A 57671-nucleotide genomic window follows, 5' to 3' on the forward strand; every position below is an offset into this window, starting at 1 on the left:
TCAAAAGATCCACAAGCAGCGACCGATCTTACAAGAGACGCTCGCTACCGCTACACAACCGAGGTGTGAGTCTTAACTGAAGACGAATGAATCCCGAGTTTGATTGTGTGGTGTCCTTCCTCATAGAGCCGTGGACCATACCTGATAAGGCCTCGCTTGGGAGAGGTTTCAGTACCCCCTTCAAACTGAATCTCTGGCTCCTCGAGGTGACGAAGCGTGAACGGGGACTCTTCAGGCGTCATTGTTCAATTCCACCTGTGTTTTCGAGATCAGACGCTGACTCGATGAGCTTGTCACGTTCGTCTCCGTCTTTGGGTGGGCGGACATTGAGGGACAGCGAGTCAACCCTGGTTACTTCGAGTTCCTTTACGACGGGTATCTTTTCACCCATAAACCGGTCAAGCTGGGTCTGATCCGACATCAGCAACTCTTCCCAGACACGCAGCTGGCGGTCGTACTTACTATTCTGGGCGTGGAAACGATTTGGCGAGAAGTCGTTTTGGAGCCGTGATTTACGCTCGCCTGTCACAGGTCGACGACCATCTGAAGTGAAAACCTGTGTGGGTAGCAGAACGTAGTAGTATTCTCCCGCATAGCGCCGTACTCGTACTTTGACACCGCGGTGGATGACATCGGGGTAGGAGTCTAGCTCCTTTGCAACCCAAGATCGACCTAGTTTTCGCTCGGAACCGTGCTGTTTGCGGTCGAGTTCTGGGTATACCGTTGTTCCTTTCTCACGGTCGATGAGACAATCGTTATCTCTCGCAACGAGAGTGAATATCCCTCTGAGAAGCGACCTTACGATGTTTTCACGCTCTTCCTCTTGCGCACCCGTTCGAAGGAACTCCTCGAATTCTCGTGTTTCGAAACGGTCCTCGTGTATGTAATGACGAGTAGACCCCGGAAGATGGTCCGGATGAACGAGCGAATATAATTTCCGCTCGTGAAGCTTGATGGGGAACGCTTCGTTGTTGTAATTATAGACGCGAGCAGATTCGGCTTCCTCTGTCGTCTCTATAATGTACAGTGTCTCTGGGTAGCGGGTTACCTGAAACAGATTCGTCGCATATTCTGTTTCCTCTGAAACTGGTTCGTACGAGTGAAGATATGGTTCGTACTGGAACCGTTCTGTTTTCTCAAGTTGATGAGCTTGTTGACGGAGATCATCGTATGTACCTACGAAAACATGGGTATCGATAGCAAAATCTCGGAACTCATCTACATCCGTATCATCTAGCCGATCTACGACCTCATCGTTGACGCTGTCTTTGAGTTTTTTGTAGAAGTCGACCAGTTTCTGGTTATCGGTGACATCTCGATCGAATAGGGCTTTCCAGAGCTGGTCATTAGAGAGTGTCTCCGTAAAAATATAGAAATCAAAACGGTGGGGTTGGGGCTGTTTGATGTATTCGAGGAAATACCGTGCGAGTTCGTCTCTAAAATCGTTCGGGCTGAGGCCTGTAGAATACGCTTTCGCCTCGGCTACCACTTTATCGCCCGTAGCTTTGTTTACAAACTGAATATCGTCAAGCGTGGAGTGGAAAGCTGAATCCCGCTCAACCATGTAATTCAGCCCTTCCATATACTCAATGACGACTTCCTTATAGTCCTCCCCGCGTCGCGCCGTCCCTTCCCGCTCTTTATATAGATTGTAGATGGGCACGTTGTATCTCGTTACAAGGAAGTCTCGTGTGAATTACTTTTCCCTCAATCGTTGGATAGTCTACTGGGATTCGACGGTACTTCTATAATCCGAGCGGTATACATTGGGGATAATGAACCGCGAGGACTTGGGAACGACTCTGCGCCTCCTCAATTATGAACGCGGGGCCGCAGATGCGCTGCCGAAAAAGTCGCTTCACAAGCTCCTCTATCGTATTGATGTCAAATCTGCAGAGCAAGATTTAGACATCGAGATTCCGTATTATTGGTATCTCTTTGGTACTGTCTCTCCAGCCACGCCTTCGACTGTCCCCTCAGCCAGTATTAACGAGCCCGGACTTGAAAATCGCCTACGTTCTGTTGTCTCAGAGGCTCTCTCTGAATATTATGACCATGGGTTAGAATGGCTCACAGACAGAATGTATGATGATGCGCCGTATCAGGTTCAGAGGGATTTTCGGGAGTTAGATAAGAAAATAAGAACGTTACATACGGAGTATCACGATTTCTTTGAGGTTGACCCAAGCAGAGAATCGGTACTCAACTCCGTCCACGACACTTTTGAATCATTTCCAAACGACCGATTTCCGGAGTACGATCGACCACTAATCAAGTGGTATAACGCGGTCACTCGAGAACTCCATTCACATTCTCCTGACCCCTCCAGATTGATGACGGTGAATGTAACGTTCTGGCGTATTTTTGCTCTTGAGCTTGCTCAACGGCATGCCCAGGGAATGTCTCCAGAAGAGGTCCGTGGGAACCTCGGTATAACCTCGTTTGAGGAGGCGCGGAGTTCTGCGACCCAGAAACTTGACGAATTCGAAGAAGAAGACCTTGATGCGAAATTTTCTGGCTTAGCAACCGAACTCGAATCTGAACGGAGCGCAGCTGACGAACTTGTTACTCCGATTCTTGAACGCCGGGGAATTGCGCACGAAGATCTTCATCCGGGCCAATGACTAGATACTTCGTAGATACTAACGTCCTCATTGGACTCACGTTTTCTCACGACCGGTGGGCCGTAGAAGCAGAACGTATCCTAGACGGTCAGAATACGCTCTTCACCAGTGAGTTTGTGATCTACGAGTATTGCAGCCGCCCGCAAGGAGCGCCTCGAGTTGTGTCCGACCCTGATCAACTACAGGTTGATCCAGACGATACAGGTGGCGTGTTTGGAACCGTTCTTGAAGACTTTCAAGAGAATGTGGAGGACAACATCCCGATGTACAATCGTGAAATCGATTTACAGCGCTACGATGGACTTTCGTTTGAGAGGATATTAGAGATTTTCTTCGAAAATATTGAGGTTCGAAGTCAGGCCAAGCCACACTTTGTTCGGCACTTCCAGAACTACTTTTCCTCGCGTGAAGTCACTCCACGGAATGCAAAACGGTGTGTCGAAGATCTTCGAGATCGTGTTCTCCACGACGCAAAGGAGCGGAAAGCCGCACTAATGGATGCTGTCCACGTTGTGTCCTCAACCTATGATGAACAGGACCGTGCCCGTGGTCTCGTTGATGAGCATATTGGAATTCGAGAGTCCAGAATCCCTCCAGTAGACTCTCAGTGGCTTCTTGACGCAATAGGGCTTGCAGAACGCGGGGTGCTTCATCGGGTTGTGACTGGAGATAAGAAAGATGTCGTCCGATATCAGCAACAGTTGACCTCGTTATTTGACGTGTCTATCCTCTATATATTGGACGAATTCCATACTCACTCCCAAGTCGGCCAGGATACACACGAGATATTTTGATCGCGTACCGACTGTTTAGAAGGATCACAGTCGGTTGATCTCTGCAGATTCTCCTATCAGTAGGGCACTCCTAAGCTGTCAGTCTCGCCAAGAGTGAAGTGAGACCGATATCTTGGTAGGGAGTGTTCGATGGATTCAACGCTTCTCACCGGCCCGAAACACGCCCGATTGGAACGACGGGCATTTCAGCGGGCTGACGACATCGCCACCGGCTCGCTGGGGAGTATTCTCTACATAACGCGGAACGACGCTCGCCGGAGTACGGTTGAGGACAGCTGGGCCGCTTCGCACGAGCCTCTCCGTCTTCGTGCTGAGACGCTCGATGCGGTCGTTCGAGAGTGGTACGAAAATCTCCAGGGCCCGGTCCAACCCCCCTCCGGACAATTGAATCGCCGGCTCGCAGAGTACGCGCTCGACAGAACAACAGCCGAAACAGATGGCGCTCTCGCCGGCGAACCCGCCTCGGCTGCTCTCGCGGATTCGTTTAGTAGTCGCTTCTCACTCTTCGACGACGCCGGCGTCGGGACCGCCGCCGCGCTCGCAGCGGAGTTCGAGGGCTCCGATCTCGATGACCGTATTGCGACAGCCACTGTCGACGCCTACCGCCACTACCGGGACCTCCACGGCGACTACGTCGACGAGTGGGTCTGTACCCGGGGAGAGATGTTCGACGCCGTCGCGACGACGGAGAAGTCACTCTCGGCCCTCTCTCCGGAACTGGACGTCGTGGTCCTATCGGGGTATCATGAGTTCCGTCCTGTCGAACGCCGCCTCATCGAACGCATCGTCGACGAACTCCCGATGATCGCGCTGCTGCCGCTCCACCAGGATGGGCGAAGCGGAGTCGGTACCGTTGCGGAGGACGCCTTGGAGGTCTACGAAGCACTCGACTTTGAGAGAGTGGAACTCGAGCCCGTCAACGAGTCCGGGCGGGCCTTCGGCAGGATCACCGAGTCACTCTACCGTCCGGATCCTGACACCGTCCCTGTTCCAGACGGCCTCCGGTGGCGGGAACTCCCGACACCCGAGCGCGAGATTCGCTTCGTCGCTCGCGAGCTCCGGACTGAGTTGGCTAATGGTCGCGATCCCGACGACCTGGCTGTCGTCGTCCCAGGGACGGAGGCCTATTCGGGGTACGTCGAGGACACATTCGATACGTTCGACATTCCCCACGTCACGACAGCCGCCTCACAGCTGAACCGGACGTTCACTGGGAGCGTTGTACATGACCTGCTGAACCTTGCCGAACCTGACCCGCGTGCTGAGGATCTAACATCCTTGTTGGCGAATCCACTGGTCGACATCGTCGACACCAACCAGGCCAACGCCGTCACGGCAGCTGCTCGTCGGCGCGACACCGTTTCCGTGTCGCCCTTGCTCGACGACGTCGACGGCGAGGTCGCGTCACTGGTCGAGGATCTGCTGGCCACGCTGGAGACGCTCCGAACGGGCGACGTCGAGGACGCAACCGAGACGCTCCGACGGCTGATGGACGACCGCTTCGACCTGGAGGCGGCGACGGAGGACTACGCCCACGGCGCCGAGCAAGCCGTCGAACAGCGGGCCTACGACCTCGTGGACGAGGTTCTCTCCTCGTTCGAGTCGCTGGCGGCGGTCAATAGTGACCTCTCTCCGCTGGCACTCTTCACCCGTGCATTCGACGGTGTGCCGATCCGGGTTCCGCAACGCGCTGCTGGCGGCCACGTCGAAGTGATGGGGTTGCTCGACGCCCGGATGCGGTCGTTCGAGAAGGTGTTCCTCGTGGGCCTGACCAGTGAGCACTTCCCGGTGACGCCGGAACGCCCGGCTTTCTTCGAGGAGATGACCGACGCCCACCCACGGTTCGACACCGGCGACGAGCGCCTCCGTGGCCGCTATCTCTTCGCGACGCTCATCGCGAACGTCGACGAGCTCACGATAACTACACCGGAGACAGGCGACGACGAATCGGCCGTCGTCCGGTCGCCGATCCTCGACGAACTCCAGCGCGTCACCGGCATCGAACCCGAAGACGGCGTCGACGACCGCGTGGGCTCCCGCGAAGATCTCCAGCGGCGCGTCGCTTCAACGGACGACCGGCGTGGGGCAGTCAGCCGCGCCGGCGACCGAGGTGACCTCACCCCCGAACAGACCAAGCGCACTGATCGAGGACTCCACTGTGCGGACAACAGGGGAACGGCTGGCCTCTCCGAACACGATGGCGTGTTAGAACCCGAGACAGTCGATGAGGTATACCCTCCGTCGGAGCGGGAACCCTACAGCGCGAGTCGAATCGAGCGATACGTCGAGTGTGGGTTCAAGTTCTACGCCGAGGAGGTACTCGGAATCGAGGACCCCGACGATGTCGAAGTTGTCCCCACACCCCTCGAAACCGGGTCGTACGTCCACGATGTCCTCGAACGGTTCTTCGCGGATCTCCAGGATGAGACTGAGGATGGTGTCAATCTCGCTGAGTTCGACCGGGACGACCTGGCGACGCACCTTCGCGAGATCGCTGTCGAGGAACTCCAAAATGCTGACTTCGAGTACGACGGCCTGTTCTACGAACGCTGGAAGGCGGAGTTGTTCGCGGGCCTCGGCGACGATGAGACTGCTCCGTATGAGGCCGGGAGCAAACCTCACGACGCACCGGAACAGGGGTTGTTCGCTACCTTCCTCGACAACGAACTCTCGCGGGACGGCGCTGACCGCCCACACTTGTTCGAGGCCCCGTTCGGCGAGGGACTTCCTGACTCGGATGCTGGGCCGTTCACAGTTGAGCGACCGGACGGCTCGACTGTCTCGATTCGGGGATACATCGACCGCGTTGACGTGAGCCGGGACGGTGAGCAACCGACGCTCACGCTCTACGACTACAAGACTGGTCGAGCACCGTATATGACGAAGACAACCGGCGGCACGAAGTTCCAGCTCCCCATCTATCTACTCGCTGCCGCCGAGGTAGTCGACGGTGACCTATTCGAGCAGGGCTCGCTCTCAGCGACGTACTACCAGGTGCGACCACCCAACGACCTCAAGGTTCCACGCGGTGTCGAATCGAAGTTCGATTCAGAGGTCGACCTTCGTCGCTTCCTGAACAACGTCGTTCCGGAGTGGCTGGGACAGATAGACGAGGCGATCGCCAACGGACGGTTCCATACGACGCTTCTGTCGGCCCGTGGTGCGAACTGCCGATACTGTGACTACCGACGGGCGTGCGATGTCCGGCATCACCGCAAGCGGGAGTTCGTCGACGAGGTTCACGAGGACGACGCTGCGTACGTTCCGCTCCGTGTTCGCGACGACGAGGACATCGAGGCGGTGATGAGCGATGACTGAGGACTCCGAGGAGATTCAGCTCACGGAGGAACAGGAGGACGCGCTCGTCCAAGGCCGGAACGTCGCGATCACTGCCGGTGCTGGGACGGGGAAGACGACAACGCTCACCGAGCGGTACGTGACGATACTGGCCGAGAATCCGTCGCTTACCCCGGAGAACATCGTCACGATTACCTTCACGCGAAAGGCCGCTGCCGAACTGACCGAGCGCGTTCGGGAGGAGGTGTACGACCGGCTCGAGGCTGTCGACTCACCAGAGGCCTACAACCGCTGGCGAAACGTCCTCGACGACCTGGAGGACGGCTACGTCCACACCATTCACGCGTTCTGTACCCGGCTCTTGCGAGAACGAGCCGTTGAGGCTCCGGTGCCACTCGGCTTCGACGTGCTCGACGAAGACGGCGCCGCGACACTCCAGCGCGAAGTCGTGACGGAGTTCCTCGAACGCAATCAGGACGATGACGATGTTGCGCTCCTTGCCCAGCTCTGGGGTCGCGACCAGTTGGTCGATGTACTCGCTGGATTACTCGATGAGCGCCCTCAGAGCGAGTCCGTCCTCGAGGCGTGGCGTGACGCTGACGTCGACGACTACGTCGATATCTGCTGGGAGGTAGTCTGCGATCTCGACGTTGCCGACGCTCGACAGACGCTGTATGCGGAGGGACTCCTAGAACAGCTACACACGGTCGAGGGCCGCGTCGACCGTGATGGCGCTATCGCTGACGAGGACGGTCTACGGGCCTACCGGACCTTCACCGAGGTCGCGACGACTCTCCCTGACGACCCCCAAGAAAGCGACCCCCGCGACTGTCAGCGAGCAATCCTCGAGCTATACGAGGCCTGTGAGAAGAAGAACGGTGGCCTGTACAGCAGTTCGGGGTACGTTGTCGGTGACCGGGACGATTGGGGTGAGTACGGTGACGTCTACGACGATCTAAAGGACGCCATCGATGCGGCCATCGCAGCCGTCGAACCACACGCGGATGCAGTCGAGACGACGCCGGGGGAACTGGAAGCGAATAGCGCTCACTACGCGCTCGCCCTGATGCGAGTCTTCGAAGATGTCCTCGCAGCCTACACTGCCGAGAAGGACCGCCGCGACACGCTCGACTTTCCTGACGTGATCGAGACGACGCTCCAGTTCTTGCGAGCTAACGATGCCGTCACAGAGCGGCTACGAGAGCAGTTTGCGGCCGTGATGGTCGACGAGTTCCAGGACACGGACCCGCGCCAGTGGGAGTTGGTCAAGCTTCTTACGGGAGTCGACGAGCAGACGGCGTCGAACGTCTTCCTGGTCGGCGACGAGAAACAGAGTATCTACGGATTCCGTGGCGCCGACGTGACGACGTTTGGGGATGCGCGCAGAGAACTCCAAGCCGTCAACGAAGCCCGTGGTGTCGACGACGTCCCCGACAGCGAGGCCGCGAGTCCGACCGCGCTCGAACTCTCTGGGAACTTCCGGACGCTGGACGAGCCGCTATCGTTCCTGAACGAGCTCTTTGAGTACCTGTTCCACCCGGAGGGTGATACCCACGAACCGTACGAAGCACCACCGCAGGAGTTGACCACGCAGCGCGATCGTGTCGAAGACATCGAGGGCCTGACCGGGAGCGTCGAGTATCTGGCTGTCCCCGACGACGCTGACACAGCGGCAGAGCTTTTCGGCGACGACCACCCGGTCGCCGCAGGCGCGCTCGACCACACCATAGAGGCTGAGGCGCAAGCGCTCGCTGCTCGACTGACCCACCTGTTCGACGACCCGCCGGAAGTCCAGGACCCTGATACGGGTGTTCATCGGGCCGCTACGCCGGACGATACGGCAATCCTCCTCCGCCGGCGGACCCATCTGGACCGGTATCAGCGCGCTCTCGAGGAGTACGACATTCCCTATACTGTCGTCGGTGGCGTCGGGTTCTACGATACGCCTGAGGTCCAAGCCCTCACGAACCTGCTTCGAGTACTCGGTGATCCACAGGACGATGTCTCCCTCTATGGAGTGCTTCGATCGCCGCTGTTCGGATTCGCGGATGACCGCCTTGCGCCGGCGGTCGCAGAGGCCGATTCAGTGTGGGACGCACTCGCCGAGACGGACGATCCACAGCTGTCGGACGCGTTCGACCTTCTCACAACGTGGCGCACCCTCAGCGGCTGTGCGACCCCGTCCGAAAACGGCGTCCTCCCGTGGAACCGCCTGCTGTCCCGAGTGATCGACGACACCGGGTATCTGGCGAGCGTGAGTGCTGACGAACGCGGTCGACAAGCCGTTGCGAACGTCGAGAAGTTCCGTGATCAGGTCCGCACCTGGAGCGAGAACGGGGTTCATACCGCTGCGGGGTTGCTCCACCGGATCGACCGCCAAGCCGAGATCGACCCCCGTGAGGGGGAGGCAGATATTCCGGGTGACGCCGAGGGCGTCCGGCTTATGACGATCCATTCAGCGAAGGGACTCGAGTTCCCGATCGTCACTGTCCCCGATCTCGGGAGTGACCTCAACTTCGGTCGCTCCGTGGACGACCACGGGTATGTTCGACTCGTGGATGGTACTGATGACGCGCCGCCGGTGCCGGCAGTCGGTGGACCGGATCCGGGCGATGCGTTCTCGATCGAGAAAACCGCCGTCCACGAGTACGCTGACCGACAGTCCCGTCCACAGGAGCGGGCGGAGTCGAAGCGGCTCCTCTACGTTGCGTGTACACGGACACGGGATCACCTCCTTCTCTGCGGCACACACGACATCGACGTCGACGAGTCCGGTGCAATCGAACTCGGCGAGCCTGCTGCCTTCGACGATGCAGACCGGTGGCGCGACTGGGTACAGCCAGCCCTCCTCGATGGAGCACTCCTCGCCGAGGCGATTCGGGACGGACAGGCCCATGCCGAGATGGATGAGGCCAGCTATACCGTTCGCAGACCCCCGCGCCCAGTAGAATGGCACACCGACGACGACGTTGTTGATCCAGCGCCGGAGATATCGATTCCCTCACCGCCGTCGCTAGCGCCGGCGAAACGGATCGCGGCCACGACGCTCGTGAATGCGGTGGCAAACGCGTCTACGGACGGTCATAGTTACTCTCAACGTGAGGAGTCGGCGGGTCTGAGCCCTACGACGTTCGGGACGGTCGTCCACCGGATCAACGAACTCCGACCGCCGAGAGCTGAGTGGCCCACCCTGATCCACCGTTTGAGTCGGATGACCGGTGAGGAGCCGACAGAAGCAGACCTCCGTGAAGCTGTCAACCATGCTGCTGATGCAGTCGAATTTGTGGACCACATCGAGTCCGATGCCCAGCTTCAGGAGGTTCACGACGAGTACTCTGTTGTCGCTCGAATCGATGAGTCGCGGATTGTCGGTGATATCGACCGGCTGCTCGTCACCCCGGATACATTCCACATTATCGACTACAAGACCAACGACCTCTCGGCTACGACACCGGATGAGCTCGCGGAACACTATCGACCGCAGATGCTCGCGTACGCTCTCGCACTCCTCCAACATGACCGGACTCGTGACGTACGAGCTTCACTCCGGTTTACTGACGAGGGGATAGAGGAAGGATTCCATTGGGTGTCGGATCAGATGACTGAGATTGAATCTGAACTACGGTCAATGGTGGATTTGGTAGATTAAGCCCCCGTTTTCTCCCAATATGCTCACCTCTCGATAGATATATATGGACTCTGGGTGACCGCCACCAGAAACGAATAGAACGAACGGAACGAACGCAACGAGGATGTTTCGCGTAATGAACGAAGATACCGGAACGAGCCGAACCTATGCTGGAACAGAGGGAGCTCAATGACCGTAACGAATGAAACGAATGAAACGAACAGAATGAATGTAACTAACGCATTCCTCTCAACGAGTGGAACGAACAGTTGGTTTTAACATCGTAGTAATCCTCTCACCGCGTGAAACACCCTCACCGAACGCACCGAACTAAACAACCATAACGAACAAAACGAACACAACGAAAGGAACGGAGATAATGACTGACACCAATACCGCACGAATCACGGTGGCGAATCAGAAGGGAGGCGCGGGGAAGACAACCGACGTCATTCATACTGGCGGCGCACTCGCCGCCCGAGGCCACGACGTCCTCCTGGTCGATATCGACTATCACGGAGGGCTCACCTGCTCACTTGGCTACAACGATCTGTACTACGATACCGACCGTACAACGCTGTTCGACGTCCTCGACTTCGACCAGATGGAGTCGGTGAACGACATCATCGTCGAGCACCAGGAATTCGACATCCTTCCCGCCAGCGAGAAGTTGGCGAACAACAAGAACATCCAGACGTTGCTTGAGGCGCCGAAGAGTCGCGAGCGGTTGGAGATGACTCTCGACGAGCTCGACAAGGACTACGACTACATCATTGTCGACACGCCGCCATCCCTGAACGTCCTCACCGACAACGCCCTGGTCGCGACCGGCAACGTCGTCATCCCCGTCATTCCCGAGAAGCTCAACGCCAACAGCCTCCAGATTTTCGCGAAACAGCTGAGCTCCCTTGAACAGGCGTACGGAGACATCAATCGGCTTGCCATCGTCTGTAACCGTGTCGAGCAGAACGCCGAACACCGTGACACTATCGAGGAGATCAAGTCGGCGTACTCCCTCCCAGTCTTCGAGATCCCGAAGCGGACCGACCTTTCCCAGTCGATTGGCGAGGGAGTGTCCCTGTCTCTTATACACATCTCTGAGCCTGNGCCATCAGAGATGTGTATAAGAGACAGGGAGAACCAGCGCGTCGAGGACGCACGCGACCTATTCAACGAGATCGCCGACCTGTTCGACGAGACGTTTGAGAAGACCGCACCTGAGGAGGTGGAAGCATGAGCGACGGTTGGGGTGATGCTTCCGGCATCGAGGGCAACTACGAAGAGGAGGACGATGAGGTCGATTCCAGCGAAACGAGTGAGGTGAGTGAACCAGTGGAAACCAGTTCATCGACCGAAACGACCGAATCGACTTCAACGAGTGAAACGAACGAAACGAGCAAAACGAAGACAAACATCAAAGACGAGTGGAACGGGCGAACGATCTACATTCCTGACGATGTCCTCGACGAGATGGAGGATACCTACCTCGAGTCCCAGCTGAAGCTCCGCAAGGCGGGGCAGGACGAGTTCAAGAAGAACCGCCACTTCTACCCGCTACTCGTCCAGTTCGGTATTGAGGCCCTCTCTGAGGCGGATGCTGAGGAAATCCAAGCTCGCCTGTCAGAACTCGGCGACGAGTGACCTCGTGCAGAGCGAGGGTCGACAGTAGTTGAGACTGCCAGTCTCAATGCACACAATATGAAATCTAGTGGATCTTGGGTGAATTAACTGTTCAATCTGGATGCAAATTTCACGTGGACAAGGAGTGAGTTAGGGGTCATTGGGGCAGTCAGAACAGATACTTCGGGCAGGTTGTGTCAAAAAGAAGTTTATTACCTATCTGTACTCTATTCGCACAGATGAGAAATTTAGGAGAGGATGAAGAAATTGAGCGTGCTATCCAATATCTAGTGCATTCGTTCGAATCTTCGGGCGATAATCCGAAACCAGTGATACTCCACAGTACAAGAGTGGGAATGAATCTTTATAACAGAGATTACGACAAGTCCATCGTTATCTCTGGTTTTCTCCATGACCTGCTAGAGGATACAGACGTGGGTTCTGATGAGATTCGTTCGGAGTTCGGAGAGGATGTTGCAAATATCGTGGAAGCCACTAGTTTCGACGAGAATATCGACGAATATCTCCAACAACACCTCGATATCTATGAAAGATGTTTTGAACTGGGACGAAGTGCGGTGATTGTCAAAGCTGAAGATATCCTCGATAACAGTGATTACTACGATTTGGGTGGCTCGGAGGTACTACAAAAGAACCTAATCAAGAAAATGGACTATTTCATCCAAAACTCTGAACCATATATCGGAGACGAGGACATACATCAGGAACTCAATGATAAGCTACCTATAGTTAAGGAAAGAATTAATATAAAAACCGACAGCTGAAATTTACGACATATTTGAACTGTTCGGGCTGGCTACCGAGCCTAGAGTGCTCCGTTGCCGGTCTGTACTGACCACTCTCCATTCACACTGCTTAGCGATATTGAGATCTGAATGTGTTTTCTCTATTACCAGTTAGACGAATTTTTGCGCGTGTCGTGACCAGCATTTTGCAGTGGTTGCGAGTTGTAATTCTCAACGCATTGTCTTTCGGCGAATCGCGCAAAAATCATTCGCTGAATGGCCAGCATATGATTCGACACCACTGTACGACCGGAGTTCGCTCGCCGCTCTGAAAGAAGATATTCGGACCGTTGCCTCCACATGGTTCGACCATCAGGCTCACCACTCCGTTGATGAGTTCGTGTCTCACTACCCAGTAGCGTATGTCCAGTTCCGGCCACATGACCGGTATTCGGGAGCAACCCGGTACGAGATGGCCCAACTGTTTCGACTGTTCCTACTCAAAGAACTTCACGGCTGGACTCATGAGACAGCACTCGTTACGTACCTCACTCACAGTCCAGAACTTTGTGAGCGACTAAGCATAGAGACAGTCCCAGACCAGTCGACGCTGTGGCGCAGCTGGCATGAACGATTCACTCAAGAGCTTCGCGAGACAATTGAGGCAGCCGCCCGGATAATTCTGATCAAAGCCCAAGACGCAGGCGTTGCTGTCCCACGCGAGCCAGAACGTCAGCTTCCATTTTCCGGTGATGAACAAGAAGAGTCAGACCCAGACGATCAAGCTCTCCTCGACGAAGCGGCATCAATTACGGACCACATCAGTCACGTCGTTTTCCCGGCATTCTCACTGAATCGCGACAATGGCTGTGAGATCCACGAGAACGCTTACTGGGACTTGCAAACGCATCTCGGACTTCGTGAGCGGCTAGCTGCCAATGAAGGGGCTCGCAGTTTCGTGTATGAATCGACTCGAGATCGTACTCCGTTGGGCCATGCCCATCGCGATCACATTCGTGACCTCTCTATCGAGCAAATTCGGGAGATGTATCGGCAGGCTGTGACTCGACTGTTGGGGGAAGCAGCGGAGACGGAGGAGTTCTTTCGAGCTGGTGTCGTCGCTATCGATATTACTGAAGGGGACCCGTTCACAGGCGACAGAACCGGGCATGAAAATGAAATTATCGGGACAAAGGAGAAGACCGATGAGTACGCCTACCAGTGGGCAACAGTCCAACTGGTCGGGAACGCTGTCCCAATCGTACTGGATGCGAGACCAGTTCGGAAGGGTGAGACTCGCAAGGAGATTGTCGAGGATTTACTCGACTCTGCCGAGGATCTCGTTCACGTCGATAATGTGCTGATGGATCGGGAGTTCGACAGTCAGCATATTCTAGAGATGCTTAGCCAGCGTGGACTGTCGTATGTCGTCCCGAAACGGATGCAGACGAGCGAGAAAGCGCAGGCCAAACGGTTGCTCCAGCGGGGTCAAGACCGATACGAGACTGATCGGAAACTCCATCTTGGGAAGAACGAGTGGCACGAGACGACGCTGATCTATCGGCGGAAAGAGGACTCAGACCACGACGACCACCGCCAGTACTCGGTGTTCATGTCCAATCGCGGTAGTGGCTTCCTCACTGAGTACGGGTATCGGTGGGAGATCGAGAGTGGGTACAGGTCGATTAAGCGATTCATGGCCGCCACGACCTCGAAGGATTTCGGACTCCGGTTTTTCTACTTCGCGTTCGCGTGCCTCCTGTACTCGATCTGGCGAGCCGTCGACTTGCTCGTGCAGGTCGAACTAACTGGTGGATACGAGCATTCGCCGATTGTGACGAGTGACAATACGCTGACGCTGCTGAAGAAGGAGACTGGAATCGGGTAGTGAGGTTCTCCACCCGTGATAGCGCGGTGTCTGAGTGGCTACACTCTTGGAAGTCTTCGAAATTCGGCGAGATAGTCAGTAGTACAACAGGAACGAGTGATTGAGAGCTATTCTGGAGCGGTTTCCGCTCGATGATTCGTCCAAATACACGCATCACAGGCCCGCTAAACCCGCCGTAGTCTCAACTCCACGGGTCGACATTTTGTATAGCGATATACGATATATGATTTCCTGTAGTGCGGAATTCCGACGCTAAGAGACTCCAAACCCTCGAATTCTCCCGATGGGCCGAATAGAGCAAGTGGTCCTGATTATGCCAATAATCACGACCACTTTGAAGTACCCCGACGCCGTCGGTGAAGCACGAATGCTGCAACCGCCTCATGACGGCGCTTCCCCAGGGGTAGAGGACCCGAGACCGGTCCCGCAGGACGGTGGAGGGCCGGTGGATGCCTGATCGAGCGCTTTCGACGCCGCTCGACGACAGCTTCGAGCGCTACCTCCAGGACAAGGGGAAAGGACGCGGAGGCGACGGCGGGAACTATCGACGAAACGCTGCACGCGAGCTGGAGCGATTCGCCGAGTGGACCGCCGGCGACCGCGGCGACGACGACTGGACCGGGATTGTCCCCGACGACGTCGACCGGGAGCCGACCTTCGACGATCTCGACGAACGCGTGTTCCGGGAGTACGCCCGGCATCTCGGTGGAGATCGGGGACTCAAGCAGAACACGGTACAAACCTATTACCGCTATATCTCTGCGTGGTGTGGCTGGTGCGTCAACGAGGGATATCTCGAAGCGCATTACGCGCAGCGGGCGAGTGCGATGGCGCCGCTCCCGGAGGACGACGGCCGCAAGCCCGGCGACCAGCAGGCCTGGACGTCCGAACAGCGCCACGCCTTCACCCGCTACGTCGACGAACGGGCCCGTGACGCCGTCGAGGCGTACACGATGCTCCCGGAGGATGTAGATCTCCTCGACAAACAGCGAGCGCGCTACGCGGCGCTGAAGGCGACTCGTGACCGGGCGCTGGTGTTCGTCCTCGCGTACACTGCCGTCCGCGTCGGAGAATTGCTCCGGGATCCGAATGACCCGCGCCGGCGCGGCGTCCGCTGGGAGGACCTCTCACTTGACGACGGGAGTATGGACGTCTACCGGAAGAAACAGCAGTGGGACGCCGCCAGTCTACCCGACCCGGTGATCTCGCCGCTCCGGAGCTACCGCCAGCTGCTGGATCCACCCACGGAGCGCTGGCCGGTGTTTCCGACATTCGACCAACGGACGCTTGCAGGGCTCGTCGAGGAAGAGCTATCCGAACGAGGGGAACGCCCAGAAGCGATTACTGAGTGCCGAAACGAATACGCCCGCGACCTCCTGCTGGCGCTCGATAAGGACGTTCGGCCGCCGTCGATCACGACGGACGGCGGACGGTCGATTCTTCAACGTCTCTCGGAGACCGCAGAGATTGACATCGACCATCCGAAACACGATTATCTTGCACCACACGGTGGTCGACGTGGTATGGGCGAGGTGCTTGTCCGCGCGTTTGGGTACACGGTGGCGGCCCGGTATCTCGACAATTCAGAGGAGATGGTACGAGAACGATATTCGCATATCGAAGCTGGCGAGTTGGGTGATGTCGCTACAGAAGCTCTGGAAGAGATCGATTCGGTAGACGGCTAAGCGAATCGGTCACGTTTCAATGAGGTGTCTGAACGCAGAAAGTGTATTTTCCCCTTCCTCGGTCAGATCTACGTCGGTTCTTCGCCCCACCTCTTTGGTTTGTATGAACCCTTTCTCTGTCAGTGGTTCTAATACATGCGTTTCGAGTAATCGGTAGCGGGCTCGATCCGAATCAGCCTCATAATCCGTAATGAAGGGCAATCCCTCCGGTGGTGTTTCTGCTTGAATTGGTTTACCGTTCCCTTGGCCGAATTCGATGAGCTCCTTCTTCGTGACTGGACCATTTCGGTAAATGTACTCCATTATGTAGATAAGCTGTGTCTCGGGGGCATCTATTGGGTACGCCGGCAGTTCCTTGATGTTCTTCACCCCGTGTGAAACAGGTTTGACCCGGTGAGCGTCTTTTTCACCATATCGTTCTGGCTCGACGTAATACGGCACCGCGTCGGTCACCATACACGCGATCATCCCGCCGATTGCGGATATTTTACTCCCGGTTGCAATGTTCACGAACACGTCATCGTCTGGGTTCTGTTGGATTTCTCGTGCCGTCACCCGGACAACTTCATACAGATCGAAAATGTTGCAGGATCGGATCTCTCGGTCAATCCCGGCTGTCTCGATATCCTCATACAGCTCCTCGATAAATGGCGGCCGTTCCCCCTCACCCCATTCAAGGAGGATCAATCGATCAGCTTTCAATTGCTTCGCGGCTTCGACGACACGATCGCGCTCGAACCCGAGCGGCGCGATATGGACTCGTTCACTGGGGTGCATGTCTCGCTGTTGGGGATTCTGTGGTTTATGCGTTTGGTGCGGATTGTGCGCTTAATGCCGTTACTGATGTTGGAGACCGCGTGGTGCTTAAGGGGATAACGCTGTTAGGCGAAAGCGCATGCAACCAAATGATCTCGAGGAAGCAACCCAGCATGCCCAAGACCGCTACCGAGGACTGGGCGATCAGCTCGAGTCTCTCGACGAAGAGACGGCTGACGACCTCCGTGCAGCACTCGAAGCCGCAGAGGACGCCATCGACGAGGCTCAAGATACCGACGAGGATCAATCCCGTTACGACGCGCTCCATCGGGCGGCCGACTACATTCAGTCAGCACAAGACAATATCGACACCCTCCAAGATGCGGCTGGGTTCGATGTTAGCTACGCCGAGGAACTCGAAGCACTCGAAGAGGCCATCGAAGAGGTCGAGGACGGCCTTGATGAGGCGCTCGAAGATGCTGATGAAGGTGACGAGGATGAGGACGACGAGGAGACTGACGGCTACGAGGTGACCGTCAGTGGGGAAACAAAAGTACTCGACCAGCAGCACATCGAGCCGATCGAACTGCTACGCAAGTTCGAGTACGATCCCAACCAGTACGTCCTCTACCCGCCCGACGAGGACGAACGAGTCTCCAAAGACAGCGACATCAACCTCGCCGAAGAGAACGTCTTCGACGCGATTCCCGTTGACACTGCCTACGGGAGCACCCAGCTCGACGATGTGCTCGCAGCGGACATCGAAGTTCTTCGAGAAAACCACGAGGTCGATGTCGATACCGAGGCCGAGGCGCAGTTCGTCCACGTCATCGTTCGGGACTACCAGATCCCGTCGGATGCCTACAATACGGACACGACGGACGTGATGATCCGCGTCCACGAGAACTACCCCCAGAAGGCTCCGGACTGGGTCTACGTCGACGAGGATCTCCGGCTCGAAGGAGGTGGCCAGCTTCGGAAATCTCGCGACGACCAAGTCCGGGGCTGGTTGGCTCTTTCCTGGCACATCAACAAACTGGACGGTATCGAGTGGGAACCCTACGAGACCGATCTCGAGTGGTATCTGGAGACCGTCGCGAACGGACGACTCCGACAGGGTGACTGACGCGAGCCCTCCCGCTGGCGATCAACCCTCCCACATTACATCTATGCAAGGACATGAGACTGATGGCAGCCGAGAGCGAGCGACGGGGAGTCAGTCGCGAGTATCTCACTGGCTTCGCTCCGTGCTAGACGACCCTGAGCACGAGTGGCCGGTCGCTGACCGGATACGGGTACGGATCCGAGGCGCCGACTACCAGCGGCTGCGCGAGCATCTTGTGCGTCCGGAGCAGAAGTGTCCGAAAGAGCATGCCGCCTATCTCGTAGCCGGAACGCAGGAGTACACTCATCGTGGGCAGCGGGTGTTCGAGTATCTCATTCGTGAGGTTCACCTGCTGGATCGGGACGAATATCTCGATCAGACGACCGGTATCGTCCAGTTCGACCACACGACAATCCGGTCGATGATGCGGGCGAGCGAAACAGACCATCGGCATCTCGACGACATGACCCTCCTGATGTGCCATAGCCATCCCCGCTCGAGCCAGCCGTGCTACTCCGGTACTGACGACGAGAACGAACCGGCCCATATGGCGTCACTGACCGGTCGAACTACTGGCCCACATGGAAGCCTCATCTTTGGCCAAGGGGGTCTGACCGGTCGGGCGTGGCTCTCTGACGTCCCGACGATCCGACATGAGCCGATCACGGCCGCTGCGTCGCCGATTGATGAACTTGTTGTCATCCACGACCGCGAATTGGAGCGGATTCGGACGACGGATTCACGACTCCCCCCAGTTTCAAACGGCGGCGCCGAGATGCGCGACCGGCAGGCGTTGCTCCACGGTGACGGCGGTAACGCTCGGTTGCGCGACGCTCACGTCGCCGTGGTCGGTGCCGGTGGACTTGGTGCACCGATTGTTCAGACGCTGGCTCACCTCGGCGTTGGCGCGATCACGGTCGTTGACCCCGACGTCGTGGAGGAATCCAACCGCTCGCGAATCGTCGGTGCACGCCCAGCCGATGCTGGTGATCCCGAGCGGACGCCCGACGAGGATGGTGTCGTCCCAGCTGCGTGGGCCGAGGCCATCGACGGATGTGGAACGCCCAAGGCGGAGGTCTTGGGCCGCGTTGTCTCCGATATTGATCCGTCGATCTACTATCACGGCATCCACGAGGAAGTACAGGCTCCGAGAGCGCTGGAACAGGTCGTCGCTGCAGACGTAATTGTCACCGGCACCGATACCGCCACGTCACGTCGATTCGTGTCGGAGGCCGCCCAGCAGTACCTTCGGCCACTGTTCAACGCGGGCACGGATATCGACGTTGACGATGACGCTGGACTCCGAAGCATCGCGACCAGCTTCCAGGTATCCGGCGCGAACCGGGCGTGTCTAGACTGCATGGACGCGATTAACGAAGATCGAATTGATGCCGAAGGCGAAGACGAAGACAATCTCGAGTACGGACTCGAACTCGTTGCCGGAGAGCAACCGTCGGTCATCACGATCAATCAGGAACCGGTACAACGATTGACGTTTGCGCTGCACCGGTTCCTCACGGGACTCCTCGCCGACCGGCATGGGTTCCGAACTGGTACGTACAGCGCAACTTCAGACCGTCTTGTGAGCGACGCAGAGGCTGCTCCCGATTGCCAGTTCTGTAATGGGGCGTTCACAGCTGCCGGTGATCGTGGCGTCCCAATAGCGAAATCTGGACTGTATCGGACAACGCCATCGACGGTCGAGACGGGGGTTGTCACAGAACTGGGTATCGATGCTGTCGTCGAGAAAGAGCCAGCCGAGGCCGAGGATGGCCCGGGGCGTGATGAATCACCGTCCAAACAACGTGGCCTGCTTGCTCGCATCAGGAACACGGTGGCCCGCTACATCCCACAGCTATGAACCGGACACCCGTTTCGTCGAGTAACCTGAAAAGTGTCGGCTACGATCAGAGTTCGAACACCCTTGAGATCGAATTCCACGGTGGCCGAGTCTATCAATACTACAACGTTCCTAAGAGAATCTATCAAGGACTGATGGCAGCATCCTCTCACGGAAGGTATCACCATCGCCGAATCAAAGACAGCTATCGATATTCTCGGATTCGGTAGTGAGGCGAGATTCAATCAAGCTTTGACTGGATTCTTCCGTTGATGGGATGATTACGGCGGGATCCAGCTAGTGTGATCGCGGAGAGTTGTATTTGAGGATTCCATCGTCGCACCGCACTTGGGGCAGTAATCCTCGATCACATCCTCGTCGTATAGATAGTGATCGCACTCGGGAGGGCTGGCTTGGAAATACACGTCGTCCCAATCGAGATTAGGCTCTCGACCGTAGAGACAGAATGTACTGTGTCCTGACCGCCCTCGATGGTTCGTCACTAACCGAACGGGACAGTACATACACTCGCGGAGTTCGATTAATGGCTGGTCGGAATGGTTCGTCCAGAGTGTTTCTCGCCGCCCCCATTCGTGAAACCCCTTCGGTCCCCGACAGCGCTCTATCTCAGGTCGTGTCGCAAGCAGTTTCTCCACCTGTGCGGAATGGTACTGGCTTCCTGCCCACTTCCAGAACGGGTCTCGGTCGTACTCACGGACAATCGCGTTCTTGAGCGCTTTCAGGGGAAAGTCGGGTCCGTGCTCGTCGCTCGCGGTGTAGGTGTAACTGCCGTCGGGTTCGTGAAGCCGGCGTAGCTCGCAACCCTGGGCAGTACAGATATCGTACGTAATCAGGTCTTCCTGTCCGCGGGGATGGGCATAGGGCGGCACGCGCTCCCACGCATGTTCGCCGTCGTAGAGGAGCGCTTGGCAGTTCGTAAATCGGCTAGCTTTGCTCGTTCGTTGGGCGTATCCAGAACTGTCGTCTTGCTCAAATTCGGCACCGATCGTATCGTAGTTGAACGTATCGAGAAGGACTGTTGCCGCGCGTATCCAGACGACCGAGTACCCAGCGGCCAAGTAGTCATGCGTCACCTGATGGACGTCCTTGTCTTCGTGATTGTGCTGTACCTCAACGGCGAGCCCTTCCCCGAAGTAAGGGTTCCAATCGTCAAAGGTCGCGAGTGCATCCGCCCGGCGTTCGGTCACAGGTGTCGGCACCTCGGCCACGTCGACGTCCACCTCCGTCTCGATGCGGGCGTTTTCTCCGAATTGCTGGTGCAGAGCGACCTCAACACGGGCGACTGCGCGTTCGTGGGTCTCTGACTCGCCGCCATTCGAGCAACGCTGGCCGGCGTCGTCTGATACGTGGTAGAAGTGTCGAGACTTGCCTGGCGCCGATCGCGGGTACATCGTCCCGCCGCATACCGGACAGGTGACGGCTTCTCCATCGTCGACTATGGCGGGGACGACCGGGCGACCGTCACGACGACCGCGGAAGGGCATATCAGCAACGAATATCTCGGTAAGCAAATAATCATTCCCAGCCGTAGAGTCCAAGACGGAACTGGTTAGAGCGAGTCCTCGAGTCCGCAGGAGATACACTTCATGCACCCGTCCTCACGTTCCCAAATGTGGTCGCAGTACTGGGGGTCTGTGGTCGTCATCTCAGAGAAGTCCTCGAACGGATCATTTGAGATGATCTCCTCTCCGTTGTGCTCTTTGAGACGGGCCCCACACCGGCACCGATAGCGGTTCTCTCCGCGCGGTTCCCAGACGTGTTGATGGTCTTCTTTCTTCTTCTCCTTTTCTCGCTGTTCAAACGCCGCTTGAGCAGCTCTGTCAGCAAGATCGGAGTTCGTTTTGATTGTTGACTCATCATAGATATAGGCCTCAATAGTTCTCTCTTTCCAGCGCTCAAGCCGACAGTGTTTACAGAAATCCCGGTCGTGGAGGTCACTCCCTCCGTATTTCCAGGTATGGTTACAGTCCGGATTCGGGTCGGAGAAAGTTAGGGATTCAGCGTTAACGAACCGCTCTAGGTAATCCTCAGGTGGATCGACCTCTGGAGGGTCTGCCCACGAAGCTGCGAAGGCGGTGTCAGCCCGTTTGTCGAATGCGACGACCATCTCCTCAATACGGAATCGGTCGTTCGTAAAATCCTCAGGGCTGGCCCAGTAGACGCTATATCCGGCCGAGAGATAGTCGTGCGTGACCGCGTCGAGGTCTTTGTCCTCGTTTGCGTATTGAACCTCAACGATCAATCCACGACCAAGGTAGTCGTTTGCGTCACCAGTGGGAAATTCGACGAGGGCATCTGCCCGGCGAGAATCAGTAAGCGTCGGCGTATTGGGGACGTCGACGGTGACCTCGGGTCCGCAACGGACATATTGGTCAAACCGCTGCCGCAACGCCGAAACTGCGAGGGATTTCATCTTTCGATGTGGATCCGACTCTCCTCCGGAGCAATTGGCCGTCGAATCCCCTGAGCCCGCAGTAACGTGATAGAAATGACGGGCGCGGCCATCATCAAATGGGCCCCGGGGTCGCATCGTTCCGCCACAGGCTGGACACACGACGTCAGTACCATCCTCTACCTCTTCAGGAAGAACTGTCCCTCCCTGCTCGTCTGTAGAGGACTGTGCGATAAATGGCATCTAGGTCGGCGTAGCGACTTCTTCTGTAGACTCGATATATTCTTCTTCCCACTCTCGACGTGCCTCAATTTCGCGGGAGCCTCGTTGCGTTAGCGAGTACAGATTGGTCCGCTTGTCGAGCTCGCCTTTCTTGAGGAGTCCTTTCTCCACGAGGTCGTCGAGATTCGGATAGAGCCGACCGTGGTTGATCTCCTGTTCATAGTAGTCGTCGAGTTCAGCCTTTACTGCGAGCCCGTGTGGTTCCTCGAGCCCGGCGATCACGTACAAGATATCCCGCTGGAACCCAGTTAGATCGTGCATCCGTCTGTTCCCTATTTTTGAGGGGTGGCATATGTTCTCTCTGGTGCTCAAAGACGAATATTCGATACTATGGGGGGAGAATCGTGCGTGAGAACTTCGAACCTTTATATAGTGGACAAGAGAAGTCCGCGATGGAATGTCTGACCTAATCGTCAAAGCAGCCGTGAAGGACGCACTTTCGGACCACAACGTCTCGGCGGATTTCTACGACGCCCTCAACGAAGAGGTCGCCGAACTGCTCGACGACGCCGCAGAGCGTGCCGAGGCCAACGATCGGAAGACGGTCCAGCCCCGCGACCTGTAGGCCTGCGTAACGCAGCCAACCCCGCACTCGAACGTAGCTTTTTGAGGTTCCTGTTCAGAAGTTAGGAAACGGAGATGGCGGACGCACCGGATACGGAACGGCAGGCGGTGGAACCCGACGCGAAAGAGGTTCTCAGCGTGTCACAGCTGAACGACCGAATTGCGTCGGTCGTCCAGGACACGCCTGCCCTCAACGGCGTCCGCTGTATCGGCGAAGTCACCGACCTCCACCAGAACAGCACGGCGCTTTACTTTACGCTCTCCGACGGTGACGCCGAGCTCCCCTGTATGATCTGGGCGAACCGTTACCGGGAGATGGACGCCGACCTCGAGGACGGGACCGAAGTCATCCTTGAGGGCGATATCGACTACTGGGTCGAAGGTGGGAAAATCGACCTGAAACCGTGGGGGGTGATCGTCGTCGGTGACGGCGACCAAGCGGCCGCGGTCGAGCGACTGCGAAGCGAACTCGAAGAACGTGGTTGGTTCGACGATGAGCAGAAACAGCAGCCACCGTCGTTCCCGGAGCGGGTTGGCGTCGTCACGTCTCTCCGTGGAGACGCCCGGTACGACATCCAGAACGCGATTCACGAGCAGGACCCCACCGTCGACATCCTGGTGAAAGACGCAACCGTCCAAGGGTCGGACGCGCCGACATCCATCGCGAACGGCATCCACCATCTGGACCGCTCCGAGGACGTCGACGCGATCATCGTCGGCCGTGGGGGCGGGAGCGATTCGAACCTCCAAGCCTTCAACACCAAGCGGGTCGCGGAGGCGATCTTCACCGCGAATACCCCGGTGGTCACCGCGATTGGACACACCGATGACCGACTCATCGCGGATCAGGTGGCGGATGTTACGACGATCACGCCGACAGCCGCCGGCGAGTATACCGCGAATTCGCGTGAAGAGTTCCTCGCGAGCGAGATCGAGCCGCTGGAGCAACAGCTTGAGGCCGCGTACGAAACGTTCCAGCAGGAACACGAACACGGACTGGAGCTCGCCGAAGCAGTCGGCGAGGGGGCCGCTCCTGAGGGTCTTCCGCCGATCTACTACAAAGCCGCCATTGGTGTGTTGCTGTTGCTGCTGTTGGTCATCACTGCGCTGTGGCTGGGGGTGATCTAAGCGTGGCAAACGATTCAGCGATCCACGACCGCCTGAGCCGCGTCGAGGAGATAATCGAGCAACTCGATGCCGACGACTGTGACCTCGAGGAGGGTACGCGGCTACACGACGAGGGTCAGGAACTCTTGGCCGAGGTGCGTGAAATCCTCGACGAAGGTAGTGGGGACGTCGTCGAAATCGAGTAGAATTTCGCAGCAACCTTAACCAACATTCTGTTCGCAACATCCGCTTATGTTGGTTAACTCTATTATCCGTAGTGAACGAGTCTATCGATTATAATTTACTTTAGATTATTGCGCCCGTGGTGGCCAGAAAGTATTTACTAGCTTTCCAGCTACCGTGTCAACATGTACCGGGATTCAGCCGGTGCATACCCATACCCGCACGTATGATTACACGGTCAGTCACCATCGAGGAAATCGATGACCTGTACCTGATGTGGAACGACCACATCAACGCCTCTGCCCTCTATCGTCGTGCCCTCCGCGAGGAAATGGACGTCCGCGGTGTTGATCCCGATGAACTCCGCGACCTCCTCGACCGGGCCCGCGAACAGGGCTACACGCTCGAAGAGATCGCAGAGGAGACGAACCGCTTCGATGATCTCCAGTCGCTCGTTGAGGAGCCACGGGGCTGCTCACCGGCTGGGGAAGCGTCCAACGACTAACCCGCTATGACACAGGATAGTACTCCCTCCGACCCTGAGCGTAGCTCCGAAACAGAATCGTCGTCTGGAAGCAGGCTTCCCAGGCAAGCTGCAGTTACGATTGTCCTCCTGAGCCTGTTCGCCGTTCAACCCGCTGCCGCACAGACCAACGCGGTCTGCAGCGCGGATAACCTCCCGAGTATGATTGAGGGATTTTTCCAGCTCACCACCGCGCTGGGGATCGTCGGCCTCGCCATCGTCTGGCAAGCTGACTCCCTCATCGAGATGTTCACCCTCAATCCCGAACAGAAGAAGGGCCTCAAGCGCCACAAACGCTCCGCGATGAAGTCCGCGGTCGTCCTTGTGGTGCTCGGCCCGCTGTACACCGTCGCCGGTTCGATGATGGGCCTCCCGCTGGCCCAGTGTGTCGACCTCGTCCCCTGGTAAACCGCTCCCACCCCCGCTGTGAGCCCTATGGAACGTCGAGAGCTCTCCATAATCGTGGCCGCGCTGTGCGTGACGAGTGTAGTCACGGGTATCGTCACGGCTACTCCACCACGGCCAGGAACGGAGGCCAACGGGCTCACAGAGAACGAATCGGCGACGCTGTGGTCTCGCGACGCGGACGACTACATCAGCCAAGAGGAGTACCAAGAGCGGTACGGCGAGTCTCGGACCGCGATGCAACAACTCGCGAACGGGACGGACATCACGTTCAAGCGCCCACCAGCGACCGCGGCGACGTGGACACGGAACGACTTCGAGGATCTGAACGCAGGCGGGTCGGACACCTCCATTCACCCACCACACGCCTCGCTGGAGGACGGCGTCTACATCGAAGATGCACACGCCACGATATTCGCCGTCCAACCATCGACGCGAGGCCACCTAGAGTCGGGTGAAACCCCGCTCTACATCGCGCCGAACGGAACGATGCGTGGGTTCGTCGACTACCGTGTCCGTGTTCCGAATGGGAGTTCGTCCGGCAATCGGACGGTCGAGTGGTCACTGACGAGCCACGAGGTCGACGAGGTCCGGCTCATCAACGATGGGACCACCATCGTCGAGCAGGAGGGCTCGCACACCCCCGCGTTGGAGTACCAGATCGAGGACGACTGGAGTACGAATCTCACCCTCGAAGCAGAGATAGACGTTCGGTTGAAGAAGACCGTCCGGATCGACCGAGGTGATGAGACGGATGTCGATGTCACGTACCAGACCGAGTCGCTCAACGTCACGGACTCAATCGATGTCGAGATCTACGATCTTACGGCGTACCCCTACTACGCCGAATACCCGAACGGCGATGCCGGGGTGGCGATCTTCCAGTCCCGTCCCTGGCAGGGCTACACGCTAACCGAAAACGGGAGTGCTCGCGTTCGCGGTGTCTGGCGGTTCTACACCGCACGGAACACGAACTGGGATACGCTCGTACAGTCCAGCCGGACGGGGAGCTCGACCGTCGAGTCCGATGCGATCCCCGTCTACGTCCACGCGTATCCCTCCCGGATCGGGCCCCGTGCTGAGCCAGTCCGTGATGGTCCCGAGATCATCGATACCTGGGGGACGGACCGTCCGTCGCCAGTAGGAACCCTCGGCGAGAACATCAACATCGAGATCGTCAACCAGACCTACACGACGACGTATGGTCTCGCCGTCCGCGCCGAGACAGTCGACCGTGAGGATCTCCACGTTGCAGGCATCGTCCGTGGTGTGAACGCCTCTATCGTCGCCCCTGATGCCGGTTCTGAGCGACAGCTTCGGCGCAGTAACCTCTCCGTCGAGGTGATCCAGCAAAACCAGTCACAGGCGACGCTCCGTATCGAGCTTCGAGATAACCAAACGGGGACTCCGATTGGACTCGGCGGAGGCGGTCGCCGGTATCCGATCGGTGGTGGGGCCCGGAACGGATACATCACCATCGCGGACCAGCGGGTCGAAACGAACGCGTCTGGCGTCGCAATCGTGACTGTGGAGCAGCCAGGAATCTATACCGCCCGGTATCACCCTGGGTCGTGGCTTGGCCACAATCCCGCTTACGTGAGTGATACGGCGACGGCCCGCTGGCATCCACTCGGAACGATCGAGGGCTGGTTTGCCCTCTTCGTCGAGGTCGGATGGCAACTTCTCCCCTTCTTCGTGATGTTCTACGCCGGGAAGCGGCTCCTGCGAATGCTCGGCCCCGAAGACATCTTCCAGAACAATCCATGACTCGAGACAATCACCACCTCAGCAGACGGACCGCCCTCCGAACAGTCGCCGGCGCCGCGCTCGCGAGTGTGGCCGGGTGCCTGGACAGTAACGGAAGCACCACTCCGAATGGGAGCGAGAGCCCCGCAGATGGGTCGGGAGTATTCCAGCAGGTTACCGTCGATGGAACAGCACTCGTCGTCGAGTTCGCCGCCGACTCAGAGTTCGACCAGATCAACCTCATTCAGCCGAATGGGGAGCTGTTCGGTCAGCGGGAAGTCGCTGCGGGGTCACAACAGGTTTCCTTCGAACTCGGAACGAGCTACGCACCCGGCGAGTACGAGGTTGTTGCTCTCAACGGTGAGGAGACGGTTGGTGAGAGTTCGCTCTCTGTCCAGCCGAACTTAGAAATCGTCGAGATGGGAATTGGCAGAAACCAACCCGAGGAAATGTGGGATGGACCAGAAGACAAGATCGAAGAGGAGGCCTTTGTTACCGTCGCAAATCGGGGAAGTGGACCTGATGCAGTAACGAAACTACTCTTCATCGGTGATGTTCCCTACCCCTCTGACGAGGAGGGTACGAACTACGCAGACGATGAAGATGTGAGCGGGATCTACGACCCTGAATCAGATTCGGAGGTCGAACAGGTCACAATCGCTCCAGGGGCCCAAGTCACGATTTACAGTTCGCGCTCGCCATTTGCCTTCGTGCCTGGAGCAGGAACTTCCTGCTCGGACGAGGCGAAGACTGGCGAGTTCGAGCTGATCTTGGAAACACGGGTGGGTGGGGATCGCATTACGAAAACGTACAGCATCCAGTATTCAGCTTCTCAGGACTCAGATAGCTGTGATATTGCCATCAGTGAGGCCTAATCATGGTTGATCTAATCGACGTCGTACTGGAAGGGTTCAAAGAGGTCGTCGATTGGTTTGTCGGCCTCTTCATGGACGGTCTCCGCTCTGGCTACGAGACCCTCACTGAGGAGATGTTCGGAACACCGACACCAGATACCAACGGAGCGTTCGTCTTCGGTGAACCCCAAAATGCACCTTGGCCTGCAATTCAGGATGCACTAGTCGGGGGTGAGATCATGTTGATCTCACTTCTTCTCCTCGTGATGTGCGTCCAAGGCCGACACACGGTTCGAATCTTCAATATCGGTAGTGCATACGAGGCCAGGCGCACCAAGAAAACCGCGTGGGTCGGCGCGTTCCTAATCATCACCTGGTACTGGGTGAGTATCCTCGGCCTCTACATCGTTGATGGGTTCACCGTCGCCCTGATGCCGAGTCTGAGTTCTTTGGGAGAGGCGATGCTAAACTTCCTCGAAGTCTCCCTTACGAACCCCGGACTTTCGCTCGTCTTCGCCCTGATCGGTGGTCTTTCGATGTGGGCCTTGGAGGCTCTCTACTACATTCGAGAGGTTCTACTCTACGTCTACGTGTACGGAATGCCGATTGCGTTCGCTCTTGCATATGGCAATATTCCGGTTCTCTCCGATATCGCGATGGGATTCAGCAAGCGATTCGTGCCATTAGCCGTCCTGCCTCTGCCGGCAGCGGTGGTTTTCAAAGGATACGATCTACTGTACTCGCAGAACGCTATCGCCCCGAGTAGCCCATTTTTACGCTACTTGGTCGCAGCGTCACTCCCCCTGATTGCGCTGTATCTGACTTGGAAGACGTTCAAGTACGCAACCCCACTGACAGCGAAGGTTCTGGGTGGCGCCACGAAGGGTGCGGCTCTCATCGGCGGCGTGGCTGCCGGGGCCTACGTTGGTGGGGCTGGCGTCGCGACGACCGCAGCCCGATGGGGGCCCAAGGCCGCCGCAGGGCACGCGGTCGCCCAGAAAGCAGCAGCTCGAGGGACGAACGGTGACGAAGACAACGGGACGCCGTCCTACCGGCGGACCGAGAACGACCCTGGAAGCTACTAACAACCCATGTCGATAGATCAAGACGCAGCCGCACGGCGCATCATGGACCAGTTCGGTGAGGAGAGTCGTATCCCCTACCTCAACATCGAGGAGGGCGACGTGGGCGTCCTGATCGCCTTCCCGATCGTCGGCCTGTTCATCGCCGGCCTCACGGGCATCGAATCGCTTGCGCTTCCGTTCGTCGCCGGCGGCTTCGGCTTCGGCGTCGCCATCGTCTACGTCTCTCCCGATCACCTGAATGCGTGGACGTGGACCAAGGACGTCTATCGGTACGTCAAGCGGCCGCAAATCACCTTCAGTGCTCCCGAAGACGCCGACGGGAGCACCAACGAAACAGAGCGCAACGAGGGCGGCCTAGCGAACTACACGCCATTCAAGCCGGACGAGCGAACACAGGACCTCACGAATATCGAGCGGGCGTGGCCGGGCGCAGGAGCCATTCAGCGGGACGACGGGACGATGGAGGCGTTCATCGAGATCGACCCCGACAACATGGATTTCGCGATGTCCGACGACTGGGCCCAACTCCAAGACGCTGGCGAGGACTTCGCCAACAAAGAGCTGGACTCGAAGCTCAAACTCCACGCGACGACCCGCTCGTTCCCGGTCGAACAGATTACGGAGAACATCGAAGACCGCCTCAACGACGAAGACGTCACGGAGAACCCGATCTTCAAGGAACTCCTCGAGGAGTACCGGGAGACCCGACCGAAGGAGATGCGGGAGCGCGGCATCCAGCAGGTGCGATACTACATCGGCGTCCAGGTCAGTCCGTTAGAGGTCTACGACCGCTTCCGCGACGAGGGCACGCCCGCCGAGAAGCTGACGCAGTTCCCCGTCATCGGCTTCCTGTTCAACCCGTTCGTCACCCGTCGCGAGGACCTCACTGACGTCGAACGTCGCGCTCAGATGTTCGAGAAGCTCGACAGTCGGGTGAACGACGTACGATCCGAGTTCATCCAGCAGGCGTCGGGCTGGTCTGCACGCCGGCTCAGCACGGTCGAGTTGTTCGTCCTGAATATGGACTTCTGGAACGGTCGCGAACACGATTACGACGAGGCAGAGCGTGTCGTTCGCGAACAACCGATCATCGGCCAGTCGCGCCGGGAGGATGCGTTCGATGCGTAGCGCGGTCCTTCAAGCAGGGGGCGGCGTGGGCAGCCAGCTCGTCAGATGGCTCTCCAGTCCGACCTCTACGGAGGGCGCAGCGCTCTATCTCCTCCTCGTCGTCCTGCTCGGTATCGGTGGGAAACTCCTCTGGGACTGGTACACCGAGGACGACACTGAAGAAGTCGAGTTCTCGGATGTCCTCAACGAGGAGACACTCGAACAGGGCGAGGCCGAACGTCAGCTCCTCGACGACATCGCCGAGTCACACAAGACGGTGACCGCGCCGGCTGCCGCCGAGTGGGAAACGCGAGCCGCACGAGTCGGCGAGCAGTGGACGACGACGCTGTACATCGCCGACTACCCGGACTACCCCAACGACGGCTACCTCAGCGACCTCTTCGAGATGACCGACGTACAGTTCGACCTGACGGCCCACATCACGCCAAAGAATCAGGAGCGGGCCCGGAACGAACTACAGGACATCGCTGACGATCTTCAGGTGGATGCCGACCTCGAACAGAGCGTCCGGAGTGCCTACCTTCAGGAGCGGGCCAACGAGGCCGCAGCGACGTACACAGCTGTCGAGAACGGCGCGAGCGTTTTCGACCAGGGGATGTTCATCACCGTTCGGGCCGACGAGAAAGACGACCTCAGAGACGCCGTCCAGAAGGTCAAGAGTGCGCTTCGTGACGACCCGGCGAACCTCACGCCGAAGACTGCAATCTGTCGGCAGGACCTCGCCCTTCAGTCCGCCGCGCCCATCGGCGACAACGAATTCGGCCGCACGTCAATCGCGCTCGGCGGGGCTGTCGGCGCATTACTCTCCTCGCCGCACAACGCGACGATCCTCGAGGAGGGCGGCGTCGAGTTCGGGATTCACAAGGACAACCAGAGCCCGGTGGTCATCGACCCGTTCGCCCGAGACAACGGGTACGCGATGTTCACCGTCGGCGACACGGGCTCGGGGAAGTCGTTCAGTTCCAAACAGAACTTCATCCGATCCATCGAACAGAGCAAGGACCGCATCGGCATCATCCTTGAACCGCTGAACAACTGGGCTGGTGTCTCGGAAGCACTCGACGCCAAACGGATCACGGTCGGCGGGACGCTCGGTCTGAACCCGCTGGAGATCCGGGAGACGCCGGAGCACGTCCAGCGGGCGATGGGTGAGGACGCGAGTCCGTTCAACGAGAAGCTCGACGACGCGATGAGCTTCCTCACGAACTTCTTCGCNCAGCGGGCGATGGGTGAGGACGCGAGTCCGTTCAACGAGAAGCTCGACGACGCGATGAGCTTCCTCACGAACTTCTTCGCGCTCCGTGGGATCTCGCTGGGCGACCGGCGGACGACGCTCGAACTCGGGCTCAAGCGTGCCTACAAGCGTCAGGACATTACGGACGACATCTCCACGCACAGCAACCCAAGCCCGACCATCCGCGATATGATGGACGTCTTCGAGGATATGGTCGACGACCCCGAGGAGTTCGTCGTGCGGTCCGACGAGGAAGCCGGGAAGATCAAGGAGGACGCAACGTGGCTGCTCGATCAGCTCCGCCCCTTCGAGGACGACGGTCGCCACGCGAATCTCGGGCAGGAATCCGATTTCGACATCCGGGACGAGAAGGTCATCTACCTCGATCTCGCCCAGCAGGAAGGGAGCGTCGACAGCAGCACGGCGCTGACGATGCAGCTCCTCATCTCGCTGGTGTACGAGCGAGCGAAGGTCTCGGACAAGGAGGTCGTGTTCTACATCGACGAGGCGCGCTACATTATGCAGGACGCCGCGAGCCTGGCGTTCCTCGAGACTGTCTTCCGGCACCACCGCCACCACGACCTCTCGATCCGGCTGGTCACACAGACCGTCGACGAGTTCTTCGAGCACGCCGAATCCGAGGCGATTCTCGATCAGTGTGCCGTCAAGCAGTTCCACCGCCTCGACGGGATGGACGAGGAGTGGGCCGACGAGTTCGGCCTGAACTACGCGCAGATGCGGTTCGTCCAGGATGCGGTGCCCGGCAACGAGGACGCCGGGTTCTCCGAGGCCTTGGTGGGGGTCGACGGCGAGTGGCGCGGCATCCAGGTCAAAGCGATGCCCAAGGAGAAGCAGGTCATCGACTTCGACCCGACCTCCCAAGTTCGGTCCTCGCTCCCCGGCGCCGGCGACAGCGCTGCCGATAGCGAGATGGAGGAATTCCAAGCGGAGCTCGAAGAGCAAGTAACGAACGGAACGAACGAAACGAACACTACCGAAGATGAATCCGACGCCGTCGCAGCCGAGCCAGACGGCGGGTCAACGGAGGGGAGCGACGATGGCTGACTACCTGCGCGTCACCCCGACCTCCGAGCAACTCGATGCCGAGAGCATCCCCCGCGTCCTCGACAGCCTCCACAAACTGACTACGCCGGGGTCGTCAGGCCTCGGAGCAAAGCTGAACCCGCTCAACAGTGAGACACCACCTCGGTTCGAGTTTCTCGCGATCAGTAATGGACCGGATGAGCCGGTTGAATTCTTCTACGGCGCCGATGCTCACCTCGATACAGTCGAAAAGCGGCTCCGCTCGATCTACCCGTCAACGTTCGATATCGAACGCGTCGATGTCGACGTCGCCGACCGTCTCATTCAGCCGGTCGAGTTGACACCAGAAGAGTTCGTCGACCACTACGAAGCCGGGCGGCTTCAGTACGAGTTTGGTCCAGGGGAGCAGTACGAGCACGTCGACGAAGAGCCGGCTGACGCCGACGCAGCCGATACGGACCCGGTCGTCGACGGCGGCACGGTATCCGCCACAGCTCCCGAGCATCACGTTGTCGTCGGCGACTCCGTTCTCGAACTTGCCTCCCCCGAGACACTCCCTGAGGATGAGCAGCAGCCATCGATCGAGAAGCCGACGATGACGCCGAGGGGGACGGTCCTGGCACGGCCAACCGAGGACACCGTCTCCCCGCTCGGTGTCCAGTGGTGTGGGTCCGCGTCTCGGAAGCAGGATTGGATGACGTCGCTGACGCCGTTCACAGCGGACGAGTCAGACGGGAATCTCTCCTCGGTCGACCAACCCGGTGCCGCGCTCGCGACGCTCATCGACCACTTGATGGAGGCGACAGCACCGACTGCGTTCCAAGTCGTCTTCCAGCGACGCAGCAGCTGGCAGTCCGACGCGGAAGTGCGGAAAGAAGACCTCGTCGACGGCCGCGATACGTTCTTCCAAGAGGTCGTCGGGTCGTTCCTTGAGGTCGAGGACCATCGGAGCGACCAGGACGAACGACAACTCAGTGAATCCGTCGAGAAACGGATCGAGTACATCGACGCGAAGAACGCCAAACGGTCGTTCACAGCCAACATCCGCGCCGTCGGCGTGCCTGCTGATGGCTCTCGCGAGGATCTCGATGCTCGCATGGATTCGCTCCTCCCGGTGTTCGATACGCTCGATGGGCCGTTCTACGAGGTGGAGGGACAACGGCTCCGGGAGAGTGGTTTTCGTGAGAAAACGAAGGAGAAGAACGCAGGGGCCGCGCTCCAGCGTCTGCTCAATCGAGAGCTGACGACGGGACGGGGGAAGGCCCGGCCTGAGCTGGTCCTCAGCGGGACGGAGCTCGCGAACTTCGTCCTTGTCCCTTCCTCCGAACAGTTGACCGTTGAGGGAACACGGGGGACTCGGGCCGAACAGCAGAGCCGCAATCCGCTCCCGTGGCCGAATCCCGACCTGATCCAGCAGTTCCAGGACGGGATGGAGATCGGGTACGCCCTCGACGATAACGGGGAGCCGCGACCGGATCCGATCCAAATCCCGTCCGACCTGTTGCCGACGCACTACGGGCGGTTCGCGTCGACTGGTGGCGGGAAATCGAAGGCCATCATCAACGACGCGCTCTCCCTGCGCGAGTCGACCGGTGGCCCTGTCGTCCTCGTCGATCCGAAGGGTGACGGGATGTGCGAGAACTACCTGCGCTGCCACTACGAGCGGTTCGGTGGCCTGGACGACGTCTACCACTTCCGCGTCCCCGAGACGATTCCCGCGTTCTCGTTCTTCGACATCCGCCCCGCACTCGAGGCCGGTCGCAACCGGGAGGACGCGATTCAGGACAAGGTCGACCACTTCCACGATATCCTCCGGATGATTATGGGACGCGAGCAGTACGGGCAGGCGTTCGTCGCGAACGAGATCCTCAGCTATCTCATCAAGGCGCTGTTCGACGAGGAGTACGGAAGCGACGTGTTCGGCCTAGACGACCTCTTCGCCGCCTCCCTCCGGATGCAACGCGAGCAGACGATCCCTCCGGTCTCGGCGGACAACCAGAACATCGAGGAGTCGCTGACGCGCCACTTTGCGAAGGACAACCACCAGTTCCAGGTGTCGATGGACGCGGTCGGAAACCGCCTCGACAAGCTCAAAGAAGACGCCCATCTCCGGCAGATTTTCAGCCACGTTCCCGAGCAGAACGACGCCGGCGAGTACGTCGACAACCGCTTCGACTTCCGCGAGTTCCTCGATGAAGACACGACCATCATCTTCGACCTCGGCGACCTCCGTCCGGAGGCCCAGCGAGCGATCACCCTGCTCCTGTTGAGTAACCTCTGGGACGCCGTCCAGGTGCGCCGACGCGACGGCCAGACCGACTACGAGAAGCTCACCAACCTCATCATCGAGGAGGCCGCACCGGTCGCGTCGACGAAGCTCGTCTCCGAGCAGCTACTACCGCAGGGCCGGTCGTTCGGCCTGAGTATGGGGCTCGTGATGCAGTTCCCCGAGCAGGTGCGGAATCGGAACGAACGGGCCTACGATGAGGTGCTGAACAACATCAAGACCAAGCTCATCGGGAACATCTCGATCGAGCGCGACCTCGCGGAGTCGCTCGCCCACGAGGACCTCAGCCCGACCGAACTCCGCAACCGGATCAACACGCTCCCGAGCGGTGAGTGGATCGCCCAGCTCCCGAGCCCCTCGTTCGGGGAAACTGGCCCACCGCCGTTCTCGCTGAAGCCGCTCCCCATCGCGCCGGGGCATCCAGAAAGCGACCAGCCGCTCACAGAGCCGCAGGAAGACCATTTCGAGTCCGTGTCCCGGCCACGGATGGTTGAGCGCACAGCGGCCCAGTACGGGCTGACAGCGACGACTGAATCGAGCCCTGCCCCGGAGGAGACGGGCTGGGGAAGTTCAGGAGCCGACCCGGCGGTCTCGTCGGCTGATGGAGAGACGGGGAGCGATCCGACCCAGTCCGCGTTCATCAGCCAAGCGACGAGCGAGGACGGGTCGACGTCGACGACTCAACCCGAGACGGACAGCGAGTCAGGTGGAGACCACGGGGAGATCAGTTCGTTGTTCGGGGAACCCGCTGCTAGCGATGGTGACCCAGCTCCCGACCAAGCAGCGCAACCGGCGAACGGATCAACGCCCGTTCAGGACAGCGGTGTACCCGTTCCCGATGACGAGCTTCGAGAACGCGGGCTCAGTCGCGACGATGTCCGATTCCTGAGCCGAGTCCTTGACGTGATGAACAGGGACGACGACGAGTACACGCTCTTGAAGAGTATGCGCCAGCTGCGAGACGACTACGAGGATCTCCATCTGGAGCGGCTCACGGAACAGGAGCTATTGGACGAGGGATCCGCCGCTGGGCGCAAGTACTACACCGTGCTTCCGGCCGGGCGTGACCTCCTGGGCAGGGAACTGAACGCCGGTCCCGGCGAGGGTGACCTCGGCGAGAAAACCCCGCACAAGGTTGGCGTCCGACTCCTCGAATTGTGGCTCCAGCAGCAGGACGACGTCGTTCGCGTCGAACCGTACTACGAATACGACGATGGAACGGTGCTGGATGTAGCCGGGTTCGACGATGAGGGCAATCTGGTCTGGGCTGGTGAAGCGGAGCTCGCGAGTAACAACAGGCACGCTCCGGTCGAGGATTACGACAAGCTCAGCGCCGTGGACGGCGACGCAGTTTGGGCGTTCAACACTCGGGAGACAGCCATCGGCGTGCTCGACGCGTTGGCCGACGCCGACAGGATCGACGAGCCTGTCAGTGGGCGGTCGGCGCGGTCGTTCGCGAACATTAGAGACGCTGTCGAGGAACTCAGTGCTGACGGGCTGACCACCGTTCGGGGGTTCAAAAACCTCAAAGAGGGACTCGAGTCATGACGTGGCGACAGGCAACGCGTGAGGAGATCTATGCCTACTACGCTGAGGAATTTCCCCGCTATGTCGACGACCTGCCGGAGTTCATCACGGGGACCGGTCCGAAACAGTACGCTGTCGCCTTCCGCGAGGACCATCCGGTGCGCAACGATGAGGTGCCGGACAAGGACTTCATCCGGCGGGATACGTGGCAAACGAATCCATCAGGCGATCGGACGACGGCGGAGTTCAACAGCTTTGAGGACGTCGTTGAGTTCGTTCGCCATCCCGCACGGAACGACCCGCTGGGCCGAAGCGAATTCGCACTCGCTGACCCAGAAGTCTTGGAGCAACCGGATCCACGCCCCGATGCCGTCTACTACGCACTCGACCACTGGGAGCGGCCGTGGGTCCTCCTCGTCGATATCGATGCCAAGGAGATCGCTCGCGAACGAGCCGCGGATGTTGTCTCGGACAACATCGACGACCGGGACGACGAGGCGCTTCTTGACGCCGCCGGCATCCTCGACGCCGAGCCAACCGGGTATCCGTACGCCTTCGAAGACGTCGACCAAGCCATCGAGTACGGGTTCGAGGTGCGCGACATCTTCGAGGACGATTTCGGTGCCGAGGAGACGATGGTGGTGTACAGCGGGCAGGGCGTCCACGTCTACCTGCTGGATACCGACCCGGCTCACCGGTACGACGAGCAGAGTCGCGAGGTGTTGAACGACCTCCTCCTCGAGACGTACGACATCCCCATCGACCCCGTCGTGACGGCTGACCGCCGGCGTGTTGCTCGCCTCCCCTACTCGCTCCACGCCGACGTGTGCAGTATCGTCCAGCCCATCGAGAGCCCGGCGTTCGACGTTCGGTCGGCGACGCCCGAGGNGCTCGCCTCCCCTACTCGCTCCACGCCGACGTGTGCAGTATCGTCCAGCCCATCGAGAGCCCGGCGTTCGACGTTCGGTCGGCGACGCCCGAGGTGATCGGCGAATGAGCCCCAGTACGCCCACCGACGACGAGGACGCAGCGTATCGAGTTGCGGCACTCCCGCTGGAGTACGGTGAGGCCCGCATCAACCAGCTGTTTACGCGTGGCTACAACCGATACGTCGTCGAGGGCGAGGACCAGCCCGAGGACCTCGTGAACGATCTCGAGCGGTTCGGGACGGCGGCGTTCAAAGAGCAGGTTCGTGCTGACGCCGCTGAGGAGCCGTTCGTCGACGAGCCCGGGACGCTCGCCGTGCTTGCAACGCTGAGTGCGGTCTGTGTAAAGGATCACCCGAAGTTCGAGCACGCATCGCCCCGGAACATCCAGGTGCTCTACGACATCCGGGAGCTGTACGTCAACAATCTCGCCTCCCTCATCCGCGCCCACGGTGATGGATCGCTCCAGCAGGACATCGCCGACGTGCTGTACAGCAAGGAGCCCGGCGAGGATGGCCCACACCCTGGTCGAGTCTGTACGGGCATCACAGAGATGCCGGAGTTCGGGGAGGGTCTCTACCTCGAAATCCCGATGGCCGCAGCCTCACGCAAATGTCTCGTTCGGGAGGACCAGGGGTCGACGGGGAGTGACGATGGCGGGGAGATACTGACGCGAGTGAAAGACAACAAGCTGTACGTCCCGGTCGGTGATTTCGACAGCAAGTATCGGGACTATGCTGAGCGGGCGTTCAAGAAGCTCCTGCGGGTGCAAGAAGACGGGCTCTCCGACGACCAGCTGACGTGGCTGACGACGAACGAGTCAGCGATTACGGAGCGGATCGACCGCTTCCTCGAGACCGGACACCACGAGCGGATCTGGCGGAACTGGGACCGTGGGGAACGGACGATCCGCGTCCTCCGGCGAGCCCTGAGTGACGCCCCCGACGACGTCGCCCAGAAAGGGGAGTTCCACACGGCGAAAGAACTCTATCGAGCGGTTGCGGCGTACGACGCTGAAGATGACTGGGAGTCCTCTGTAACGGACTGGATATCGAGTCCGAGCAGTCTCGCGAAGACGCTGGCCGACCACGAGTCCCACTCGGCCGTCACGATTGACCGCGACGGGCGCGTCAATACGTACCGAATCGGACGAGCCGGAACCGGCGCCGAACAGATCGAGGTCCGGGAGATCGAGGACCTCTTCGAACTTCCCTGTATGGCGAATATGGAGGAGCGACTCCACGAGAAGAAGCCGGTTCGGAAGGACCTCTACAACTTCGTGCGGATGGTGATGTGGCTCCCACAGTACCAAGACAGTAGCCTCGACGAGATCGTCGCAGACCTCAAGGACGTCTTCTCGCGATGGCCGTGGTACGACGAGCAGGAAACCGAATACCAGGTCCGCTACGAGTTCTCGAACACGATCGACGGCGACACGCCGTTGCCGATGAACTGCGATAACGACGATCTACAACGCTACTGCATCGGCCAGGACCAGTGTCCCTACTCGATCTGGGGCAGTCTCCCATTCCCGGATGAGATGTACGAGCAGGTCGAGGAGGAGTCCGCCGGCCCCACTGAGCAATTCTGATTCAGAGAGTGGGGTAAGGCAGCAGTCTATCGTTGGTTTCGCACCGGTATAGTCCTATAATCATACAGTCAATGATAGAAACACCACCCTCAGCAACAGCTTATGACGATTGGATCAGCTCGTCCAATTCATCCACAATCCATCCTCCAGTAGCCCCCTTTGCAACAATTTCGTGACGAACTCCATCGTTGTACACTAACTCTAGCTCCCGGTGATATTCCAGCCCAGAGCGCCCCTCAATCATCGCCTCCAGACGCCGTAACATGAACTCACTATACTTCCACGGCAATGATCCCTCTTCATACTCTCTCAAGTCGCTACACCTCGTGAATAGGATTTCCGTGATATACTTCTTGAACTGGTGTGGAATCTCTTCAGTCGTCAGAATCTCCTGGTGACACGACAACATAATCTCTACTGCTGACTTAGGAATGGTCCCACCTCGATCACGCCGATACGATTCTAGCGCTATGAATTCCTCAAAGTCGCCATCCTCATCCTTCACATCATACTCGTCGTTTTTAACCATCCGTTCCATAATCCGGAGTAAATCTCCCATGTTACTGATCATCTCATACATAAATCGGGAGTAGTCGTTCGGCCATTCGCTATCTGGATCAGTTTCCTCCGTATTCTCGTAGTTCTCGCACATTAGGCGCGTCATCGATTCGTAATAATACAACCACATATGCCAGTCAATTCGCTGGTAGAACGCCTCACGCACCATAATATCAAAGAAACTGATGGCGATGAAGAGCGGGTCGTTAAACACGTAGTCCTTCGAGCGATTCGCAGATGTCAACCGCTGAGCGTTGTACTTATCGTAGTCTTTCGTTCCCTGATCGCGCAGCATCTCTTTGGCCGTATCCCCGACCGGCTTGTACGCATCTAATTCCTCAGCACGAGAGCAATCCGAGAACAACGCATGCAACAACCGATTATCGGGATCAACTCGATATCGGTAGATCCCGGCCATCGACATATTATTCGAGATTTCTTGATACAGCAAGCTGTTTTCTTCTCGAAGGAGCGTTGTGAGGTACTGGTGCGTAACGTCTCGACGCCGAAACCCGTCGAGGTCGGTGTCTAAGATGATGTCAATCCCGAGCCCAGGGTCAAGAATTGGGTGTTTAGCGCCGAATTCAGGGTCCAACAGCAGAGTTTCTGTGTAACTGTAGGCGTCTTCTGCCGAGTCTGCAAGCCGGTACCGTAGCGCTGCGAGGTAGTATATTGCTTGCCGACGCTTCAGTTCAAAGATGTCTCGTACACGCTCACGAGCAGTTTGCTCTACGTTATCTTCCTCTACATATTCGATCAAAGGCGAAGAGTCATCGAGTTCTTCTGCTTCTTCTTCAGTCTCGATAAGGGTGTGTGTGACTGAAATATCGATGTCTCGCCATTGTTGTTCACTCGGTGGAGTGGGTTTTTTCGGGTGGTCGATAAGGGGTGTATAGTTGTCCCGAAGTACTTCCACGAGGGTAGCGTATTCGCCCCGGTTGTAGAGGTCTCGAAGTGTGGATAAGAGCATTTGTTCGTTGCGAATACGCACGCTTTTGCTTAGGAAGACTCCAAGGAATATGCCCATGATCGTGATGGCCGCAGCTAACTGGATGAATTCGATTTCGAGAGCAGTGATTTCGATAGGGGATTGTGTGTAAGAGGTAGTCAGGCTCCAGAGTGTGGTTTTGTCAGTGTTCTGTAAGTAGATGCTTCCGGCGTAGCTCGCTAGAACGGTCAGTCCGAGAGCTGTGAGAAGGGCTGCAAAAGGTTTGTTCCAGAGTGTATAGGTAACTCGGAGCTGTCGATATCGCGGTAGAACGCTGTAGATGGCGACAATGGTGGCGAAAAGTGTGAATATAAATAATTCCGCCATTTTCCAGGGAGTGGTTCTCGAGGTTTATTAACTGTGAGTATTTGCACAGCCGTCTATCCAGCGACAATCAGATGGACCATCAAGCAAGATACGCGCCCCGTGTTCAGCACGTCAGCTGAAACCCATCAAAACAGATGAATTATAAGAATTTCCTAGATAGTAGATACAGATTCCACTATAACCCCGTCGGGCAATTTCCAGCGGCTAACACGGCCGGAACCGAGGGAATCGGGGATATTCCACAATTCGAAGTGCCGGGTCGGGGGATCTCGAGAGATTCAGTCCAGGTGAAGCAACGGTTCCAAGTTATCCAGATACGGCCGTAATCACCTTCGTTACCCTGCCGTCGAGCAATTTTTGAGATTACAGCATTACTCCGGAACTCGTCGAGGTATTTTCTACCGCCTCAAATCGGCCCGACGGAGTTCTTCTTCGATTTGAGGGCGTTATATTGTCTTGCATATCGCGGTTTTCGTCCAAAGAAAGAGGCGATATGCAGTGTGCAAAGGCCGCCGGCTCTCTCAGGCCGAGGGGCCATCACGGGGGTAGTGGAATTATAGACGTATCAGATTTAGCTCATAGGTTGAGCGGGTGCGTTTTGGTGGTGTCTATCGCCCCCACGAGGGGGTGGCGGGGCGCATCACGTGCCCCCGATAGACGATGACTTCGGAACAACGCTGGAAAACACGAGCAGCGGATCACGCAGGAACTACCCCCGACGATGAGGCCCCGTGGGCGGACCTCGAGATGGCGGTTCCGACCGGCCGGGATCACGCGTTGGTCGTCGCCCTCGTGGAGTGTGCTCTCGTCGAACTCACGCACGAGGCCGTGGGCGCCGTCTTCGTCTCCCGGCAGGTCGGGCGGTCGACGCGGACGCAGTACGTCGCAGCCGACGACGTCGGCGAGCAGTTCCAGAAACGGCACTTCGACGACCGGCTGGGCTGGCACGAGACCACCGTCCCTCGAGGAACCGTTCGCGACGAGCTCATCGCCCAACTCACACGGTCGCCCTCGACGACGGCGGAACGATCAGGTGAGGGAGCAGCCAGCGAGCCAGACACCTTCGTCGTGAAGCCAGTTCGAGATCTTCGAACTCCGTAGCGGCTAGACTTAACCAACATTTCCGGCCGAAACCGGCATCGTGTTGGTTAACATTGAGGCTGGATCCACCCCCTCGTCCCCGCCCGCCGCCCTGATACTCGAGTGAGTGAAGCCTGGCGGCCGGTCGACTCGAATGGCCGTCGCGACGGGTTTTATCGGGCCGCTGTTCGTCGAGAGCGAGTATGGTCGTCGTCGAGGAGGTCACCAAACTAAGCGAGCGCCGCACCCAAACCTCGTCCGAGGCGTTTCCGGATGAGTCGCTGGCGTCGATTCAGACGGCCGTCGAAGCCGTCCCGACAAGCGTCTTCGACGGCTCGACGAAGCACACGGAGGTCGGCGGCTTCGATGCCGCGATCGCCGACGAGCTCTCGCAGTACGAGTACGAAGGGGACGCCGCCGGCGGCTACAACCCGAACTGCAAGCTCTGGTCGCATCAGGGGTTCAACTACAGCGTCGATCTCTACGACGCCGACGCCCGCATCGCCATCGAGGTCGAGAAGAGCGAACGGAAGAACGTCAGCGACGATCTCCTCAAGTTCCAGAAGGGGTACCGCACCAAGAAGGACGGCCGGCCGAAGATCGAGTTCGGCTGTCTGGTGGTGCCGGTGAACTACCTTGGTCGGCATAACCTCTACCAGCACAGCCTGACAAAGCTCGACTTCATGAAGGGCGTCNATCGAGTTCGGCTGTCTGGTGGTGCCGGTGAACTACCTTGGTCGGCATAACCTCTACCAGCACAGCCTGACAAAGCTCGACTTCATGAAGGGCGTCCTGTTCATCGACGACGTCGCCGTCATCGGCTATCACGACCCGCGACCGGACTGACGCTGTCCGCCCTGACTGTTTGTCGGCGCCGGGAGGCGTGCAGCGCGCAACAGCGTGCGCTGCGTGACTCATCATGCCTGGTCCCGATCCTCACGACGACACGAGTCGCGACTACGAACAGTTCGAGAAAGAACTGCTCGCCCAAGACCGCGACGCCACCAGCGTCGACACGGCGGACGTCGACGACACGACGGCCCAACGCCTGGTCAACGACCCCGTCGACGCGGACGTCGTCACTCCGGTTCCCGAGGACCACGTTCTGGTTCACGAGCCGAGCGGCGCCGCATTCGACTCGACGACACAGCTGGCCGTCTTCCACCGCGGCTGGACGGCCGGCCGCGACGCCGACGGGGAGGACGAGTGATGCAGCAGACCCTCGTCGGCTGTGCGTTCTGCGATGCCCCGCCTGGTATCGAGACTGGCGAGGCGCACACCTGGGGGCAAGACGAGCGGGTCACGCACCCCATCTGCGTCGACTGCGCGATCCAGACGGAACCGGATCCCGACGAGCGCGATCACGTTGCCTGTGACGGCTGTGGGCTGGTCGTCGACACGCTCGCGGCGCTCACGCGGTTCCGGGTCGAACTGGGGCATCTGGAAGGCCCGTTACAGCTGTGCGCCCGCTGTAGTCCGGGCGGGCTCGCGACGTACTGGACGCGTGACCTCGAGGAGCATCTCGTCGCGGCACCGGCGGAGTGACCCAAACACTCTTTACTGATTCGCTGTAAACTGTAATCAAGAACGATCCGTGTCACGCACTTCAAATCGCGCTGNGTACTGGACGCGTGACCTCGAGGAGCATCTCGTCACGAGGCCGGCGGAGTGACCCAAACACTCTTTACTGATTCGCTGTAAACTGTAATCAAGAACGATCCGTGTCACGCACTTCAAATCGCGCTGACGGCGACATCGTCCGCGACTTCCTCTCGGTCGCGGACCTCCTCGAGGAGCCACAGCTAGCTCAGCTGTACGCGTACCTCGCTCGGGAAGGCGAGGCGACGGTCCAGGACGTGATGGACGACCTCGAACTTGCCCAGGGGACGGCCTACAGCTACGTCAACAGGCTCGTCGACGCCGGCGTCGTCGACGTCACCAACGACGAGCAACCCCGTCGGTACGCCGCCCGGGAGATCGACCTGACCGTGACGACGGCTGCCGGCGACCGCGAGTACACGATCACGCCGGCGCTCATCGACGCCGTCGGCCGCCGCGAGACGGACGCCGACATCGACACCTACATCGACCGTCACGGGGTCGCCGGCCTCGCGACCGCGCTCACCTACGCGGTTGCTCGGGAGCGTGGGGAAGTGACCCATCGGCTGATGGCGGAGGACCTCGACATCTCGCCGCTGGCTGCGGAGATGATCCTCCAGGCGCTCCGGCCCGTCGTCCACGAGCACTACGACATCGAGGAGGCGGGGGCAGGACTCGACGAGTTGAACATCGACGACGGCGACGCAGCTGACGACGCGTGAGCCGGCTCCACATCGCCGACACCGGCCTGTTCGTTGCGATGGGACAGCCGTCGAACAGTCGCTACCAGGCAGTGCGGCGATTCGCCCGCCGGAACGACGTCACGTTCGTCCTGCCCGAGCGGGTGTACGAGGAGCTGACCGTCGACGATCCCGACATCGAGGACGTGCCGGTCGACGCCGCGATCGACGAGGGGTGGGCGACGGTAGCGGCGCCACTCGAGTTCTCCGAACCCATCGTCTCTCGGGCGATGGATGGCGTCCAGCGGTACATCGCGAACGCTGACGACCGGCCCGCGGACGAGATCGAACGTGCCGACGCCGCCCTCGCCGCCCTCGCTGCCCAGCATCTCAGTACGGGGACCGCGTCAGCGGTGTACATCTACACGACCGATATCGCAGCCGGTGAGGGAGCCGAAACAGTGCTTGCCAGTGAGGGCTACGGGGATTCAGTAACGTTCGTGAACGGGTTCCGGTTCATCGAAGACCTGGTCGCCGGAGACGGCTGACGCTATTCGGAGTCGAGATCACGAGCGTCGATCTCGCCGGCGAGATACTGCTCTCCCGTTCGCGTGATATCGTAGACGCCGTTGCCGAGGTGGACGAGGAGGCCATAGGTGACCAGCGTCTTGCAGCGAGCGTTGATGTGTTGCCGGGAGAAGCGCACGCGATCGCTGTCCGCCATTTCCTTCGGGGTGTCGGGGCCGTCCTCAGAGAGATGCTCCAGAATGCGGTCATCAGCGCGAGACATCCAGTCGGCGTCAAAGCGCATAATCGCTTCTGGTTGCGCCGACGCTATCCCAAACGCGCTAAGTCAAATGTAGAAGCGTACCGCTTCTGTGGTTGACTCCTAACGTTTTAAACGCCCGCCACCCTAAGCGCCGAGCGTACAGATGCATTCCCCGTCCACCGGCAGTTCGGATGGATCCAGTGACCTCCTCGTTGAGATCATCGAGACACTCGAAGCGTGTGGGCTCGAGGACGATTCCTACCAGCTCCACGATTACGTCGACCCCGATGCACTCGAACAGGTGATCGCCTCCGCAGATGAGACCATCACTGTTCAGTTCACCGTCGAGGGGATCCCGCTCGATGTCTCGCCGGAGGGCGTGGAGGTCATCGTCGAGGACGAGTCCGACGCTGTCACCGAATAACGACCGGAACAGGTGGGATACTGATTGTTCTCGAAAGCCCTCGGCCGCTCGACGTCCCGCGACCGCCGCTGCGCGCCTCGTCCCTGCGGTGCTTGCGGGGTCGGGGGACGGCCGAGACGGCCTCGCCCTTTCTGAGTCCGCCAGGGCGGTGAATGGCTCACCGAGCGACGTGGTCGGCCGGACAGGTGTGTACGTAACGGCCCGCCCCGCTCGCCGCTGCCGCCCTCCGCGTCGCTCGCGACCGACCATTCCGGGCGTGCGGGCGCTCTCCGCACCGCCCGCGCCCGTTCCGGGCTAAAGTGAATCTGGTCTCGACGCCAGCGGGTAAGCGCGGGGGGCTGCGCGGCGTGGCTGCTCACCCCCCACGCTTACTCCGCTGGCCGCTCGCTCCGGGCGGGTCGGCGCGCGGTGCTGGTTGGGGTCACCTCATGCAGGCGCGCTCTCGCTCGCGCCCGGTAGGGCGCTCGCGAAGGCGCGAGCGAGAGCGCGCAGATGGTTCTGTCGGTCGTTGTCGTCGGAAAANCACCTCATGCAGGCGCGCTCTCGCTCGCGCCCGGTAGGGCGCTCGCGAAGGCGCGAGCGAGAGCGCGCAGATGGTTCTGTCGGTCGTTGTCGTCGGAAAACCGCGATGTAGTAGCATCGCGGTGTCGGCGCGTGAGCGCCTTCGTCGGAAATCACCGGTGAGTGATTCCAATGTCTAGTAACAACGCTAGCGGAAAGGTCGTTTCGGTCGATGAACAGGCATTCGAGAAAGCGGGCGAGCAGGCGGTCGATGAAGACGGTTTCCCGGTCGTCGACGAGACGCCGGAGTTCGAGGCGGCGGTCGAGCAGGAGACGCAGGCGAAGGTGGATGCGAACCACCCGGACGGGATCGCGGACACGAGCGAAGACCGGATTCACGGCGTCACCCTCGAACAAGAGGAGCGCATTCGGGCGCGGGAAGCCGAACTGGAGCGCATCAGTGCCCAGGCCGAGCTGGGAACGCAGGAGGGCCGGGAGCAGCGCACGCGAGAAGTCGTCAGCGAGCTGTGTGGCCGTGACGAGCCGGCGCCGACGGAGCGCACGGATCCCCGAGAGAAGCTGACGCAAGACGAACTCGCGAAGGTGAACAAGCAGGCGATGCGGATCAGCGACGAAGTGAAAGGCGGCTGGTCGAGAGCGGTCGTCGCGAAGCAGTTGGCCGAGAAGGTGCAGCGCGGGCGGGACGTCACGAAGGGGGTGCTGGAGACCCTCGAGGAACTGAAGGCGGCGCCGGGGGCAATCGTGCCCATCGCGGACGTGCCGGACGTCCCGGTCGGTGAAGTGACGGTCCAAGGTGAAATCACGCAACTCTGGGATCCGAGCGACACGTCGATATCTCAAGTCGGGCTGATCGAGGACGACAGTGGGAAGATCAAGTTCACCATCTGGGAGGCCTCTCGGAAGACGGTCGTGAGCGAAGGTGAGACGGTCCGGTTCCGGGCCGTCAAGAAGAACTGGTACCAGGGGCGGTGTAGCATCGCCATCACGGGCTGGAGCAGGATCGAATTCCCAGAGCGCGGTCGGTGGTGGGAAGAGTAGGCGAGCGCAGTGCCGTTCTTTTTTGGTGTGTGCCGGACCGACCCGGACCCCGCCGCCCCACCCTCCGCTCCGTGCTCGCTTCGCTGCGCGCGCAGCCACGACCTTACTCGCTGAAGGGGATCCTGTGCGAGAGTGTGATGAGGTGCTCGATATCGCCCAAGATGTAGTCCGAGAGCATCCGCTCCGTATGCTCGAGATTACACGGACCAATATCGTCGTGGCTGTCCGAACGAGCGTGGAGCCACGTTTCCATGATGCCTGGGATGTCGCCGCTATCGACGTAATCGGTGTCTGCATCAGCCGGGCGAATTCTCTGGAGATCTAATTCATGAGCGTAGTCGTCGAAGAACGTCCGCCGGAGCCCGACCTCCTGATGCTGGATGAGATCGTCGAGTCCAGTCCCATACCCGTATGCCTCGGCTGCGAAGTCGCCCAAATCCACAGATTCGGCACTTTCGATGATAGTCTTCAGATCGCCAGCGAGCCCATCACCGGCAGGGCCGTCAGCAGCATAGACGGGTCGCTTTTTCAGCATCGGCAGATCGAAGAAATCGCCCGCATACGTTACGATCTCGTCCGGTCGGTAGGTCCACAGCTCAGCATTGATCCGTCGTAGTAGATCCAGTTCGGACTCAAGTCCTGGAGCGCGCCGGGTGAGGATCTGCGTTCGAGGTAAGCGGCCGCCTGCTTCGGGACCGTCATACGCGAATCCGATTGCCGCGAGCTGGAAATCCTCCGGATCCTCCCAGTCAGGGTCGTCATCAGGCGTGAGATGCGGGCTAATCGTCTCGATATCGAGGGCGAGTCGTCTGGTACCACTAGATGACATAGCGGGTTGTCCAAGTCTGGATATTTAAATCGAAGTGAAGTGTCTGAGTTCAGCTGTCAGTGTTCCCGGTCGTGAATACTTTTGGCGGGGTAGACTTGATAACGGAAGTATGAATCAGGCAGACGTCTCCTGGCCAACAGCCCCCACTGGAATAGCCCCTGTGGGTCGGGTTTCCGATCCGGAATTACGTGAGCTCGCCAGTTTGCTTCGGGAAGACAGTACATCGGAGTGGTTCGAACGGGTGAAGCCGCCGAAGAACCCGCATCCGACAGTCACCAAGTTGCCGGACTACGACCACGAAGAAGAGCTAGCCGCGGTCCCGGAAGAACCAACGGAGAGCTACCGACAGCAGGCTCTTGAGTATGTCGAGGGCGTCATCGAAGCCAGGGACTCGGTCCGAGCGGATTCACTCCAGTCAGCATCTGAACTTCCAGATGGAATCAGTCGTTCAACCTCCCGTCAGTGGGTCTGGTACCATACGACCGACAGCATCCAGGAACGGACAGATGACCGGCCACGCTCGTTGGCCGAAACGATTGACCACGGCAAATATCTGTTCTTCACACCAGATGAAACGGGCGTCCTCGAGGACATCATCGTCGAGCAATTTCAGTCGCGACCGTTCGACTCTGCGAAGGTCCCAACGATTCCGAACAGAAAACCGGATGCAGTCCTCTGCCTCTATTATTCGGACGACCGATATCGAGCCGATCTCCGAGAGACGTATCAGAACGAGCCTGAAGACGATACTTACGGGGTTGCGTCTCCCTACGACCCAGAGCAGCCCATCATCAAACCGCGAGGGTTCAAAACCGACTCTGCAACGCGGCGAAATGAGTACTCTGAGGAATTCAGGCAAAAATCAGAGTAAGCGTTACTCGATGAGTTTCTCCTTGGCTTGTCGGACATTCTTTCGCACCGCTTCAGGGTGGACATCACGTTGGGATGCCCATTCTTTCGGGGTGTTCCCCAGCCCTTCCGTCATCCAATAGTCGAGGATTTCAGGTGGGGTGAGCCCATCCTCCGCCAGCTCTTGGAACCACCAGGACAGGACTAGCCTCGATCGCCGCCAAACCTCGATATCTTGAATCGGTACGACGAGATATGAGTGATCCTCTTCCAAGTCATGAGAGCGCCCACTGGACGTGAGAAGATCATGTGCCCGGATAGAATGCCACTGTTTCGCTGCAGTCGCCTCGTCCTCCTCAGCATCGATTGATTCGAAAATGGTTGACCACTCAGAGTCAGGTATAGCGAAGACGAAGTCACTCGGTGGATTCTGAAATGCTAGCTCAACCGTCGATGAAGAATTGCGCCACGCCTTCTCGAGGTAATCATCGATAACGGTCACGTCGGCGATCCGTTCCAAGAGTTCCGTAAGGCGCGACGTTGACACGGTAGTCTCGGCAGCAACCTGCTGAATTCGTCCTCGATGAACACGCCGTTTCTGATCCATACCCAACCTCTTGTTTGGTTTTACTTATAACCCCACTACAACACAACCTGTAGTTTGTTATTGGCCCCCAATGGGTGGGGCCCTCAGAAGGAGGTTTCCCAGACAGAGGTGAGTTCAATGGCAACTAGAGACATCTACGAGAGCGGATTCGACGAAGACGTCCGAACGGAATCGAGTGCGAATCAGTGTCCCGAGTGCGACGGACGGGTCACCACGAACGCGGTCGAAACGGTCTGCGAGGACTGTGGCCTAGTCATCGACGAACAGCGTATCGATCACGGGCCGGAGTGGCGGGCGTACGACGAGGAGGAGTGCGAACGAACTGGCGCCCCACTCACTGCTGCCCGCCATGATCGCGGCCTGTCGACGGAAATCGGTCGCGGCACCGATGCGAAGGGGAACGAGATCTCCGGGAAGAAACGACGGCGACTCGCGCGGATGCGCCGTGAGCAGACACGTGGTCGCTGGCGGTCGAAAGCAGAACGGAATCTCGCACACGGGTTGGGCGAAGTGCGCCGGTTGGCGAGTGCCCTCGAACTCTCCGATTCGGTCCGTGACCAGGCGTGTCAGCTCTTCCGGAGCGCTCAGAACGAGGATCTGCTTCGTGGCAGATCCATCGAGGGCATCGCCGCGGCCAGCGTCTACGGGGCCTGTCGGTGTAACGGCCTCTCGCGGTTAGTGGACGACGTCAGCGAGATGGCCCGCGTCGCGGAGTCACGGGTCACGAACGCCTACAAAACGCTGAACGAAGAGCTGGGCCTCCCTGCTGAGCCCGTCTCCCCCAGCATGTTCGTGCCGCGCCTCGCCTCAGACCTCGAGTGTCCGGACGAGATCCGACAGCGGGCCCGAGCCCTCGCGGAACAGGCCGAGGAGCGCGGCGTCACGACGGGCGTCCATCCGGCTGGGTTCGCCGCGGCCTGTCTCTACAAGGCCGGTCGCGAAGAGGGCCGATGGCTGACGCAATCCGAGGCCGCGGACGTGGCGAACGCCTCGAAGGCGACCGTCCGGGCACACCGGGATACGTTGGAAGAACAGGTCGCCTGACGGAGTCCACTGTCCCTCCGTCTGTACAGTAAATCGTTCTATCCACGCTACGATTTAAACACGAAGACGAGCCATGTTCTCTGTAGACTACTCTATGAACGGTCGTTACTCCGACTTTGAGGAACTGCGGCCGACCGGCGAGGCGTCTCACATTCCGGATACGCGGCTGGACGATGGGTGTGAAGGTGACCCCCGACGGCAACGCGTCGCGGCGAGCGCTGGTGGCTACCCCGATGCGCCGACGGTAACCGACGGCGAGTGCCGTTCCTGTGGGGTGTCAGTCCCAGACGGCCAGACGAAATGCCGGTTCTGTCTCACCAACCACCTCGGGAGTGACGCCACTAGCACGAACGAGACAACGTCGACGACGTTCCTCGGTATCGTCCACCTGGTCGTCGAGTCGACCACGTTCTACGGCGCCGTGGCGAAGGGCGGCGCCGCGGCGAACCTCCTCTCCGCCAACGAGGCGGAGCCGGCCGTCGACGACTACACCCTCATCTACGATCTCGACGAAGCACCGGCGCGCCAGCTGGTCGAGCAATGGCCCTCACTCCCCGACGCGGTACAGGTGGCCTCAAAGGAGGGAGAGCAGCTTCTCAGTGCCGCCCGTGACCGGGCTGGGTGGCACGGGCAGGGAGCGTCGGAGCGTCAGGAGCAGGCCCCGACGCGGCTCTACGACCAGCGGGGGGACGGCATCCGCGACGCGTCGCGTCTCGACGCGGTCCTCGACGACACCGACGACGCGGTGTGGCTGGTCCCAGCGATGGCGCTGACCGAATCTACTGGCGAGGCTGCGGCTGATCGCCAGGTGTCGTCGGTACCGACGACGCTGGAACTCGACTGTCAAAACTGTGGAAGGGCGACCGACCATCGGTTCAAGACCCACGAGTCGGTCCCGGATGCGGCGTGGACGGGCCAACCGATCTGGGAGTGCCGGGTGTGTGGCTCGGCTCGCTAACGACCCAGTCTCGAGTAGCTCCCGTGCTGGGCGTCGATTAACCAACATCCTGCGAGTACTGTCGAGATTCGTTGGTTAAGGCCGGGGCTCCTGCAAGCCCGACGCCAGTCTCGGTGGGGAGTCGTTCCGCGCCGACGAGCGGTGAGGCGCTTCCGATGGAGCAAGAGTTCAAACAAGGGTACCGGATGCATCGTATACTCAGCAATCTCAACCGACTCGATGTCGATCGGTTGGACGACGCGGATCGAGAGCGAGTCGAGTCGGCGAGAGACCTCCTGGAAGAGGTGAGCCTTCTCACGAGGCCGGGCGACAAAGCCGGGGCGGATGCCCACGCAGACTCCTAACTGGAGTCGCCGACCACGTCCGGGGAGGCACCTCTCGCGTCTGTTTTTCGCCCCCGACAGGGGTACGGGGGCGACCCCGTGAAGTCCAGACATGGCGACATTGCAAGCTGCGACGACGTCGACCGGCGCGATCGTATCGGATCCACAGGCAGTCCGCGAGCTCTGTGAGAGCTACTGCTTCGGGACGCTCGACTGGGGGGTTACCGAAGAGGGAGAGCTCACCATCTGGGGGTACGATGACTTCGAGGTGTACGAGGCGCGGGAGAACGGCCTCCCGGACTACGAGGGCGGTATCGTGACCCACGAGTTCTTGCGAGAACTCGCCGACCACCTCGAAACCGACGAAGAGTTCGATATCCAGACGGCGGGGTTCACCAAGTGCCGCTTCCCCGTGCTGGCGAAGCGGTACGTCGTTCGTGACGGCGAGGTCCTCCACGCAGACCTCAGTTCCCCCAACCCTATCGACGAGTAGGGTTGTTCGTCCCCGGGGTGATGAGCCTCGATAATTGACTAATACGTCTTAATTCCACTAACGATCAATAGGTTTGCTCAATAGCCGAGTTAACTCAGAATCCCAGGTCCATAATGGTACGTGGGAATTCAATTGTCGAAGAACTCCCTTAGTCTAGTTTGTTTTGAATAAGAGTCACAACTGTTTCCCAAATAACTAGCGCACCCCCGACACTCGCTACAAGGATACCGAATACATACAATCCGATGCTAACCAGTACCAGCGGTTCCCGGGGGAACAGGCCGAGGTAAAGCCCTTCACCAAAATAACTAGGCATAAAGAGAGCGAAGCCAAGTCCAGCGAAAAGGAGGCCACCCGTCAACATTGAAAACCAAGGGTGACGGTAAATGACCCTTATCAGATCGGGAGTTGGCTGTGGAACATCCTCAATTTCCTCTGGCAGATACCAAACTACCCCTGCATTCTCCTTGTTTCCAGCTTTTTTACTTTGAAGCTGGCCAGATTTTTTCATATCGTTGAGTTTGCGTAGAACCGTAGATCGAGATGCCCAGTCAATTTGCTCGTCTATCTCGGAGGTGGTGAGTACGGATTCATCCAAACTGGAGAACACCTCATAAACATCCCCAGATTGTACTTTCCCAGGTGGAGTGAATCTATCTTCAGATGACATAGGTGATTCACTGTGCTTGAGGCACGTAGCTCAGCTAGTTGAATCACGTGTCTCACCATAATACCGCTGATTCACATGTACCATATTCGGAGTGTTAAATCGGATATCGTTCGTATCCGAGAGTGATGAAGTCCCCTGTCACAACCAATCAAGGACGGAGAAATGGCTACTGGGAAGAAATGTTAGAGCGGACCCACTTAATCGACTTCGCGTTGATACTGGCTGTCCCAATCATAATTACTGTGGCGTATTTACTACCCGCACCAATTCAACAATCACTGATCCTGGAATACGGAAACCCCTCTCTGCTCAATATCTGGTCGGCCTCCTACGTACACAGAGGATTCAATCACTTCAGCAACAACTTGGTAGCGTATATTCTATACATCGTTCCGACATACCTGTTGTTTGTAAGCGCCGATCGGCGTAAGCTGTTCTGGTACTCCTTTGTCTCGTTCCTGATTTGTCTTCCGCCAGTGATAGCCCTATTGAATATCGCAGTAATTGGCCAAGGTTCAGGAGCAGGCTTTTCAGGTATTGGGGCGGCCTTTATCGGACTTCTCCTTGTGGCCTCGATTACATTTGTACGAGATCGGCTTTTGAACGAGGCAGGGGGAACAACCGGGACATCGGTGTTCCTTATTGCACTTGGGTTCACTGCGTGGAATTACACTAATTTGCTGGTTACAATAGGCATTCTAGTGGTTTCGGCTCTCCTGTTACTTTACGAGATTTACAGTATTGGGTTAGATGAGGTACGGAGAGCGGTTTCCGAACTTAATTCGAACAGGAGCCATGTGATGTTGGTATTAGTTGCCTTCGCGCTGTTCCTATCTTCTCCAACACTCTTGTTCCCGAAACAGATTGTACAGGACGGTAATGCAGTGAATATCTTCTCGCATTATATCGGCTTAGTTTTCGGGTTCTTTGTACCGACTGTATTATCCATCTACTGGGAACACTCCCATGAGATGTTCTCACCTCTTAGAGAAAAGTTCGGATATTGAGAGAACAACTCTCCACCGATAGTCATCCAAGGAATTGTCGTAACTATTAACAGCCTCAACAAACCCTCAAACTGGAGCAAGGCAGAAATTTGTTTATTAGGGGCAGGAAGAGTTGAGCCCCTCTCTAGGCTCGTGATTCGATGAGTCAAGAAGCAGCTGATGATCCATCCTCCGAATGCGAGTTGGATCCCGAGGCGATCCTCGGGACACACACCTTCGAAGACGTCCTGTTCACCGACGACACGGAAACTCCCGTGAACGTGCTCACCGGCGAGACACCGGCACATTCGCAAGCAACCGTCGAGGAAGCGAAGGAGTTCGCTGCGAGTATCGACACGGGGACGCCCCAGATCGCCCTTCCGGCTTCTGTCGAGTCGCAGGTCGAAACACAGAGCAAGCCCTACACGGCGGCTGCATTCTTCCACTTCAAGGCGACTGGCTCGCTCGAACGGCACCGCGCCTACCACGCAGCCCACAACTCGGACGCGTTCGCCGTCGATTTTGAGGCCGACTACGAATCGGGCGATCTAACCATCACTGTCGAACGAGCGGACGAAGCCTGAGAATCCGCCGTCACGAGGAGAGTTTTTCGAGCGCCGGCGATGGGTGCCGGCGCAGCTGGAGCGAGCAACGACCCCCGGTGCGTCGGCGTTTCGAGGTGTTCAAGATGCACATGGTGATTTACGCTCTGGTAGAAGAATCGACCCACGACGACGCCCTGGCCACCGGAAAGGCGGTGTTCGACCGCTTGGTCGGCGCGGACCCACACGCCGGCGCCGTCTTCGACTACTACGTCACGTTCGATGAGGATAACACGTCCGTTGCAGGGAAGGCGCGATGGGGAGAGTTGCCGACTGCAGCCCCGGTCGACTCCGACGACGGCCAGAATCTCCTCGAGCGTGGCTGGGAGGCAACGAAGGAAGAGTTCGAGCGCAACCTCGAGCGGGTGAAGGAAGCCATCGACGAACTCTCCGACGAGGAGATCATGCGCGACGAGGACCTCGCGCGGCACGCCTTCCACCAGGTCGGTGCGTACGACGGCCCGACAATCTTCCTGTACACCGAACACGGAACCGGCATTCGTCACCGTGGACAGCTGGATCGACTCCTCGAGGAGAGTGAAGAGCTCTGGATCGTGCCCGCTGACGTCCACTTCTAACCAATGCCTCGCATCACCAACTGGCGACGCGAGAGCCGCTCGCCGACGCTTGCGTATCGGAACACCGAGACCGGTGCGCGAGCCGTCCTGCATCGAGCCCCGGACTCCTACCGGTACAAATGGCGTGGGGCAATCCTCGTCGACGGCTATCCGGTGTGGTCGCGGGGGTACGAGACGAAGGACGCGACGTCGTTCCGTGACGAGCTCCGGGAGCGGCCGGCTCCGGACCTCAGCTGCCCGGAGTGTCCGAACAACGACGTTCGCGTCGGCGAGAAGGCAGCAGACGGGGCGAAAGTCCAGCGGTGGTACGACTGCCCCGACTGTGGATACGAAGCCCCCTCACGCATCGTCTACGGCCCCGAACGGTGAGTGAGTGAGCGCGGGGCGCTGTTTTTCGGCCGGGCAGGAGGTGGTGGCCCGGGACGACCGGGTGAGTCAACCAATGACCCTCGAAGTACTTGACCGACACAGCGAGGCACTATTCGAGTTCCTCTGGTGTCCCGTCTGCGGGCAGGAGGTCTTCACTCACATCCCCTTCGAGGGGGTGTTCTGCAAGAACTGCAACACCCAGGTCGAACTCCANAGTTCCTCTGGTGTCCCGTCTGCGGGCAGGAGGTCTTCACTCACATCCCCTTCGAGGGGGTGTTCTGCAAGAACTGCAACACCCAGGTCGAACTCCAAGAATCCCGCGAGACACGCGGCTACGAGGAGGCCGTGCTCGCCTGCTTCGATTCTACCACGACCTGGAACCTCCACGTCGACGAGAAACTGCGCCGCGGACTGCCTGATGGGTCGGCGCGCGTGAAGATCTTCGGCGCACCGGGCGCCTACGAGGTCGACTGGTGGAGTCCGGAGCCAGGTGAGGATTGGGAACCTGTCGAGCGCGGCGAATTCGACGACGTCGAGGAACCAAACGAGGTGGCGCACCTAGCGTAGAGCTTAGCAAATACGCCAAGCCTGTTTGTTTTTACTCTACCAATTGCACACATCGTTTATGGTCCAAACCGAAGGCGCTGTAGAACGACTACGGCGAAGAAAATCAATGGAATCGGATCTGCGCGAACAAATTGGTGGTGTACAGTTCTCTTTGCCCTTATTCACGATCGAACAGGCTCAGGAAATTAGACTACGCCCAGATTACGAAGACCTTCTATTTGACATGTATATGTCCCCTCAGAAGAGTGATCTCGATTTCGAACACGACACCCTATCATATCGGATTAAGGATGTAGAAGTGCGTGAACACGGGACGGGGATCAGTTATCGAGTCAAGCGAATATTGGATATGGCCTCATTTCAAGCAATCGTGAAAATTGACCTCGAATTCGAGGAATCTATCCCCACAATGCAGCTTCACGAGGACCCTCGATTAGAAGATCTTGATCTCTCAGCGGATTACTATCGGGGCGACTCTGAGATGACACTGTGGATGAGGGAAGTAGAGGACGGAACAGATGCGCTCGCACACCTTGCCCAATTTAATCAGGCGCTCAGTAGCCAATGGAACGGACCGAAAACGATAGATGAGGCAATTGAAGGAATTGCAAAATGGCAGGCGTTCAATCTTATGCAGGAGAAGAGGCGGTGACTGGAGAGAAGGTTTCCTGACGGTTGTTTCTGCGCCGGCGATGGGTGCCGGCGCACCCGCGTCGGCGGTGATCGATGTCGACACGAAGTCAACTCCGATTCATCCAACGGAGCGAGACCGCAGGCGAACAGTTCGATACCGACCGCATCGCACAAATCTACCGCCACTCGGACGGATATCCCGATAGCGTCCTCCATGACCTGGACCAGCTGAAGCAGCTGCTTGACGAGACACGAACAGAGCGCGGGGCTGCGTACGCCGCTGCCCAGTTCCTGTTCCTCGACACGCTCTCGACGATGACCCTCTACGTGGACGAAGGGCGTGACCGGAGCATCCACGCTGACCAACCCTCGGATCTCCTCGACCCGGACAATATGGAGCACCTCAACCAGCCGATGTTTCTGCTCGGACACGGCGTCGAGAATCCGGCCGACGGCATCCACGGCGACGAAGAGTACCTCTACGTCGTCGAACTCCCGACACGGAATCCGTTCGAGGAGCCGTCCGAGTGGACCGTCAAAGTGAGTGGTCACTCCGCCTTCCCGCGCTGGGATGGTCCGACCGAGGAAGCCTTCGATCGGGCTAGCTGGCAGTTTGAAGGACCGCTCTCGGCCGCCGTCGACGAACTACTAGCTCAACCAAGCTAATCGTTAATTGGACACTCCCAAGGTTCGAGTTCTGAAGAGAAGGAGCACCCAGTATAGGATTCTTCGGAACGAATGATTTGCAGATTGCTACTGAGAGTTACGAATCCGCCGTCGAGCTCGAGAATCCAATACCTGCTGTGCATAGAGTGAATCCTCTCGGTCGCTTTCCGCGACCCATTCAAACGCTTGGCGAGAAATTTGTTTCATCAGTAGCTCACCGTTTTCGATTTTCCAGCCAAACGGTTCTTTAGGGTCTAATCCCCGCTCTCGAAGGATTTCGTCGTCGACACGCAGAGCCATAACGAGGTCGTCCCCGTATTCAGCTGCTTGTTCCGGGCTCAGCACCAAGTTATCGAGGTATTCATCGCTGTTCGGCTTGGGCGTCATCCACTCGACGGTCCACTCATCTCCGACCTGATTGGAAGGCATACCTGTAGAATAGTCGTTGCTCGATAAAATTGACAGGGGAACAAAGGGTCGTATCAGAACCAGGTGTTTGCGCTCAGAGCAGACTATCGCCAGGACAACAGAGAACAATACCCGTTTTAATCGATAAGTCCGATTGGTCCAGTATGGATTACGTGGATGAGCCGCCGGAAACAGAAAATCCTGTAATGGTGATTCGGGTAA

At 58.6% G+C, this 57671-nt stretch carries 56 protein-coding genes and 2 pseudogenes; 46 read left to right on the forward strand and 12 right to left on the reverse strand.

Annotation, left to right across the window (positions count from 1 at the left end):
• Positions 1-238 precede the first annotated feature (238 nt).
• The gene (locus C486_RS17780; RefSeq protein WP_049910687.1) at positions 239-1663 is read right to left on the reverse strand and encodes a hypothetical protein; all 1425 of its coding nucleotides are present in this window, start codon (positions 1661-1663) and stop codon (positions 239-241) included.
• Between the two features lie 112 nt (positions 1664-1775).
• Between C486_RS17780 and C486_RS20625 the strand changes: the two genes are divergently transcribed.
• From C486_RS20625 to C486_RS17820, 9 genes are all read left to right on the forward strand, one after another.
• The gene (locus C486_RS20625) at positions 1776-2624 is read left to right on the forward strand and encodes a hypothetical protein (protein WP_083866057.1); all 849 of its coding nucleotides are present in this window, start codon (positions 1776-1778) and stop codon (positions 2622-2624) included.
• 161 nt (positions 2625-2785) lie between these two features.
• Positions 2786-3418, forward strand: a complete 633-nt coding sequence (locus C486_RS17785) for a hypothetical protein (RefSeq protein WP_241432543.1) — start codon at positions 2786-2788, stop codon at positions 3416-3418.
• A gap of 129 nt (positions 3419-3547) precedes the next feature.
• Entirely contained in the window at positions 3548-6736 is a 3189-nt protein-coding gene (locus C486_RS17790; RefSeq protein ID WP_008458666.1) for a PD-(D/E)XK nuclease family protein, read from the forward strand.
• The gene (locus C486_RS17795; protein ID WP_008458668.1) at positions 6729-10364 is read left to right on the forward strand and encodes a UvrD-helicase domain-containing protein; all 3636 of its coding nucleotides are present in this window, start codon (positions 6729-6731) and stop codon (positions 10362-10364) included. Before C486_RS17790 ends, C486_RS17795 begins: the two co-directional genes overlap by 8 nt.
• Before the next feature lie 358 nt (positions 10365-10722).
• Positions 10723-11580 carry a ParA family protein gene (locus tag C486_RS17800; protein WP_008458670.1) on the forward strand — a complete coding sequence of 286 codons (858 nt, stop codon included), beginning with the start codon at positions 10723-10725 and terminating at the stop codon, positions 11578-11580.
• The gene (locus C486_RS17805) at positions 11577-11984 is read left to right on the forward strand and encodes a hypothetical protein (protein ID WP_008458671.1); all 408 of its coding nucleotides are present in this window, start codon (positions 11577-11579) and stop codon (positions 11982-11984) included. Before C486_RS17800 ends, C486_RS17805 begins: the two co-directional genes overlap by 4 nt.
• 218 nt (positions 11985-12202) lie before the next feature.
• Positions 12203-12748 (forward strand): HD domain-containing protein, encoded by a 546-nt coding sequence (locus tag C486_RS17810; RefSeq protein WP_083866058.1) that lies wholly within the window; start codon positions 12203-12205, stop codon positions 12746-12748.
• Between the two features lie 172 nt (positions 12749-12920).
• Positions 12921-14597 carry a transposase gene (locus C486_RS17815; protein WP_049910688.1) on the forward strand — a complete coding sequence of 559 codons (1677 nt, stop codon included), beginning with the start codon at positions 12921-12923 and terminating at the stop codon, positions 14595-14597.
• A 449-nt stretch (positions 14598-15046) separates the two neighbouring features.
• Positions 15047-16282 (forward strand): tyrosine-type recombinase/integrase, encoded by a 1236-nt coding sequence (locus tag C486_RS17820; RefSeq protein ID WP_008458677.1) that lies wholly within the window; start codon positions 15047-15049, stop codon positions 16280-16282.
• A gap of 9 nt (positions 16283-16291) precedes the next feature.
• Here C486_RS17820 and C486_RS17825 read toward each other — a convergent pair whose 3' ends face one another.
• Positions 16292-17059, reverse strand: a complete 768-nt coding sequence (locus C486_RS17825) for an HFX_2341 family transcriptional regulator domain-containing protein (protein ID WP_152419198.1) — start codon at positions 17057-17059, stop codon at positions 16292-16294.
• A gap of 118 nt (positions 17060-17177) precedes the next feature.
• On the opposite strand from C486_RS17825, the gene C486_RS17830 reads away from it, so the two are divergent.
• Positions 17178-18164, forward strand: a complete 987-nt coding sequence (locus tag C486_RS17830; RefSeq protein ID WP_008458681.1) for an E2/UBC family protein — start codon at positions 17178-17180, stop codon at positions 18162-18164.
• 124 nt (positions 18165-18288) lie between these two features.
• On the opposite strand, the gene C486_RS21435 is transcribed toward C486_RS17830, so the two are convergent.
• Positions 18289-18549: a hypothetical protein gene (locus C486_RS21435; RefSeq protein WP_160164307.1), complete on the reverse strand. Its 261-nt coding sequence runs from the start codon at positions 18547-18549 to the stop codon at positions 18289-18291.
• Positions 18550-18918: 369 nt separating this feature from the next.
• On the opposite strand from C486_RS21435, the gene C486_RS21440 reads away from it, so the two are divergent.
• Complete coding sequence (locus C486_RS21440; RefSeq protein ID WP_160164308.1) at positions 18919-20004, forward strand: HesA/MoeB/ThiF family protein; 1086 nt, start codon at positions 18919-18921, stop codon at positions 20002-20004.
• Positions 20001-20213 (forward strand): KTSC domain-containing protein, encoded by a 213-nt coding sequence (locus tag C486_RS20630; RefSeq protein WP_008458684.1) that lies wholly within the window; start codon positions 20001-20003, stop codon positions 20211-20213. The genes C486_RS21440 and C486_RS20630 overlap by 4 nt, the downstream gene beginning before the upstream one ends.
• Before the next feature lie 51 nt (positions 20214-20264).
• Here the strand turns inward: C486_RS20630 and C486_RS17840 are convergent, their stop codons facing one another.
• From C486_RS17840 to C486_RS17850, 3 genes are all read right to left on the reverse strand, one after another.
• Positions 20265-21488 (reverse strand): hypothetical protein, encoded by a 1224-nt coding sequence (locus tag C486_RS17840; protein ID WP_049910689.1) that lies wholly within the window; start codon positions 21486-21488, stop codon positions 20265-20267.
• Between the two features lie 65 nt (positions 21489-21553).
• Positions 21554-22417: a hypothetical protein gene (locus C486_RS17845; RefSeq protein WP_008458688.1), complete on the reverse strand. Its 864-nt coding sequence runs from the start codon at positions 22415-22417 to the stop codon at positions 21554-21556.
• A 222-nt stretch (positions 22418-22639) separates the two neighbouring features.
• Complete coding sequence (locus C486_RS17850) at positions 22640-22939, reverse strand: helix-turn-helix transcriptional regulator (protein WP_008458689.1); 300 nt, start codon at positions 22937-22939, stop codon at positions 22640-22642.
• 136 nt (positions 22940-23075) lie between these two features.
• Between C486_RS17850 and C486_RS17855 the strand changes: the two genes are divergently transcribed.
• The 13 genes and pseudogenes from C486_RS17855 (at position 23076) to C486_RS17915 (ending at position 38882) form a co-directional block, all read left to right on the forward strand.
• Positions 23076-23243, forward strand: coding sequence for a DNA-binding protein (locus tag C486_RS17855; protein WP_004048632.1), 168 nt, complete (start codon positions 23076-23078; stop codon positions 23241-23243).
• Positions 23244-23317: 74 nt separating this feature from the next.
• Entirely contained in the window at positions 23318-24370 is a 1053-nt protein-coding gene (xseA, locus tag C486_RS17860) for an exodeoxyribonuclease VII large subunit (RefSeq protein ID WP_008458690.1), read from the forward strand.
• A gap of 2 nt (positions 24371-24372) precedes the next feature.
• Complete coding sequence (xseB, locus tag C486_RS17865; protein ID WP_008458693.1) at positions 24373-24555, forward strand: exodeoxyribonuclease VII small subunit; 183 nt, start codon at positions 24373-24375, stop codon at positions 24553-24555.
• Positions 24556-24758: 203 nt separating this feature from the next.
• Positions 24759-25037, forward strand: a complete 279-nt coding sequence (locus tag C486_RS17870) for a hypothetical protein (protein WP_008458695.1) — start codon at positions 24759-24761, stop codon at positions 25035-25037.
• Between the two features lie 6 nt (positions 25038-25043).
• Positions 25044-25463 carry a hypothetical protein gene (locus tag C486_RS22700; protein WP_008458696.1) on the forward strand — a complete coding sequence of 140 codons (420 nt, stop codon included), beginning with the start codon at positions 25044-25046 and terminating at the stop codon, positions 25461-25463.
• A 27-nt stretch (positions 25464-25490) separates the two neighbouring features.
• Entirely contained in the window at positions 25491-27227 is a 1737-nt protein-coding gene (locus tag C486_RS17880) for a hypothetical protein (protein WP_049910690.1), read from the forward strand.
• Entirely contained in the window at positions 27224-28081 is an 858-nt protein-coding gene (locus C486_RS17885) for a hypothetical protein (protein WP_008458700.1), read from the forward strand. The genes C486_RS17880 and C486_RS17885 overlap by 4 nt, the downstream gene beginning before the upstream one ends.
• Before the next feature lie 2 nt (positions 28082-28083).
• Entirely contained in the window at positions 28084-29145 is a 1062-nt protein-coding gene (locus C486_RS17890) for a hypothetical protein (RefSeq protein WP_008458701.1), read from the forward strand.
• Between the two features lie 6 nt (positions 29146-29151).
• Positions 29152-30273, forward strand: coding sequence for a hypothetical protein (locus C486_RS17895; protein ID WP_008458703.1), 1122 nt, complete (start codon positions 29152-29154; stop codon positions 30271-30273).
• On the forward strand, positions 30257-32572 hold the full coding sequence (locus C486_RS17900; protein WP_193787482.1) for a VirB4 family type IV secretion system protein: 2316 nt from the start codon (positions 30257-30259) through the stop codon (positions 32570-32572). The genes C486_RS17895 and C486_RS17900 overlap by 17 nt, the downstream gene beginning before the upstream one ends.
• Positions 32565-36386, forward strand: coding sequence for an ATP-binding protein (locus C486_RS17905; protein ID WP_049910692.1), 3822 nt, complete (start codon positions 32565-32567; stop codon positions 36384-36386). Before C486_RS17900 ends, C486_RS17905 begins: the two co-directional genes overlap by 8 nt.
• Positions 36383-37258 (forward strand): annotated as a pseudogene (locus C486_RS17910) (DNA primase); the annotation flags it as partial. The gene C486_RS17905 and the pseudogene C486_RS17910, both read left to right, overlap by 4 nt.
• Before the next feature lie 100 nt (positions 37259-37358).
• A complete protein-coding gene (locus C486_RS17915) occupies positions 37359-38882 on the forward strand; it encodes a primase-associated protein (RefSeq protein WP_008458711.1) in 1524 nt (507 codons plus the stop codon).
• 100 nt (positions 38883-38982) lie between these two features.
• On the opposite strand, the gene C486_RS17920 is transcribed toward C486_RS17915, so the two are convergent.
• Positions 38983-40755 (reverse strand): hypothetical protein, encoded by a 1773-nt coding sequence (locus C486_RS17920; RefSeq protein WP_008458713.1) that lies wholly within the window; start codon positions 40753-40755, stop codon positions 38983-38985.
• Positions 40756-41415: 660 nt separating this feature from the next.
• On the opposite strand from C486_RS17920, the gene C486_RS17925 reads away from it, so the two are divergent.
• The 7 genes from C486_RS17925 to C486_RS17950 all read left to right on the forward strand — a co-directional run bounded on the left by C486_RS17925 (position 41416) and on the right by C486_RS17950 (position 44662).
• Positions 41416-41856, forward strand: a complete 441-nt coding sequence (locus C486_RS17925; protein WP_008458714.1) for a hypothetical protein — start codon at positions 41416-41418, stop codon at positions 41854-41856.
• A 182-nt stretch (positions 41857-42038) separates the two neighbouring features.
• Positions 42039-42581, forward strand: a complete 543-nt coding sequence (locus C486_RS17930; protein WP_008458716.1) for a hypothetical protein — start codon at positions 42039-42041, stop codon at positions 42579-42581.
• Entirely contained in the window at positions 42559-42681 is a 123-nt protein-coding gene (locus C486_RS22955) for a hypothetical protein (protein ID WP_449289195.1), read from the forward strand. Before C486_RS17930 ends, C486_RS22955 begins: the two co-directional genes overlap by 23 nt.
• Positions 42682-42754: 73 nt before the next feature.
• The gene (locus tag C486_RS17935; protein ID WP_008458718.1) at positions 42755-43045 is read left to right on the forward strand and encodes a hypothetical protein; all 291 of its coding nucleotides are present in this window, start codon (positions 42755-42757) and stop codon (positions 43043-43045) included.
• Positions 43045-43380 (forward strand): DUF7558 family protein, encoded by a 336-nt coding sequence (locus C486_RS17940; protein WP_008458720.1) that lies wholly within the window; start codon positions 43045-43047, stop codon positions 43378-43380. The genes C486_RS17935 and C486_RS17940 overlap by 1 nt, the downstream gene beginning before the upstream one ends.
• 176 nt (positions 43381-43556) lie before the next feature.
• A complete protein-coding gene (locus C486_RS17945; RefSeq protein ID WP_008458722.1) occupies positions 43557-44156 on the forward strand; it encodes a DUF7437 domain-containing protein in 600 nt (199 codons plus the stop codon).
• The gene (locus tag C486_RS17950) at positions 44153-44662 is read left to right on the forward strand and encodes a hypothetical protein (RefSeq protein WP_008458724.1); all 510 of its coding nucleotides are present in this window, start codon (positions 44153-44155) and stop codon (positions 44660-44662) included. Before C486_RS17945 ends, C486_RS17950 begins: the two co-directional genes overlap by 4 nt.
• Before the next feature lie 2 nt (positions 44663-44664).
• On the opposite strand, the gene C486_RS17955 is transcribed toward C486_RS17950, so the two are convergent.
• Entirely contained in the window at positions 44665-44925 is a 261-nt protein-coding gene (locus C486_RS17955; RefSeq protein WP_008458726.1) for a phage PhiH1 repressor protein, read from the reverse strand.
• Positions 44926-45046: 121 nt separating this feature from the next.
• On the opposite strand from C486_RS17955, the gene C486_RS17960 reads away from it, so the two are divergent.
• Positions 45047-45307 carry a HalOD1 output domain-containing protein gene (locus tag C486_RS17960; protein ID WP_008458727.1) on the forward strand — a complete coding sequence of 87 codons (261 nt, stop codon included), beginning with the start codon at positions 45047-45049 and terminating at the stop codon, positions 45305-45307.
• 693 nt (positions 45308-46000) lie between these two features.
• Positions 46001-46867, forward strand: a complete 867-nt coding sequence (locus C486_RS17965; RefSeq protein ID WP_008458729.1) for a hypothetical protein — start codon at positions 46001-46003, stop codon at positions 46865-46867.
• Between the two features lie 103 nt (positions 46868-46970).
• On the opposite strand, the gene C486_RS17970 is transcribed toward C486_RS17965, so the two are convergent.
• Positions 46971-47696, reverse strand: a complete 726-nt coding sequence (locus C486_RS17970) for a 3'-5' exonuclease (RefSeq protein WP_008458731.1) — start codon at positions 47694-47696, stop codon at positions 46971-46973.
• Positions 47697-47805: 109 nt separating this feature from the next.
• Here C486_RS17970 and C486_RS17975 point away from each other — a divergent pair, with 109 nt between their 5' ends.
• On the forward strand, positions 47806-48567 hold the full coding sequence (locus tag C486_RS17975; protein ID WP_152419199.1) for a hypothetical protein: 762 nt from the start codon (positions 47806-47808) through the stop codon (positions 48565-48567).
• Positions 48568-48570: 3 nt separating this feature from the next.
• Here C486_RS17975 and C486_RS17980 read toward each other — a convergent pair whose 3' ends face one another.
• The gene (locus C486_RS17980; protein WP_152419200.1) at positions 48571-49152 is read right to left on the reverse strand and encodes a hypothetical protein; all 582 of its coding nucleotides are present in this window, start codon (positions 49150-49152) and stop codon (positions 48571-48573) included.
• 117 nt (positions 49153-49269) lie between these two features.
• Here C486_RS17980 and C486_RS17985 point away from each other — a divergent pair, with 117 nt between their 5' ends.
• The 4 genes from C486_RS17985 to C486_RS18000 all read left to right on the forward strand — a co-directional run bounded on the left by C486_RS17985 (position 49270) and on the right by C486_RS18000 (position 51970).
• A complete protein-coding gene (locus tag C486_RS17985; protein WP_008458738.1) occupies positions 49270-50196 on the forward strand; it encodes a transcription initiation factor IIB in 927 nt (308 codons plus the stop codon).
• Between the two features lie 94 nt (positions 50197-50290).
• Entirely contained in the window at positions 50291-51154 is an 864-nt protein-coding gene (locus C486_RS17990) for a biosurfactant protein 1 (protein WP_008458739.1), read from the forward strand.
• 155 nt (positions 51155-51309) lie between these two features.
• Positions 51310-51498, forward strand: a complete 189-nt coding sequence (locus tag C486_RS22520) for a hypothetical protein (protein ID WP_008458741.1) — start codon at positions 51310-51312, stop codon at positions 51496-51498.
• A 91-nt stretch (positions 51499-51589) separates the two neighbouring features.
• Positions 51590-51970, forward strand: a complete 381-nt coding sequence (locus C486_RS18000) for a hypothetical protein (protein WP_008458742.1) — start codon at positions 51590-51592, stop codon at positions 51968-51970.
• A 148-nt stretch (positions 51971-52118) separates the two neighbouring features.
• Here C486_RS18000 and C486_RS21185 read toward each other — a convergent pair whose 3' ends face one another.
• On the reverse strand, positions 52119-52640 hold the full coding sequence (locus C486_RS21185; protein ID WP_152419201.1) for a hypothetical protein: 522 nt from the start codon (positions 52638-52640) through the stop codon (positions 52119-52121).
• A 125-nt stretch (positions 52641-52765) separates the two neighbouring features.
• Between C486_RS21185 and C486_RS18010 the strand changes: the two genes are divergently transcribed.
• From C486_RS18010 to C486_RS18040, 7 genes and pseudogenes are all read left to right on the forward strand, one after another.
• Positions 52766-53647: a hypothetical protein gene (locus C486_RS18010; RefSeq protein WP_152419202.1), complete on the forward strand. Its 882-nt coding sequence runs from the start codon at positions 52766-52768 to the stop codon at positions 53645-53647.
• 140 nt (positions 53648-53787) lie between these two features.
• On the forward strand, positions 53788-54210 hold the full coding sequence (locus tag C486_RS18015; protein WP_049910694.1) for a hypothetical protein: 423 nt from the start codon (positions 53788-53790) through the stop codon (positions 54208-54210).
• Between the two features lie 104 nt (positions 54211-54314).
• Positions 54315-54806, forward strand: a complete 492-nt coding sequence (locus tag C486_RS18020) for a hypothetical protein (RefSeq protein ID WP_008458749.1) — start codon at positions 54315-54317, stop codon at positions 54804-54806.
• A gap of 3 nt (positions 54807-54809) precedes the next feature.
• Entirely contained in the window at positions 54810-55175 is a 366-nt protein-coding gene (locus C486_RS18025) for a DUF7568 family protein (protein WP_008458751.1), read from the forward strand.
• Between the two features lie 73 nt (positions 55176-55248).
• Positions 55249-55742 (forward strand): annotated as a pseudogene (locus C486_RS18030) (DUF7567 family protein).
• A 58-nt stretch (positions 55743-55800) separates the two neighbouring features.
• The gene (locus C486_RS18035; protein ID WP_152419203.1) at positions 55801-56394 is read left to right on the forward strand and encodes a hypothetical protein; all 594 of its coding nucleotides are present in this window, start codon (positions 55801-55803) and stop codon (positions 56392-56394) included.
• A 74-nt stretch (positions 56395-56468) separates the two neighbouring features.
• Entirely contained in the window at positions 56469-57041 is a 573-nt protein-coding gene (locus C486_RS18040) for a hypothetical protein (protein WP_008458756.1), read from the forward strand.
• Positions 57042-57128: 87 nt separating this feature from the next.
• Here the strand turns inward: C486_RS18040 and C486_RS18045 are convergent, their stop codons facing one another.
• Complete coding sequence (locus tag C486_RS18045; protein WP_008458758.1) at positions 57129-57470, reverse strand: hypothetical protein; 342 nt, start codon at positions 57468-57470, stop codon at positions 57129-57131.
• Positions 57471-57671 lie beyond the last annotated feature (201 nt).

The sequence above is a fragment of the Natrinema gari JCM 14663 genome, from assembly GCF_000337175.1.
Taxonomy (GTDB): Archaea; Halobacteriota; Halobacteria; order Halobacteriales; family Natrialbaceae; genus Natrinema; species Natrinema gari.

Bases quoted from the DNA above. Each gene is read 5' to 3' on its own strand.
- C486_RS20625 (WP_083866057.1), top strand. From the start codon at position 1,776: ATGAACCGCGAGGACTTGGGAACGACTCTGCGCCTCCTCAATTATGAA.
- C486_RS17790 (WP_008458666.1), top strand. From the start codon at position 3,548: ATGGATTCAACGCTTCTCACCGGCCCGAAACACGCCCGATTGGAACGA.
- C486_RS17795 (WP_008458668.1), top strand. From the start codon at position 6,729: ATGACTGAGGACTCCGAGGAGATTCAGCTCACGGAGGAACAGGAGGAC.
- C486_RS17805 (WP_008458671.1), top strand. From the start codon at position 11,577: ATGAGCGACGGTTGGGGTGATGCTTCCGGCATCGAGGGCAACTACGAA.
- C486_RS17810 (WP_083866058.1), top strand. From the start codon at position 12,203: ATGAGAAATTTAGGAGAGGATGAAGAAATTGAGCGTGCTATCCAATAT.
- C486_RS17820 (WP_008458677.1), top strand. From the start codon at position 15,047: ATGCCTGATCGAGCGCTTTCGACGCCGCTCGACGACAGCTTCGAGCGC.
- C486_RS17825 (WP_152419198.1), bottom strand. From the start codon at position 17,059: ATGCACCCCAGTGAACGAGTCCATATCGCGCCGCTCGGGTTCGAGCGC.
- C486_RS17830 (WP_008458681.1), top strand. From the start codon at position 17,178: ATGCAACCAAATGATCTCGAGGAAGCAACCCAGCATGCCCAAGACCGC.
- C486_RS21440 (WP_160164308.1), top strand. From the start codon at position 18,919: ATGCGCGACCGGCAGGCGTTGCTCCACGGTGACGGCGGTAACGCTCGG.
- C486_RS20630 (WP_008458684.1), top strand. From the start codon at position 20,001: ATGAACCGGACACCCGTTTCGTCGAGTAACCTGAAAAGTGTCGGCTAC.
- C486_RS17840 (WP_049910689.1), bottom strand. From the start codon at position 21,488: ATGCCCTTCCGCGGTCGTCGTGACGGTCGCCCGGTCGTCCCCGCCATA.
- C486_RS17845 (WP_008458688.1), bottom strand. From the start codon at position 22,417: ATGAAATCCCTCGCAGTTTCGGCGTTGCGGCAGCGGTTTGACCAATAT.
- C486_RS17850 (WP_008458689.1), bottom strand. From the start codon at position 22,939: ATGCACGATCTAACTGGGTTCCAGCGGGATATCTTGTACGTGATCGCC.
- C486_RS17855 (WP_004048632.1), top strand. From the start codon at position 23,076: ATGTCTGACCTAATCGTCAAAGCAGCCGTGAAGGACGCACTTTCGGAC.
- xseA (WP_008458690.1), top strand. From the start codon at position 23,318: ATGGCGGACGCACCGGATACGGAACGGCAGGCGGTGGAACCCGACGCG.
- C486_RS17870 (WP_008458695.1), top strand. From the start codon at position 24,759: ATGATTACACGGTCAGTCACCATCGAGGAAATCGATGACCTGTACCTG.
- C486_RS22700 (WP_008458696.1), top strand. From the start codon at position 25,044: ATGACACAGGATAGTACTCCCTCCGACCCTGAGCGTAGCTCCGAAACA.
- C486_RS17880 (WP_049910690.1), top strand. From the start codon at position 25,491: ATGGAACGTCGAGAGCTCTCCATAATCGTGGCCGCGCTGTGCGTGACG.
- C486_RS17885 (WP_008458700.1), top strand. From the start codon at position 27,224: ATGACTCGAGACAATCACCACCTCAGCAGACGGACCGCCCTCCGAACA.
- C486_RS17890 (WP_008458701.1), top strand. From the start codon at position 28,084: ATGGTTGATCTAATCGACGTCGTACTGGAAGGGTTCAAAGAGGTCGTC.
- C486_RS17895 (WP_008458703.1), top strand. From the start codon at position 29,152: ATGTCGATAGATCAAGACGCAGCCGCACGGCGCATCATGGACCAGTTC.
- C486_RS17905 (WP_049910692.1), top strand. From the start codon at position 32,565: ATGGCTGACTACCTGCGCGTCACCCCGACCTCCGAGCAACTCGATGCC.
- C486_RS17915 (WP_008458711.1), top strand. From the start codon at position 37,359: ATGAGCCCCAGTACGCCCACCGACGACGAGGACGCAGCGTATCGAGTT.
- C486_RS17920 (WP_008458713.1), bottom strand. From the start codon at position 40,755: ATGGCGGAATTATTTATATTCACACTTTTCGCCACCATTGTCGCCATC.
- C486_RS17925 (WP_008458714.1), top strand. From the start codon at position 41,416: ATGACTTCGGAACAACGCTGGAAAACACGAGCAGCGGATCACGCAGGA.
- C486_RS17935 (WP_008458718.1), top strand. From the start codon at position 42,755: ATGCCTGGTCCCGATCCTCACGACGACACGAGTCGCGACTACGAACAG.
- C486_RS17940 (WP_008458720.1), top strand. From the start codon at position 43,045: ATGCAGCAGACCCTCGTCGGCTGTGCGTTCTGCGATGCCCCGCCTGGT.
- C486_RS17955 (WP_008458726.1), bottom strand. From the start codon at position 44,925: ATGCGCTTTGACGCCGACTGGATGTCTCGCGCTGATGACCGCATTCTG.
- C486_RS17960 (WP_008458727.1), top strand. From the start codon at position 45,047: ATGCATTCCCCGTCCACCGGCAGTTCGGATGGATCCAGTGACCTCCTC.
- C486_RS17965 (WP_008458729.1), top strand. From the start codon at position 46,001: ATGTCTAGTAACAACGCTAGCGGAAAGGTCGTTTCGGTCGATGAACAG.
- C486_RS17970 (WP_008458731.1), bottom strand. From the start codon at position 47,696: ATGTCATCTAGTGGTACCAGACGACTCGCCCTCGATATCGAGACGATT.
- C486_RS17975 (WP_152419199.1), top strand. From the start codon at position 47,806: ATGAATCAGGCAGACGTCTCCTGGCCAACAGCCCCCACTGGAATAGCC.
- C486_RS17980 (WP_152419200.1), bottom strand. From the start codon at position 49,152: ATGGATCAGAAACGGCGTGTTCATCGAGGACGAATTCAGCAGGTTGCT.
- C486_RS17985 (WP_008458738.1), top strand. From the start codon at position 49,270: ATGGCAACTAGAGACATCTACGAGAGCGGATTCGACGAAGACGTCCGA.
- C486_RS17990 (WP_008458739.1), top strand. From the start codon at position 50,291: ATGAACGGTCGTTACTCCGACTTTGAGGAACTGCGGCCGACCGGCGAG.
- C486_RS22520 (WP_008458741.1), top strand. From the start codon at position 51,310: ATGGAGCAAGAGTTCAAACAAGGGTACCGGATGCATCGTATACTCAGC.
- C486_RS18000 (WP_008458742.1), top strand. From the start codon at position 51,590: ATGGCGACATTGCAAGCTGCGACGACGTCGACCGGCGCGATCGTATCG.
- C486_RS21185 (WP_152419201.1), bottom strand. From the start codon at position 52,640: ATGTCATCTGAAGATAGATTCACTCCACCTGGGAAAGTACAATCTGGG.
- C486_RS18010 (WP_152419202.1), top strand. From the start codon at position 52,766: ATGAAGTCCCCTGTCACAACCAATCAAGGACGGAGAAATGGCTACTGG.
- C486_RS18015 (WP_049910694.1), top strand. From the start codon at position 53,788: ATGAGTCAAGAAGCAGCTGATGATCCATCCTCCGAATGCGAGTTGGAT.
- C486_RS18020 (WP_008458749.1), top strand. From the start codon at position 54,315: ATGCACATGGTGATTTACGCTCTGGTAGAAGAATCGACCCACGACGAC.
- C486_RS18025 (WP_008458751.1), top strand. From the start codon at position 54,810: ATGCCTCGCATCACCAACTGGCGACGCGAGAGCCGCTCGCCGACGCTT.
- C486_RS18035 (WP_152419203.1), top strand. From the start codon at position 55,801: ATGGTCCAAACCGAAGGCGCTGTAGAACGACTACGGCGAAGAAAATCA.
- C486_RS18040 (WP_008458756.1), top strand. From the start codon at position 56,469: ATGTCGACACGAAGTCAACTCCGATTCATCCAACGGAGCGAGACCGCA.
- C486_RS18045 (WP_008458758.1), bottom strand. From the start codon at position 57,470: ATGCCTTCCAATCAGGTCGGAGATGAGTGGACCGTCGAGTGGATGACG.